Source organism: Streptomyces sp. NPDC002698, assembly GCF_042888945.1.
GTDB lineage: Bacteria > Actinomycetota > Actinomycetes > Streptomycetales > Streptomycetaceae > Streptomyces.
In genome coordinates, this window is the sequence record NZ_JBIAQM010000042.1 from 1 (window position 1) to 48,807 (window position 48,807).

Below are 48,807 nucleotides of genomic sequence, written 5' to 3' on the forward strand. Positions count from 1 at the left end.
GGGGGCGTTGGGTTGCTTGGGGGGGCCGACGGGGGTTGGGCCGTTAAATCAACTTTAGGCGCGGGGGGGGGGGGCGGCGCCCCCCCCCCCGCCCCGGGGGGGGGGGGGCCGCCACGGGTCGGTCCTCGGGGCGGGGGCTCTGTGATCCCGGACCCATCCGTCGACGTTCCCGGACCCGTCCGCCGACGCGGTCCGCCGGCGAAGGACGTACCCGGGTCGGGCTCACCCGCTGACGCGCTAGCGGGCTGGGTCGGTGTCGTAGTCGTTCCGGGCCTGTTCGACCTTGTCCAGGTTGGCGGCGGCCCAACCGGCGAGGTGGGCGAAGAGCGGGGCCAGGCTGCGGCCCAGCTCGGTGATGTCGTACTCGACCCGGGGAGGCACTTCCGGGTGGTACGTGCGGACGACCATGCCGTCGCGTTCCAGTTGCCGCAGCCGCTGGGTCAGCACCTTCGGCGTGATCGTGCCGATCCGTCGTTCCAGCTCCACGAAACGCAGTCGGCCGTGCGAGTTGAGCGTCCACAGGATCGGTGTGGTCCACCGGCTGAACACGATGTCCACGACCGCACTGGTCGGACAGGCGAGTCGAGGGTCGGCCGTATCGGCTGCCACCCAGTCCGTGTTGCCGGCCATCAGCACCTCTGGGGATAGTCGCTTTCCTCTAGGTACCTACTATATCCACGGTGTTAGCGTCCCCGTGTCGCCAGGAGAGCAGCTCTCCGCGACGGTCCCGCCCACTCGGGCGCGACAACCCTGCTGAATCGACACGGGAGTTGTTCATGTTCGTAGTGACGGGGGCAACAGGCAACGTCGGCCGATCGCTCGTCCGGACCCTCGCGGCAACCGGTGTGCGGGTGACCGCGACATCCCGGGGGATCTCGGACGCGGATGTTCCGGAGGGCGTCGGGTACGCGCAAGCCGACCTGGCCGATCCGGAGAGCCTGCGGTCCGTGTTCGACGGAGCCGACGCGCTGTTCCTGCAGAACGGGGGACCCGGCGCGCACCTGCTGAGCCCACGGGACATCCTCGACGTCGCCAAGGCCGGCGGGGTCGGGCGAGTCGTCCTGCTGTCCTCCCAGGGAGTCGCGACCCGACCCGGGTCGGCCTCGCACGGGGAGACGGGGCGCTCCATCGAGGACGCCGTCAGGGAATCAGGGTTGCCCTGGACGATCCTGCGGCCCGGAGGCTTCGACTCCAACGCGTACGCGTGGGCCGAGTCGGTCCGCGCCCGGAGGACCGTCGCGGCTCCGTTCGCCGACGTCGGCCTGCCGACCGTCGACCCGGACGACATCGCCGAGGTCGCCGCCGTCACCCTGCGTGAGGACGGCCACGCCGGACGGATCTACGAGCTCACCGGGCCCGCTCTCAACACCCCCCGCCGGCAGGCCGAGGCGATCGCCGACGCGCTCGGCGAATCCGTCCGGTTCGTCGAGTTGTCCCGCGACGAGGCCCGCGCGCAGATGCTCCGATTCATGCCCGAGCCCGTGGTCGAGACCACGCTGGCCATCCTCGGTGAGCCCACCCCGGCCGAACTGCGCATCGGCCCCGACGTCGAGCGGATCCTCGGCCGCGCACCGGGTGCCTTCGCCGACTGGGCCCGCCGCCACGTCGCCGCCTTCCGGTGAGAGCGCCGGGGCCGGCTGCGCTTCGGGCATGACCGAGGGCTTCGGGGCAGCCCCGGCCCTCGCTGACGGCGACCGCGGCTCTGCCCCGTCGGTCGGTCCGCGCTTCAGAGGCCGCGCGCGTCGGCCAGGACCGCGGCCTGCTCCAGCATGCGGGTCGGTTCGCGGCCGTTGCCCCAGGCGTCGTTGAAGGACGGTACGGACTCCACGTGCGGGCCGAACTCTCTGCGGATCGCCTCCAGCAGCACGGCCATGGCCTGTGCCTCGACATGGCGGTCACCGCCCGACTCCCTGAGGATCGCGCCCAGCGAACACAGGCGGCCGTCGTCGTCGGTCAGGGCTCCCGCGCACCAGCCGTCCGTCCGCAGGCGCAGTGAAGCGCGGTGCAAGAGGCCCGCGACGGGGGTGGCGTGCGGGGCGGGGCCCGGGGGAGCGCTGGGGACGGGAGGGGCCGGGAGGGGTGAGACGGGAGCCGATGGGGCTCCGATCCGGGACCAGTCGACCGGGGTCGTCTCGATGTGCGCGGTGTTGACCTCGTAGGCGACGGCCGCCTGTGCGAGACGGGCGTCCATCTCCGTTTTGACCGCGGCCAGGCGGGCCTCCAGGCCGTCGCCGGGCCGCCGCTCGGGCACGGGCCGCGCGGCGACGGGCGGGGCGGTGCCGGCGGGTCCGGATGCGGGGGCGTGTTCGGCGGCGACGGTGCGCGTGGGGGACTGCATGAAGGATGGATTCCTGGCGCGCCCCGAGTTCAGCGCCGCCGAACGGGCGGTACCGGGCGCGGGGCGCGCCAGGACGGTGGAGCTGGTGGCCAGGTGGCCGGATGGCCGGGTGGCCCCTGGCTCGGTCAGGTCGCGGTCGGCCGGCCGCGCGGACAGCGGACCCGGTTGCCGTACCTCCCGTACCTGCCGTACCTGCCGTACCTGCCGTACCCGCTGTGCCTGTCGTACCCGCTGTGCCTGGTCACGCGTGTGTGCTCAGCTCGCCCGCCAGTAGCCGAGCGCGCTGACCCGCTGCTTGGGCACCGACAACTCCTTGCGGACATGCGCCGACAGCGCGCGCGTGGTCGCCGTGTCGCACGCGATCCACACATACGGCCGAGGGCTGTCCTTCAGCAGCTCGGGAAGGGCCGCCTTCACCTCGTCGACCAGCCCGCGCCCGGCGTCCCGGCGCGCCACCTGCCGTACGTCGTGATGCGTGGCGGCCCGGTACGGCAGGCCCTCCAGGCTGCCCTCGAACCAGATCGTCGCGGGGACCGGGCCCAGCGCTGTGAGCAGGGAGTTGAGGGCGGGCAGGGAAGCGGGGTCGGCCACGGCGATGACGTGTGAGGGCGCGGGTTCGGGGTGCTCGAAGCCGGTGCCCTGGACCGTCGCCTCGATGGTGTCCCCGGGCTTCGCCGCCCTGGCCCAGTCGCTCGCGCATCCCTCGTGCAGGGCGAACTCCAGACTGAAGGTGCCGGCCGCCGGATCCGGGTCGACCAGGGTGTACGCCCGCTGGTGGGGCCGGCCCGCGTTGTCGAACCACAGCCGTACCCACATCGTCGGGTGGACGCCGGTCACCGCGAGCATGCCTCCGTCGGTGAAGTGCAGCCGGCGGTACTCCGCGGTGACGTCCTCCGAGCCCGTCACGGTGAACGCGTAGTCCTTCGCACGCAGCAGTTTGAGAACCGCGCCTTCCCAACCCCGCCCCTGCGCCTGCCCCATTGCTTCCTCACCCTTCGGTACGACTTCACCCTGGCATTTAATTAGGTGAGCCTAACCTAATATGACCGAGTGGCGCACAGGAGGGTCACAGGAAACCGCCGGGTCACGACTGTCGCCGGCTGAACGAGGGAGACCGATGTCCGACACATACGCCACGCGCGCGGCCCTGCACGAGCAGTTCGTCGACGGCTACGGCGCCGTCCGTGTCCTGCCCCTGGACGCGCGGCTCGACGGCCCGGTGATCCATGGCTGGGTGAACGCGGACAGGGCGGCCTTCTGGGGCATGAGAGACCTGGCCGAGGATCAGGTCATCGCGATATACGCCCACATGGAAACGCTCGACACCCACCACGCCCACCTGCTCGTGAAGGACGGCGAGCCGGTCGCGCTGCTGCAGACGTACGAGCCGGCCGCCGATCGGGTCGGCGCGTGCTACCCGGTCGAACCCGGTGACATCGGCGTCCACCTGCTGATGGCACCGGCCGGACCCGGCGGCGGGCGGTCCGGCTGGACCACGGCACTGCTGAGCGCGGCGGCGTCGTACGTCCTGCTGGGACTGGACCGCGACCGTGTCGTGGTCGACCCCGACGTACGCAACGAGAGGGCCGTCGCCCGCTTCCGCCGCCAGGGCTTCACCCCGGGCCCGGTGGTCGTTCTGCCGGAGGTCGACCTTCCCGACGTCCACCTGCCCGAGAAGCGTGCCCAACTCGCCTTCCTCGCCCGGGAGACGGTGTTCCCGGACCGGGTGCTGGAACAGGCAGGTTCGGCGGACGCCATGGCGAGTGTCTCCCCGTCGGGACCGCGCCCGGCGGTGGCTCCGGCCGGCTCCACCTGGTGACGGACCGCTGACGACGGGTTCGGGCCTCCGGCGGCTGTCCCCCGCCCGGCGGGGCGGGGGACAGCCATGGCGTGTGGCGCGTGTGTGGCGGAGTGCGTCCGCGGGCCACTTCCGTCAGGTGAGCGTGACCTCGACCGGCAGCTTCTTGATGCCGTTGACGAAGTTGGACAGGACGCGGGGCGCGTCGCCGGCCAGCTTGATGTCGGCGATCCTCGGGATCAGCTCCTCGAACATGATGCGGATCTCGGTACGGGCGAGCAGGTTGCCCAGGCACAGGTGCGGGCTGCCCTTGCCGAAGGTGATGTGGTCGTTGTTCGTGCGCGTGACGTCGAAGTCGTACGGGTTGCCGAAGACCTCCTCGTCACGGTTGCCCGAGGCGAACCACATGACCACCTTGTCGCCCTCCTTGACCCGCTTGCCGCCGAGTTCGACGTCGCGGGTGGCGGTGCGGCGGAAGTGGTAGACGGGGGAGGCCCAGCGCAGGAACTCCTCGACCGCGCCCGGGATCAGGGACGGGTCGTCCTTGAGGCGGGCGAGCTGCTCGGGGTGCTGCAGGAGCGCCAGCATCGAGTGCGAGATGGTGTGGCGGGTGGTCTCGTTGCCGGCGACGACCAGCAGCAGGAAGTAGTTGTCGAAGTCCTGCTCGGACAGCGGGACCCCGTCGCGCGGAACGGTGTTGACCAGCTTGGAGACCAGGTCCGTGCCGTTGCCGCCGCGGCGCTGGCGGGCCAGTTCCCGTCCGTACTCGAAGACTTCGAGGGATGCGGGCGAACGGAAGGGCAGGTCGCGGTACTTGTCGCTCTCCGCGCTGTGCAGCAGCACGTCCGCGTAGTCGGGGTCGGTGTTGCCGATGATGCGGTTGCCCCAGTCGATGAGCTGCTGGTTGTCCTCCGGCGGCACGTCGAGGAGGCGGGCGAGGACGTTGATGGGGAAGTCGGCGGAGACGTCGGCGACGAAGTCGAAGGTGCCCTTGGCCAGGGCGGCGTCCAGGGTCTGAGCCGTCAGGCCGCGCAGGAAGTCGCCGTAGCTGTTGATGACGCTCGCGCCGAACTGGCGCTGGATGACGCTGCGCATCGCGCGGTGGCGGACACCGTCCAGCTCCAGGATGGACGCCCGCTTCTTGATCTGGTCGTCGTCGAGCTCTTCGAGGTTGACGAACTTCGAGGACGTGAAGGTCTCCGCGTCGCGGTCCACGGTGGCGATGTCCGCGTGCCGGGTGACCGCCCAGAAGCCGGAGTTGGGTGCCTCCTCGGGCTGCCAGTGCACCGGGTCCTCGTGGCGCAGGGTGTGGAACATGCGCCACGGCTTGATGCCGTCGGCGAAGTTGTCGAGGTTCGCGAGGTCGACCTCTTCGAGCGGCAGGGGCTCGGCGAGGGCGGCGCGCAGTTCGGCCTGGGTGGTGGGCGTGGCGGGAACGGTGGGGCTGGTCATGGTGGTTCTCCTGGGCCGGGCTTCGAAGGGTCAGAGGTGGTAGGCGTACTCGGTGAACTCCCAGTCGGTGACGTGCCGCCCGAAGCGCTCGACCTCGTCCCGCTTGTAGGTGAGGAAGGACGAGGTGAAGTCCTTGCCGAGGATGTCGGTCAGGGCGGTGTCCGCCTCCAGCGCGTCCAGCGCGGCGGCCAGGCTCGTGGGCAGCAGGGCGGAGCGCGCGGTGTCGTAGCCGTAGCCCTCCAGGGGCGCCTCCGGCTCCTCGCCGGCCCGGACACCGAGGAGCGCGGCGGCGATGGTCCCGGCGATCAGCAGGTAGGGGTTGGCGCTGGCGTCGCCGAGCCGCAGCTCCAGACGGGCGCCCGAGCCGCGCTCGGGCGGGATGCGCACCATGGCGCTGCGGTTGTCGAGCCCCCAGTCGATCAGCCAGGGCGCGAGGGTGTCGGGTCCGAAGCGCTTGTACGAGTTCACGGTCGGGTTGGCGAGCGCGGCGAGCGCGGGGGCGTGGGCGAGGATGCCCGCGATGGCGTGGCGGGCCGTGGCCGAGAGGCCGTACGCGCCCGACGGGTCGTCGAAGGCGTTGCGGCCCTCGGCGTCGTCGCAGGACAGGTGGAGGTGGAAGCCGGAGCCGCCGGCGTCGCCGAAGGGCTTGGCCATGAAGGTGGCGAGGTTGCCCTCCTGGCGGGCGAGCTCCTTGACGGCGGCCTTGAAGCGGAAGGCGCGGTCGGCCGCGTCCAGGGCCGCCGAGTGGGTCAGGTTGATCTCGTACTGGCCGCCGTCGAACTCGTGGTTGCCGGTGACGACGCCGAGGCCCAGGTCGCGCAGCATGCGCAGGGTGCGCAGCAGGTGGTTGCCCGGATCGGCGCGCAGCCCGGCGGTGTAGACGGCTCCGGTGGCCTCGGGGGAGCGGCGCCAGCCGGTGGGGGTGCCGGGGGCGGGTTCCAGCAGGAAGTACTCCAGCTCGGGGCCGACGACAGGGCGCAGACCCTGCTCGGCGCACCGGGCCAGGACGGTCCGCAGCAGGTCGCGCGGTGATTCCGGGGCGGGGGCCCTGGTCGCCGGGTCGGTGACCTCGCCGAGGCAGGTCGCGACCCCGGGCTCCCACGGCAGTACGGCCGCCGTGGACAGGTCGGGGCGTACGGACACGTCGGGCAGGCCGGCGTCCAGGCCGCCCGCGACGGGGACGACGTCGCCCTGGGGCGTGGTGTGGTAGACGGCGCGGCAGAAGGCCAGTCCGTGCTCGCAGGCCGAGGGCAGGTGGTCGAGCAGGACGTCACGGGCGCGGTCGGTGCCGATCAGGTCGGGATAGACGACCCTGACCACGTCGACGCCCTCGGCGGCGAGCCGCTCCATGTGCCGGCGGATGTCTGGGGTGTCGGATGCGCTCACCGTTGTCTCCTTGGCGGAAGGGTGGGGTGTCCCGGTGGCCTGAGGCCGGGGACGCGTGGTGTGCAGAGAACGGGAGCCGGGGTGCGGGGGAGGGGGTGCCGCTCGGAACAGTCCGGCGCCGGGGCGGCGGCACCTCGCGGCGTCGCGGCCTCGTCCGAGTGCGTTCCGCGGGCGGACGAGGATGCGCCTTGGAGACGCGCTCCCACAGGCCGAAAGGCGTGGGAGGCATCCCGGGGTACCAGACCCCGCGGCCTGGTCCGAACTGCTCCGAACGACACCCTCGGGTCGAACCCCGAGTCGGTCGTTTGAGTCCGAACGGTATGAGGCGGGTTGCGGTCCCGCAAGGGGGCGGCGGTAAGAATTTATCCACCTGGACAGGTATTGACCAGGGCCGAACGGCTTCCTATGTTGTTTGAAGCCAAACGAGTCAGGGACACGGCTTCGTGTCCCTTTGGCCGAGGGGCCCGGTCCGGCATCGGTCGGGCCCCTCACTTCCCCTTCCCTCCCTGCTCCGACGCCCGTATCCACAGGAGGACCGGCCATGAAGGTCGTCGTCGACATGATCAAGTGCCAGGACCACGGCCAGTGCGTCTTCGCCGCCCCCGACGTCTTCTCGATGGACGACGACGGCCACCTCGCCTACGTCTCCGACGTGGACGAGGCGCTGCGCGACGAGGTCGAGGAAGCCGCCGACGTGTGCCCGCTCCAGGCCATCCGGATCGAGGGCTGATCCCGATGACCGCACGCGTAGTCGTCGCGGGCGCCTCCATGGGCGGCCTGCGCGCCGCCGAACAACTGCGCGCGGCGGGCTGGGCCGGCGAGGTCACCGTCGTCGGCGACGAGCCGCACATGCCCTACAACCGGCCTCCGCTGTCCAAGGAAGTCCTCGCGGGCAAGGCCTCGTTCGAGTCCCTCGCCTTCACCCCGAAGGCGGCCGCCGCCGATGTCGAATGGCGGCTCGGAACGCGGATCACGACGGCCCGCCTCGACGAGCGCGTGGTCGAACTCGCCGACGGCGAAAGGCTCTCGTACGACGGACTGGTCGTCGCCACCGGAATGCGCCCCCGCCGGCTGCGCTGCCCCGGCCCGCTCGTGGGGCGCCACACGGTCCGCACCCTCGCCGACGCCCAGATCCTGCGCGACGCGCTGATCCGGCCCGGAGCGCGGGTGGTGGTCGTCGGCGCCGGATTCATCGGCTGCGAGGTCGCCGCCACCGCCGTAGGACTCGGCGCGGCGGAGGTCACGGTCGTCGACCCCCTGCCGCTGCCCATGGCCGGTCCGCTCGGCGGCCTGCTGGGCGGTGCGCTGCTCAAGCGGCACGAGGAGCGCGGAGTGCGCTTCGCGCTCGGCACCGGAGTCGCCGGGTTCCAGGGCGACCAGCGGGTCACCGGTGTCGTCCTCGGCGACCGAACGGTCCTCGCGGCCGACGTGGTCGTGGAGTCGGTCGGCTCGGTCGCCAACACCGAGTGGCTGGACGGCAACGGACTCGACCTGTCCGACGGAGTCCTCACGGACGAGCACCTGCGGGTCGGCGGACGCCCCGAGGTCGTCGCGGTCGGCGACGTCGCCCGCTTCCCCAACGCCCGCTACGACGGCGTACCCCGCCGTGTCGAGCACTGGTCCATCCCGACGGACACCGCCAAGCACGCCGCGAAGGTCCTCGCCGCCCATCTCGACGGCGAGGAGAGCGAGTCGGCTCCCTTCGCGCCGCTGCCCACCTTCTGGAGCGACCAGCACGAGTTCCGGCTCCAGTCCTTCGGCTCGCCCCTGCTCGGCAAGGACGACGTGCGGATCCTCGAAGGCGACCCGGACGGCGACGTCGTGGTCGGCTACCACACCGGCGACCTGCTGGTCGGCGTCGTGGCGCTCGGCGGCCAGTCCGCCGCGATGCGCGCGGCCCGCTACCGCGCCCAGCTGCTGAAGCAGCCCGCCCTCACCGCGTAACGAAGCGTTAGGAATCCCCGCTATGTCCCCAGTCCGTGGCTACTTCCACCCCAAGACGGCCGGTGGCACCTCGTCGCTCGTCCCGTCGCCGCCGTGGCGCTACTCCGGCGACCTGCTCACCGTCGAGTACCGCACGGACCCCGCGCGGGTCCGTGAACTCCTCCCCGAACCGCTGGAACTGGCCGACGAGGACCCGGGCGCGGTCGCGCTGATCTGGGCCGACTGGCAGTCCTGCTCCTCCTCCGCCGAGGAACTCCTCGACCCGGTGCGCGCCCAGTACAAGGAGGCCTTCGCGGTCGTCCGCTGCCAGTACCGGGGGCAGACCTACAGCCGCTGCGTCTACATCTGGGTCGACAAGGACTTCGCCATTGCCCGCGGACTGCACCAGGGCTACCCGAAGAAGCTCGGCTCGATCCACCAGACCCGCCCGCACCCCTACGGCCCGGCCCCGCGCATCGAGGCCGGCGCCCGCTTCGGCGCCACCCTCGCCGCCGCCGACCGGCGCCTCGCCGAGGCCGTGGTCACCCTGCGTGAGCCGTCCGAGACCAACGGCTTCGTCAACGGCCACCCCATGGCCCACCACCGCTGGCTGCCCTCCGTCGAGAAGGGCAAGGGCCTCGCGCTCGACGAACTCATCGAGACCGGCGCGGCCTCCTTCGAGGCCGGACAGGCCTGGGTCGGCGACGCGGACCTGACGCTGTTCGAGGCACCCACCGAGGAACTGGCCCGCCTGGAGATCCGCGAGCCGATCGCCGCCTACTACCGGCAGGTCGGCGTCGTCTGGGACGGCGGACGCCTTCTGGAGTCCGGCACCTCCGGCGCCGAGTGACCCCGACCACCGTACCCACCACAGGACTTGGAGTCCGGACATGACCGAGCACACCCTCACGGTGGCCGGGGTCGCCGTCGACACCCGGCACTGGATCGGCGGCGAACGCGTCGCCTCCGCCGAGACGTTCACCGACGTCTCGCCGATCGACGGAAGCGTCATCGGCGAGATCTCCCGGGGCACCGCGGCGGAGGCCGATCTGGCCGTGGCCGCCGCGAAGGCCGCCTTCCCGGCCTGGGCCGCCACCTCCCGCGCCGAACGGGCCCGCATCCTGCACGCCGTCGCCGACGGCGTGGAGAAGCGGATCGAGGACCTGGCGATCGTCGAGACCACCGACAACGGCGCCCTGCTGCGCTCGCACCGCCGGGGCGTGATGCCGCGCGTCGCCCACAACTTCCGCTTCTTCGCCGACTGGCTCCTGAAGCTGGACCACGAGGACTTCGAGACCCGCGGCCACACCAACCACGTCAGCTGGGACCCGGCCGGCCCCTCGGTGCTGATCACCCCCTGGAACGCCCCGCTGATGCTGTCGACCTGGAAGGTCGCCCCGGCCCTCGCGGCCGGCAACACGGTCGTCCTCAAGCCCGCTGAATGGACCCCGCTGACCGCGTCCCTGCTCGCGGACATCGCCGCCGAGGCCGGACTGCCCGCCGGCGTCCTCAACATCGTCCAGGGCTACGGCTCCGAGATCGGCGACGCCCTCACCTCGCACCCCGACGTGCGCCGCATCAGCTTCACCGGTTCCGTGCCGACGGCTCGGCGGATCTCGGCGTCGGCCGCCCCGAACCTCACCCCGCTCAGCCTCGAACTCGGCGGCAAGTCACCGCTGTTGGTCTTCGCGGACGCCGACCTGGACCTCGCCGTCGACCTCGCCGTCGAGCAGTACGACAACGCGGGCCAGGTCTGCCTCGCCGCCACCCGCATCCTGGTCGAGGAGAGTGTCGCCGAGGAGTTCACCCGCCGGTTCGTGGAGAAGGCCGCGACGATCGTGCAGGGCGACCCGCGCGACGAGGCCACCGACATCGGCCCGAACATCCACGAGCGCCAACTGGAGAAGATCGACGGCTTCGTGCGGCGCGCGCTCGAAGCGGGCGCCCGCGCGGTCATCGGCGGCCACCGCGGAGAAGGCCGGTACTACGCGCCGACCCTCCTCACCGACGTCGCCCAGGACTCCGAGATCGTCCAGGAGGAGGTCTTCGGACCCGTCCTGACCCTCCAGACCTTCACCACCGAGGACGAGGCCGTCCAACTCGCCGACGACACCCGCTTCGGGCTCGCCGCCACCCTCGCCACCGGCGACCGGGACCGCGCCGCCCGCGTCACACAGCGGCTCGTCGCCGGGACGGTCTGGGTCAACTGCTTCTTCGTACGCGACCTCCAGGCACCCTTCGGCGGCTCCCGGCACTCCGGCGTCGGCCGCGAGGGCGGCACCTGGAGCTTCGACTTCTACTGCGACCTGAAGAACACCGTGACCGCGCCGAAGGGATGGAAGGACCATGGGTGAGATCGTCGGGGCGGGGCTGCTCGCCCACGTCCCCACCATCGTGCTCCCCGAGGAGATCCGGCTGGAGCTGAACGAGGGCAAGGAGATCACCCTCGTCACCGGCCTGGAACAGCTCCGCAAGGAGGTCTTCGAACGCGACGACTACGACACCGTCGTGGTCCTCGACTCGCACTGGGCGACCACCGTCGAGTTCGTCGCCACCGCCCAGCCGCGCCGGGCCGGCCTGTTCACCTCCGAGGAACTGCCGCGCGGCATGTGCAGGATGCCGTACGACTACCCCGGAGACCCCGAACTCGCCCACAACATCGCGAAGTTCGCGGACAAGCACGGCACCTGGATCACCGCGATCGACGACGAGTACCTGCCGGTCTACTACGCCACCATCAACCTCTGGAAGTTCCTGGGCCAGGGGCTGCCCGACAAGCGGTGGGTGACCATCGGGGTGTGCCAGACCGGTGACATGGAGGACCACCTGCGCCTCGGCCGGGCCCTCGCCGACGGCATCGCCGCCACCCCCGGCCGCCGGGTGCTGCTCATCGCCTCGGGCGCCCTCTCGCACACCTTCTGGCCGCTGCGCGAACTGCGCGACCACGAGTCCAGCGACCCGGCGCACATCTTCACCCCCGAGGCGCGCGAGGCCGATCAGGAGCGCATCGCCTGGTTCAAGGAGGGCCGTCACGACAAGGTCCTCGACACCATGGACGAGTTCTGGAAGTACAGGCCCGAGGCCAAGTTCTTCCACTACCTGATGATGGCCGGCGCCCTCGGCGAAGGAGCCTGTGTCGCCAGGGCCCGCCAGTACGGCGAGTACGAGAACTCGATCGGCACCGGCCAGGTCCACCTCTGGTTCGACCGTCCGGCCGACGGCTGGACCGGCGCGGGAACACCCGCGCCCGTCGCACCCCACAACCCGCACCGACGTTCCTAGGAAGCCGCCATGCCCGAATACCGCCGCATCCTCCTCGACGGCGCCGCCGTCCAGGTCACCGTCGACGGGGACGAACTCGTCGCCGGAGACGGCCGCCGGGTCAAGACCGAGGAGGCGCAGCACCTGCCCCCGGTCGTGCCCTCCAAGGTGATCGCCGTCCACCTCAACCACCAGAGCCGCGTCGACGAGTTCGGGATCGAACTCCCGCCCACCCCGACGTACTTCCACAAGCCCACCTCGGCCCTCAACTCCCACAAGGGCGCCATCGTCCGCCCCGAGGGCTGCAAGTGGCTCAACTACGAGGGCGAGGTGGCCATCGTCATCGGGAAGACGGCACGCAACATCTCCCCGGCCGAGGCGGGGGAGTACATCGCCGGCTACACCGTCGCCAACGACTACGGCCTGCACGACTTCCGGGACACCGACGCCGGCTCCATGCTCCGCGTCAAGGGCTCCGACACCCTGTGCCCGCTCGGCCCCGGCCTGGTCACCGACTGGGACTTCCGCGGCAAGAGCCTGCGCACGTACGTCAACGGCGAGGTGGTGCAGGACGGTTCGACCGACGAGATGCAGTGGGACATGCACTACCTCGTCGCCGACATCGCCCGCACCATCACCCTGTACCCCGGCGACGTCCTGCTGTCCGGCACCCCGGCCAACTCCCGCCCCGTACAGCCCGGTGACGTCGTCGAGGTCGAGGTCGAGGGCCTGGGACGGCTCACCAACCACATCGTGACCGGCCCGACCCCGATCCGCGCCGACGTGGGTGCCCAGCCCACCGAGTCCGAAGAGGTCCTGTCCACCGCGCTCGGCGGGGACTGGGAGTTCCGCGGCATCCGTCCGCCCCGGCGCTGATGCCCTCCGCACGAGGGCGCGGCGCCGGCCAGGACGGCGTGAGCCGCCCGGCGGGCCGCTCCGGCGCGCGGCGCGCGGAGCCCGGCACGGGCACCACCAAGGGGCCCGCGCCGGTCCGCCCCGGGCCCCTTGAGCAGGCGGGTAGGGTCGGGACCATGACCGAAACCGCCGAGACGCCTGAGGGCCGCAAGCCGCGTCGGCGCATGAACTACGGGGAGGGCCGCGAAGCCCTGCTCAACGCCGCCGTGCGCGTCGTGGCCAGGGGCGGGCTGCGCCGGCTCACCTACCGGGCCGTGGCGGAGGAGGCGGGCACCACGCACGGTCTTGTCGTGCACCACTTCGGTTCGCGCGACGCGCTGATCGAGGAGGCGGTCGCGCACGCGATCCGCACCTCCCTGAACACCAGCGCGCTGGAGCCCGGGACCGGCAAGGTGGAGGACTTCTCGTTGGGGGTGTCCGAGATGGTCACGGCCGATCCGGACATCCAGTCGTTCCAGTACGAGCTGCTCCTGGAAGCCAGGCGCCGCCCCGAACTGCTCCCGCATCTGCGCGCGTTGTACGACGAGTACTTCGACGCCACCGGACGCGAGCTGTCCCGCATGCTGCCCGACGGTGCCGGGCAGCCGCTCACCCGGCTCGTTTTCGCCGCCCTCGACGGCCTGGTCCTGCACCAGCTCGTCTTCGGCGGCCCCGAGGTCACCGACGCCGCCATCGAGGAACTGCGCTCGCTGCTCCGGCTGCTGGAGGCCCAGCGGCACACCGACGCCGAGGGCCGCGACTGACGTTCCGACCCGCGTGTCTCAAGGCCCCGGACGCCTGCCGTCCGGGGCCTGTCGCGTTCTGCGCGGGGAAACCGGCCGCAGCCCCTTGTCAAACGGATAGTTCCAGCTCAGTATGAGGCAACTCGTTTGGCCTGAAACGAATCCCTCTTTCCTCACTGGCAGGTGATCCGAGTGGACAGTCAGACAGCGGTCGTGAACCAGACCGCGCCCGACGCCCCCACAGCAGGCAAGCTCAAGCCCAACTCGCTCGGCGTTCTGGGCATCCTCTTCTTCGTCCTCTCCGCCCAGGCGCCGCTGACCGGTGTCGCGGGCGCCGTTCCCATCGCCGTCGGCATCGGAAACGGTGCGGGGGCACCTGCCGCCTATGTGGTGGCGGGTCTGATCACCCTGCTCTTCTCCGTCGGCTTCGTGGCGATGGGCCGGCACGTCGTGGACGCCGGCGCCTTCTACACGTACATCGGCAAGGGGCTCGGCCGGACCGTCGGGACCGGCAGCGCGGGGATCGCGCTGTTCGCCTACTGCGCGATCCAGGCCGCCATGTACGGCCTGTACGGGGCGACCGTCAACGGCCTGCTCGCCCACTACACCGGGGTGGACGTGCCCTGGTGGGCGTGCGCGCTGGTCACGATGGTGATCGTCCAGGTGCTCGGCAGTGCGGGCATCGAGATGGGCGCGAAGGTGCTGGCGGTCTTCGTCCTGGCCGAGTTCAGCATCCTCAGCGTCTTCGCGCTGGTCACCTTCTTCAAGGGCGGCGGGCCCGAGGGCCTGGCCTTCACGCAGTCCTTCTCGCCGAGCGCGGCGTTCGACGGCGCCCCGGGCGTGGCCCTGATGTTCGCCGTGGCGTCGATGATCGGCTTCGAGGCCACCGCGATCTACGGCGAGGAGGCGCGCGAACCCCGCAAGACCGTCCCGCGGGCCACCTACGCGGCCGTCGCCTTCGTCACCGGCTTCTTCGGGTTCGCCTCCTGGATGCTGGTCTCCTCCTACGGACCCTCGAAGGTGTCCGGGGCGGCCGGCAAGGCCCTGGAGAGCGGCGACTCGACGAGCTTCGTCTTCGCGCCCATCGCCGACCTGCTCGGCACCTGGGTCAACGACGTCCTGCCCGTCCTGCTGGCGACCTCCCTCTTCGCCGGCATCCTCGCCTTCCACAACTCCGCCAACCGCTACCTGTTCTCGCTCAGCCGCGACGGACTGCTGCCGCGCAAGCTGTCGTCGATCAACCACCGGCACTCGCCCAGCGTGGCCGGCTGGGTCCAGACGGCCGTCGCGGTCCTGCTGGTGGTCCCGTTCGCGCTGGCCGGCAAGGACCCCGTGGTGACCCTGTTCTCCTGGGGCAGCGGCGTGGCCGTCCTCGGCATCATGGCGCTGTACCTGCTGACGTCGGTCTCCGTGGTGACCTTCTTCCGCCGCGAACGCCTGGACACCCGGCCGTGGAACACCCTGATCGCTCCCTCCCTGGGGGCCCTCGGCGTGGCCGGGGCGATCTGGCTGATCGTCCAGAACTTCACCACGCTCATCGGGGGCGAGGGCGGCACCGCCCTCGTGCTCGAGCTGACCGTCCCGGCCGTCCTCGTCCTGGGCCTCGTGGCGGCACGGCTCACCCGTGACAAGGCAGGTGCCGCCGGCGGCTGACGCACACCGGGCCGGTCGGCCGGCCCGGTCAGCCGGTCCGACCGGCCCGGTTCACCGCCCGGCCGGTCCGGTCCGCCGTCCGGCCGAGGAAGCCGTCGACCAGCCGGCGGGCGTTCGTCCGGGCCATGGGTTCCATGGCCCGGCTCCGCGCCAGCAGTTCGCCGGGGTCCACACCATGACGTACGCACTGCTCCGCTCCGCCGGCCTCGATCCAGCCGCGCACCATCGCCGTGGTGATCTCCGGATGGAACTGCACACCCAGGCCGGTCTCCGTTTCGAAAGCCTGGACGCACACCTCGTTGCGGGCCACCTCCTCGGCTCCCGGCGGCAGGACGCAGCGGTCGAAGTGCCACTGGAACCAGGGGCCCGGCCCCACCAGGGACGGATCGTCCGTGGCGACCTCGACCCAGCCGATCTCCGGGCGCGGCGACGCCTCCACGCGACCGCCGAGCGCGGTGGTCAGCGCCTGGGCGCCGAAACAGACCCCGAGCACCGGGACGCCGAGGCGGTCGGCCTCGCGCAGAAGGGCCAGTTCGCCGTCGATCCAGGAACCGACGGCCGTCCGGTCGTACACCGACCACGGGGCGCCCAGCGAGACGATCAGGTCCCAGCCGCCGGCCTCGGGGAAGGTGAACTCGACGTCCGGCGCGTGATGGCGGTGCTCGGGCACGACCGTCACGACGGTGAGGTCGTACCCGCGCTCCTCCAGCCGGGCGCCGACCAGCCCCGGCTCCGTCACGTGGTCGTGCTGGACGACGAGTGCGCGCACCGTGGCACTCCCTTCCCCGCGATGCCCGCGGACCTGCCGGATCAATGGCCGGATCAATGGAAGGAGCCCTTGCCCGGGCTCCGCGCTCATCTTATCGTTTGGGTTCAAATAACTTTCTGGAGGTCCCGCATGACGGACGTCACCTACGAGGAGTGGCTGCTCCGAGCCAAGTCCCTGGACCTTTCCGGCGCCCATCACATCGACGGCGCCGACGAGGACGGCGGAGGAGCCGCCTTCGACGCCGTCTCGCCCCGTGACGGCCAGGTGCTCACCCGCGTCGCCGACGCGGGCACCGCCGAGGTCGACGCCGCCGTCGCCGCCGCCCGCCGCGCCTTCGACACCGGCCCCTGGCCGCGCCTCGCCCCCGCCGAACGCGGCGCCGCGCTGCTGCGCATCGCCGACCTCCTCCAGGAGCGCCGCGCCGACCTCGCGCTCACCGTCAGCCTGGAGATGGGCAAGCCCGTCACCGACGCGTACGACATCGAACTGCGCGCCCTGATCAACACCTTCCGCTGGTACGGGCAACTGGCCGACAAGCTCACCGACGAGTCACCGCACACCGGCGCGGACGCACTCGCCCTGGTCACCCGGGAACCCGCCGGAGTCGTCGGCGCCGTCGTGCCGTGGAACTTCCCCCTGACCCTCGCCGGCTGGAAGGTCGCCCCCGCGCTCGCCGCCGGCTGCACGGTCGTCCTCAAGCCCTCGGAGAACTCGCCCCTGTCCGCGCTCCTCCTGGGCCGCATCGCCACCGAGGCCGGACTGCCGCCGGGCGTCCTCAACGTCGTGGGCGGCACCGGCCCGGTGGCCGGCCGGGCGATCGGCCTCCACCCGGACGTCGACGTCCTCGCCTTCACCGGCTCCACCGCCGTCGGCCGCCACTTCCTGCACTACGCCGCCGACTCCAACCTCAAGCGCGTATGGCTCGAACTGGGCGGCAAGTCGCCGAACATCATCCTTCCCGACGCCCCCGACCTGGAGAAGGCCGCCGCCACCGCGGCCTGGGGCATCTTCTTCAACCAGGGCGAGATGTGCACGGCCCCCTCCCGGCTGCTCGTACACGCCTCGATCGCGGAACAGGTCACCGAGTCCGTCGTACGACGCGCACGTGAACTGCGGATCGGCGACCCCCTCGACCCGTCCACCGAGATGGGCGCCCTGGTCGGCGAGGCGCACCTGGGCCGCGTACAGGACCACATCTCCACCGGCCTGGCCGAGGGCGCCCGGCTGCGCACCGGCGGCTCCCGCACCCTCACCGACACCGGCGGCAGCTTCCTGGAACCGACGGTCTTCGACCGGGTGGACCCCGGCATGAGGCTCTCCCGGGAGGAGATCTTCGGCCCGGTCCTGTCGGTCCTCGCGTTCGACGACCTGGACGAGGCCGTACGGCTGGCCAACGACACCGAGTACGGCCTCGCCGCGGGCCTGTGGACCTCCGACCTGTCGACCGCGCACCGGGTCTCCCGCGCCCTGAAGGCCGGCACGGTCTGGGTCAACTGCTACGAGGAGGGCGACCTGACCGTCCCCTTCGGAGGCATGAAGCAGTCGGGCAACGGCCGCGACAAGTCGGCCCACGCCCTGGAGAAGTACACCGAACTCAAGACCACCTGGATCCAGCTGTGACACGCCCCCTGATCGCCGTTCCGGCACGCTTCTCCGCGACGACCTCCGCCCTGCGGTACGCCGCCGAGGTCAACGCCCGCGCCCTGATCGAGGCGGTGTGGCGGGCCGGCGGCGAACCGGTGACCATCCATCCGGCCGATCCCGCCGTCACGGACGTGACCGCACGCCTCGCCCGCTTCGACGGGGTCCTGCTCCCCGGCGGCGGCGACCTCGCTCCGCACCGCTACGGAGCCGCCGACACCCACGACAGCGTCTACGACGTCGACGACCTCCAGGACGCCTTCGACCTCGAAGTCGCCCGCCGGACCCTGGACTTGGGCCTTCCGCTGCTGGCTGTCTGCCGCGGCCTCCAGGTCGTCAACGTGGCCCTCGGCGGCACCCTGGAACAGGACATGGGCGGCCCCGAGCGCGAACACCGGCACATCGTGCACCCGGTGGCCATCGAGCGCGGAACCCTGCTGGAGCGGGCCACCGGCGCACAGAAGGCGGAGGCGTCCTGCTATCACCACCAGCGGGTCGAGCGCCTCGGCTCAGGTCTGAGGGTCACCGCACGCGCCGCGGACGGGACGGTGGAGGGCCTTGAACTCCCGGACGTCGAAGGGTGGTTCACGGCCGTGCAGTGGCACCCGGAGGACACGGCCCATGAGGACGCCGTCCAGCAGGCGCTGTTCGACGCGCTGGTTCGGGCGGCCGGCGAGGGACGCTGATCCGGCGAGGGACGCCGATCCGGCTGTGGGGTTACGGGGCCGTGGGGCTTCGGGGGTGACCCTCAGCCCTTCGCCCGGCGGCCGCTGCGGCGGCGGGCCGGTTCGGCGCCGTCGAGGAGGGTGAGGCGGCGTTCCTCGCCCTCCTCCTCGACCTGGCGCACGACCTGCCGCAGTCCTTCGGCGACGGTGTGGCAGTCCTCGTCACTGAGCCGTGAGGCGACGAACGCCTCCTCCTCGTTGAACCGCGGGAACAGGTGCTGCATCAGCGCCTCGCCCTCGTCGGTGAGACTGAGCAGCTTCAGCCGGCCGTCGGAGGGATGACCGGCCCGTGTCATCAGCCCCCGTCCCTCCAGGGTCCGTGAGACACCGGTGAGCGTGCCCTTGGAGATCCCGGCTTCCTCGGCGACGTGCCGGGTCTCCGACTCGCCCCAGACCCAGACCACCCAGAGCACGACGAAGGACGTCCAGGTCAGATCCGCGTCGCGCAGCACCGAGTTCTCCAGGTGCTGCCGGACCGCCGAGGCGGCACGGTAGATGTTGGCGACCACCGCCATCTGCTCGCGGTGTATCGGGATACCGCCCAGCTTCGCGGCTGCCAGCTTCTCCGCTTCGGTGATGGACCGGTGGCCGGGCACAGGCACGCTCCGTTGATCGTTCGGACCCAAATTGTACGGGACGACGCGCGGTCCCCCTGGTCCCCACCGGATTCGGGGAGACGGAAAACCCGTGGAGACGAACCGGGCGGGTCGTGCAGGCTTGCACGTGTCGAAGGGGTGTAGCTCAGAGGCCAGAGCGCCGGCTTCCAAATCCGGACGTCGCAGGTTCGACTCCTGCCTCCCCTGCTGTGGATTCCCGGGAATTTCTTCGCCGGCGATGTAGAGAACCCGTGGGCGGCTCCGTTCATGGGGGAGTGCGCCAGACTGGGCGGGCCGAAGATCGAGGAGTTCACGTGCCGAGGTTCCTGTTGATGGTCGACCACGACGGTGGGGAGTTCGAGCAGCCCATGGACGAGTGGGCCCCGGACGATGTCACGGCGCACTTCGACTACTACGAGGCGTTGACCAAGGAACTGGTCGCGAGCGGTGAGATGGTGCAGTTCACCGGGCTCGCCGACCCGCGTCTCGCCAGGATCGTGCGCTCTGACGGAGCTTCGGCGCCGGTGGTGACCGACGGGCCGTTCCCGGAGTCCAAGGAGGTTCTGGCCGGGTTCAACGTCGTCGACGTGGAGTCCGAGGCTCGGGCGCTGGAGATAGCCGCCAGGATTTCGGCGGTGCCCGGACCCGGCGGGGTTCCGACGCGGCAGCCGGTCGAGGTGCGCCAGGTCATGAACGACATCGCGTTCGACCTGTGACGGACGGCCCGATCGCCGAGGACCTGCTGCGCGAGCTGGTGCCGCAGGTCCTCGGCACGCTCGCGCAACGCCTGGGGGACTTCGACGCGTGCGAGGACGCCGTCCAGGAGGCCCTGATCGCCGCGGCGCGGCACTGGCCCGCCCACGGGGTGCCGGAGAACCCGCGCGGCTGGCTGCTGCGGACCGCCACGCGCCGCTACACCGACCGGATGCGCGGCGAGACGGCACGACGGCGGCGCGAGGAACGTGTCGCGAGGGAGCCGGCCCCCGCCGCGGGCCCGGCCGACGACGACACTCTCGCGGTGCTGTTCATGAGCTGTCATCCCGCGCTCACGCCCGCCTCGGCGATCGCCCTGACCCTGCGGGCCGTCGGCGGACTGACGACCTCCCAGATCGCGGCCGCCTACCTGGTCCCCGAGGCGACGATGGCGCAGCGCATCAGCCGGGCCAAGCAGCGCCTGAAGGCGTCCTCGGTGCCGTTCGGGGTGCCCGTCCCGGGTGCGCCGGACTGGCCCGCGCGGCTCGACTCCGTACTGCACGTGTTGTACCTGCTGTTCAACGAGGGTTACACCGCCTCGGGCGGCTCGGTCCTGCACCGTGCCGACCTGTCCGGTGAGGCCGTCCGGCTGGCCCGGCAGGTGCACCGGATCCTGCCGGACGAGGGGGAAGTGGCCGGGCTGCTGGCCCTGATGCTGCTGACCGACGCCCGCCGCCCGGCGCGCACCGGCTCGCACGGCGAGCTGGTCCCCTTGGCCGAGCAGGACCGCACGCTCTGGAACCGCCGTCTGATCCAGGAGGGTTCCGCGCTGGTCATCGGCACGTTCGCGAAGGGCGGGCGGCCCGGCGCGTACCGGTTGCAGGCCGCCGTCGCGGCCGTGCACGGCGCCGCCGTTCGCGCCGAGGACACCGACTGGCCGCAGATCCACGGCCTGTACGAGCTGCTCGAACACGTGACGGGCAGCCCGTTGGTCACCCTCAACCGCGCGGTCGCCCTCGCGATGGTCGACGGTCCGGCCGCCGCCCTGGCGCTGCTCGACCGCCTCGACGCCGACGACCGGGGCCCCCTCGCCGGCCATCACCGGACGCACGCGGTGCGGGCCCACCTGCTGGAGATGGCGGGAGAACCGAAACCGGCCCTGCGCCACTACCGCCTGGCCGCCGCCCTCACCACCAGCATCCCCGAGCAGCGCTACCTCACCACCAAGGCAGCCCGACTGCAACGGAGTTCGCCCCCGTCGACCGACTGACGAACGGTCGTCCACGTCCTCCGCGGGCGAACTCGTCATCTTCATCAAGACACTTCCGGCCCGGAAGTCAGAGACCGAGTAGGGAATACGACATGCCCACGTGGGCCCGAACACTGCGCGAGACCGGCATCACCGAGCCGGACCTACGGATCGCGTACGGTCGACAGCGTACGTTCGTCAGGCGATTCAGAGCCGCGGAGTACCTGACCGTCCGCCTCCTGCTTCCGGCACGCCTGCACCCACCGGTCATCGCCGCGGTCGCCTTCATGCACGAGACGGACGAGCGCATCGATACGGGCACACGCGAAGCGCGCGGTACGGCGCTGGAGTCGTGGGCGTCCGCCACACGTGCGGTACTCGACGGCGCGACCACCACCGATGCGACGCTCAGGGCACTCGGGGACGCGGCCACGCGACACCCTGAGCTGCGGCAGCCCGTCGAAGCCTTCCTGCGCGGGGCACGGCACGAGGTCGAGTACACGGGCTTCGGCACCGAGGACGAACTGCAGTCCTACGTCGACGGATACGCGCTGCCCGCCTTCATGCTCCTGGTCTGTCTTCTGGAGCGTGGGGACGCCACGGACGACGAGGTGTTCGTGCGGCGCTGCCGTGACCTCATCGAGGCGATGCAGCGCATCGACTTCCTCGAGGACCTCGCCGAGGACGCGGCAGAGGGGCAGGTCGGCATCCCGGGCGAGGACCTGGAACGGCACGGTCTGTCCGTCGCGGCCCTGCGGAGCCCCACGGACGCCGTCCGCGCGCGACTGGGCCGACTGGTCCAAGAACAGATCGAATTGGCTCGCCCACGTCTGTCCGCAAGCGGACAACTGGTGAGCCTGGTGCCACCGGGGACGCGCCCCTTCGTCACCGCCCTGCTGCGGGTGCAGGAACTCCGGTTGGCCGCGGTCGGCCGGAAGGCCGGCGAACTCGCCGACGGCGGCGCGCGCCCTTCCGTACCGGCGCTGCTGGGCGTGCTGGCACGTCAGTACCGGGCCGTTCGGCGAACGCGGTGGACATCGCTCCGTCCCGGCCCTGTCCCCCGACGATCACGAGCGTGATCGCACGCGACAAACCCGGTGACGTCGGCGATCAGCCCCGGGATACTGGTCGCCCATGGATGAGGTCGAAGTCGTCGTCGCCCATTCCGAGCGCGCGACCCTGCGCGTCGGCGACGTGTTCCTGAAGGTGGACGCCGATCAGGCGCGCGTCGACGCCGAGGTCGAGGCGATGGCCCTCGCGCCGGTCCCGACCCCGGAGGTCCTGTGGCGCAAGCCGCCCGTGCTCGCGATCGCCGCGCTCCCGGGGGCGACGCTCGGGCGCCTCGGCGGGCCGTCGACCGGGTCGCCGGCGGCGTGGGCCGCGGCGGGCGCCGCCTTCCGGAAGCTGCACGACGCGCCGCTGCCGCCCCTGCCGGGCCGGGCCGGCCGGAGCGTCGTCGCGCTGGCGGCGGAACTCGACGACGAGTGCGAGTCGCTCGTGACGAACGGTGTCCTGCCGGCCGACCTGGTCACCCGCAACCGCCAGGTCGCCGAGGCCGCGCTCCGGCCGTGGACTCCGGCGTTCACGCACGGCGACCTGCAGATCGCGCACGTCTTCGTCGACGGCGACGAGGTCACCGGCATCATCGACTGGTCCGAGGCGGGCCAGGGTGACGCCCTGTACGACCTCGCGACCTTCACGCTCGGACACGAGGAGCGCCTCGACGACGTCGTCGCCGGCTATGGCACCGACGTCGACCTCGACGTGATCCACGCGTGGTGGTCGTTGCGCAGCCTGCTGGTGGTCCGCTGGTTGACCGAGCACGGCTTCGACCCGTTCGCGCCGGGCTGTGAGGTCGACGTGCTGAGATCCCGGATGTGAGGCCGCGCGGGATCTACCGATCCGCGGTTGGCTATCTGGTGATGTGACCGGGTGAGTGAACGCAAGCCGTATCCGAGTGACTTGTCGGACGAGCAGTGGTCGTTGGTCGAGCCGGTGATCGCCGCGTGGAAGGACCGGCACCGCTCGGTCAGCGGCCACCAGGGCGCCTACGGCATGCGGGAGATCGTGAACGCGATCCTCTACCAGGGGCGGACCGGCTGCCAGCGGGCTCACCTCCCGCACGACCTGCCGCAGAAGAGCGCGACCTACTACTGCTTCGCCGCCTGGCGCGACGACGAACCGACCAGGTCATCCATGAACTCCTGCGCTGCCAGGTCCGCGAACGCGCCCGGCGTTTAGAGGACCCGACCCTGGTGGTCCTGGACACCCGGAGTGTCCAGGTGGCCGCCGGGGTCCCCGCCGCCACGAGCGGACACGATCCCGCCAAACGGGTGCCCGGTCGCCATCGCGGCCGGCAGCGCCAGGGTGATCACAAGGGAGGTGGTGAGAAGGACGAGGGTGACGGTCATGGCGGGCTCCCATGGGCGAGCGGGGTGTTGACACGACCGTTGTGCCGGTTGTGGAGTACGTCGGGGTTCGGATCGGACGATGATGAACGATTGCGGACACTGAGGTGTTGGGGGACTGCGGGGTGCACGGACACATGGGCCCGGATGAGGTGTTGGCGGAATTGAGGCGCCGCTTGCAGGATGGTCTGGCCGAAGCGCGTCTGGACAAGGCGCAGTTGGTCGCACGGGTCGACATCGCCCGTACCACGGTGTTTGCGGCGTTGGAGGACGGTGCTCCTGTTCCGTCGGCCAGGACGGTGGCCGGGCTGGGTGCGGCCCTGAAACTGCCCGTCCAGGAACTGCTGGATCTTCAGCGGCAGGCCGGCCGGCGCGCAGAGGCGGCAGCGGAGGATGCCTGTGGGCCCGGACAGCCGTTGACCGAGTGGGATCCACATGAGCTGGAGGTCCATCCTGCCGGCGTCCAGCCGGCATTGGGCGCGGATGGTGTGCGGGGCAGGAGACTGCTGCCTGGTTATGTGCGTCGCCCGCACGACGGACTGCTCGCTGCTGCGGTGCATGATGCGGTGGAGGGCCGCAGCCGGATGGTCGTGCTGGTCGGGTCTTCTTCGACGGGCAAGACCAGGGCGTGCTGGGAGGCGGTGCAGCCGTTGGCCGGGGAGGGCTGGCGGCTTTGGCACCCCTATGATCCGAGCCGTGCCGACGCGGCTCTGGAAGAGCTGCACACGGTGGGTCCGCGGACGGTGGTGTGGCTGAACGAAGCTCAGCACTACCTGGGCGACCCGCGGTTGGGGGAGCAGGTCGCGTCTGCCGTCCGTACCCTCCTCAACGATCAGGAACGGGGACCGGTCCTGATCCTGGGGACGCTGTGGCCGGAGTACGCAGACCTCTACACAGCCCTGCCCACACCTGGTAGCCCCGACCGGCACAGCGGGACACGCGAGCTGCTGGCGGTGCGCACGGTTCTGGTTCCGGACACCTTCGACGCCGAAGCTCTGCAGGCGGCACGCGGCCTGGCCGAGCAGGGAGACCGGCTGCTGGCCGACACGCTCACCCGCACCACGGCGGAGGGACGGGTCGCCCAGGACCTGGCCGGAGCCCCGGAGCTGCTGCGCCGCTACGAGCACGCCACTCCAGCGGCACGGGCGCTGCTGGAGGCGGCCATGGACGCCCGCCGTCTGGGTGTCCGCCTGCACCTGCCGCAGGCGTTCTTGATCGACGCGGTCGATGACTACGTGACGGAGACCGACTACGACGCTCTGGACGAGAACTGGGTCGAGGAGTCGTTCGCCAACCTGGCCCGCCCCGTCCACGGCAAGCAGACCCCCCTACGGCGTGTGCGGCACCGTCCGGCCCGCCGCCTGGCGGCCCAGCCCCCCGCGGGCGGTGGTTCCGGTACGACCGCGGGGGCCGGCCCCGTGTACCGCTTGGCGGACTTCCTCGAGGAGCACGGCCGGACCGTGCGCCACGCGTCATGTCCACCCGCCTCCTTCTGGTTCGCCGCTTACACCCACCTGACCGATCCGGGTGACCTTCACTTTCTCGGCCTTGCGGCGGAACGCCGGCAGCGCCTTCAGTGGGCGCACCGTCTCTATCGTCAGGCCGTGTGTCGAGGCAGCGTCGAGGCGCTGCAGGATCTGGCAGAGATGCGCTGGAAAGCGGGCGACGTCCAGGGCGCGGGAGACCTCGCTCAGCGAGCGGCCGAAGCCGGTGACACCGGCGTTCTGCGCTGGTTCGCCGAAGGACTGGAAGAGCTCGGGGACCTGAAGGGGGCGGAGCTTCAGTGGCAGAAACTGGCGGACGCCGACCAGAGCGGGGCGTTGTTCCGGCTGGCTGATCTGCGGGAGCGGACAGGCGATCGTGAGGGCGCCGAGGCTGTCGCTCAGAGCGCGGCAGACAACGGCGACAGCAGTGTGCTGAGGGAGCTGGCGCTGCGACGGGACACAGCGGGGGACCGTACGGGAGCCGAGGCACTGGCCCAGCGGGCATATGAGGCCGGTGACGCCAAGGCGATGGGCCACCTCGCCGTACTGCGCCATCAGGGCGGAGACCCGGAGGGGGCCATGTCCCTGGCCCACAGGGCCGCGGACGCCGGTGATACGAGTGTTCTGATCCGACTCGCAGACCTGCGGATGGACACGGGCGATCGTGAGGACGCCCAAGCGATGTGCCGGCGCGCGGCCGACCGGGGAGACACCGGCGCGCTCATCCGGCTTGCCGGACTGCGAGCAGCGGAGGGTGACCATGAGGAGGCCGAGGCGCTGATGCAACGGGCGGCCGACGCGGACAACACGTGGGCGTTGGGCCGGCTTGCCGGCCTGCGCGAAGCGGCCGGTGACTTCGAGGAGGCCGAGGACCTGGCCCAGCGTGCAGCCGACGCCAAGGACACCAGGGGGCTCTTTCGTCTCGCCGTCCTGCGATGGGAGGCAGGCGATCGACAGGGGACGGAGACCTTGGCCCGGAGAGCAGCCGACGCGGGGGACCACGGGGTGCTGTTCCGGCTGGCCCGCCTGCGGGAGCGTGCCGGTGATCAGCCTGCTGCGGATCTCCTTGCTCAGCGAGCTGTCGATATCGGCGATCCGGGCGCACTGTTGCGACTGGCCAGCCTGCGGGAAGAAGCAGGCGATCGCACAGGAGCCGGGACTCTGATGCAGCGAGCAGCCGACAGGGGCGACCCGGAGGCGCTGCTGCGACTGGCGGACTGGCGGGAAGACGAAGGTGACCGTGAGGCGGCGCAGACACTGGTCCAGCAGGCGGCGGACACCGGCCATCCCGCAGCGCTCATCCGTCTGGCCGTCCTGCTGGAACGGGCCGGCGACCGCGAAGAGGCCGAGATCCTGGCTCAGAGGGCGACAGACAAAGGCCAGTACACGGCCATGATTTCGCTGGCGGTGGCGCGGGAGGAGACGGGGGACCGAACGGGCGCCGAAGCCTTGGCACGACGGGCCGCAGACACCGGTCGCCTGAGTCCCCTCACACTGGAGCTCGACGGACAGACACACACGGCGCTTTTGCGGTACTTCCCGCATGGACTGGACCCGGACGGACTGCCGTCCCTGCCTTGGACAGAAGCGGTGCCCGGCATGGACTCCCGCTTCGGTGAGTGAAGGACCGTCGTCAGGGGTGCGGTGCCGGCAGTCACCGGGACGATACTGCCCCGCTGCTCCCCGCACGCGCAGGGGTGTCCCGGCGAGGACGATCGAGGGCCCAGTGCCCTGACGTCTTCCCCGCCACCACTGCGCTTTCCGTCGGCTCAGCACTGGAAGTCGAGCAGAAAGAGGCCTGAATCCCCGCCCACTGCGAGTCTGCCTCCAGTGTCCTGCGCCTAGTGTCCTGCGCCGGAGATCCGTCGACAGCTTGAAGGTGTCCGTCAGATGCGGCTTGAGCCGGAACTGCCGCCAGATCCGGCCCACGGTCGACTTCGACAGACCACTGTGCTCGGCCATCGATGTTCACGACCAGTGCGTGGCACTCTTCGGCACCTGTTCCAACGTGGTGACCACCACCGCCCGCTCATCAGCAGACAGCAGGTGGTGATGAGGTTTCTGTCCGCGTGGCGGGAACTTCCAACCCTGAGCTGCTGCTGAGGGTGGACACCCCGATAGCGGCCTTTGCCGCCAGGCTCGTCGCATGAGGCGAGCGTGAGTCGCAGCACTCATTGCTGGGTGAGAATCCGGGTCCGGATGTCCCGTCTCACTCAACCGAGTCGTTTTCTCGACGAATCGAGCCGTTCGGGCTTCTGTCTCAGCGAACCTGATCGCGCGACTGAGGGCGCTGGTGGTGCTGGATGGCTGTGCCGGCTGGGGTGGATCAAGCAGGGCCGTGCAAGCCCCTACCGGGCCTACACCCAGTTCGCCCAACCAAAGGCGAAGAGATAGGCCCGTCGCCTCGCGTCCAGACCTCGAATGCCGCGCAGAAACATGACCACCAGAGCAACGAGGAACAGAGCAGTGAAGGCGCCGGCTACAAGAGCCCCAGCGACGGGGTCCACGAGCAAGCCCACGATCACGCTCGCAACGATGACGATCCCCAGACCGAAGTGCGCGGCAGGCAGATCTGCCCTGATCACCTCTCGCAGTGCCTTGCGCACCGACCGCATGTCGGAGTCGTACCGCTCCCGCGCCGTTTCCGGATCAGCGCCGGGACCCTCAGGCCACCGTTCCATCATCGCCCCCGCTCGGTCTGAACGGAGCCTAGCGCGGAAGGGGTACCCCCTGATGACCAGCCATGAGCAAGCGGCTGCTCGCTCGAACTCCATCCGTGGGACAGCACTCGGGCTCGTTTCGTCTCATCGAACCGAGTCCACGTGTCTCACCCAATCCAGTCCACACAGATCAGGCGCACCCGAACGACTAACTTCACTGAGACAGGACAGCCGCCTGGGCGAGCCGGTCAAGGGTCAGTGTCCCGTCTCGCGCTGTCCGGCCCCGGTCTCCAATGATCTGGATCGAGTCGCTCTTCGGCTCGGACGATGTAGTCCGTCGGGGCCGCTCCTGCCTGTCCTAGCAGAATGGAATGACGGGTTCCGTATCTTCCGGCCGGTCCTGGTCGTTGGTGCGATGTCCGTGCCGGTTTTCGATCCCGGAGCTCCCGTGTGCGCTCCCGTAGTACCGTCCCCGCCCCCTGACCTGCTGGCCGTTCGGGTACAGGACCCGTATCCCTGCTTCGCGTGGCTGCGCCGGCATGCGCCCGCCCACCCGGACCGCAGGGACGGACGGCCCACCGTGTGGCAGATCTCCCGTTACGCCGATGTCCGCGCACTGCTGGCCGACGGGCGCCTGAGCAAGGATCCGAGCCGGGTGCCCGGCTACGTTCCGGGGCCGGCCGGGCTGAACCGGCACCTGGTCCACGCCGATCCCCCGGACCACACCCGGCTGCGGACCCTGGTCAACGCGGCGTTCGTACCCCGCCGCATCGCGAGCCTGGAACCCTTCATCGCGGACACCGCGAACCGACTGCTGGACCGGATCGAGCAGCACACCCATGTGGATGTCATCGCGGCCTTCGCGGCACCGCTGACCTTCCGGATGATCTGCGCGATCCTCGGCGTCCCGGAAGAACTGGACAACGCCGCGACCCGAGACACCCTGATGGCCACCATCGACCCCGCTCCGGGCCGGGGTCCGGCCCGGGTGGAACGCGATCTGCACGCCCTGCTGGACAGCCTGATCGCCGACAAACGCGCGGGCGGCGAGCGCAGCGGAGTGGATCTGCTGGGCGCTCTCGTGCAGGCCAGTGACGACAGCGGGGCGATGAGCGAGGAGGAACTGCGCTCCACCGCCTACCTCCTGCTGCTGGTGGGCCACGACACCACCATGAACCTCATCGGCAACGGCATGCTCGCCCTGCTCCGCAACCCCGGCCAGGCCGCCCGGCTCACCGGACCGGGAGCCGGCCCCGGCCTGGTCACCACCGCCGTCGAAGAACTGCTGCGCTACGACTCCCCGGTGCGCGACGCGACGTTCCGGTGCGCGGCAGAACCCATCAATCTCCACGGGCAGTTGATCGGCGAGGGGGACATCGTCAGCCTCCTGATCGGTTCCGCCAACCGGGACGAGGCCCGCTTCCCGGACGCGGACCGGCTCGATGTGGGCCGAACTCCCAATGACCATCTCGCCTTCGGCTACGGCCCCCACTTCTGTATCGGCGCCGCTCTGGCCCGCCTCGAAGGCGCCGTCGCCTTCCCGCTGCTGCTCGAACGCCTGGGCCCCGTAGGTCTGGCCAAGCCGGCCGACGAGCTCCCCTGGCGGCCGGCCCGGGTGATGCGCGGACTGGCCGCACTGCCCGTCGTACGCAACTGACCGCTCCCGCCCGTCCCGCCAAACCGTCCCCCGACCAGGAGCACACCAGATGGACAGCCAAGACCCCGTGACGGTGACCGAGCCACGCCCCGGCGTCCTGCTCATCACCCTCAACAGGCCCCACGTCCGCAACGCCATCGACCAGTCCCTGGCCGACGCCATGGACACGGCCCTGACCCGACTGGAGACCGACTCGTCCCTGGCCGTCGGCATCCTCACCGGTGCGGGCGGTCACTTCTGCTCGGGCATGGATCTCAAGGCCTTCCCCACCGACGGCGTCCCGGTCGTCGCCGACCGTGGGCTCGCCGGCGTTACCCGTGCTCGGCTCCGCAAGCCGCTCATCGCGGCCGTCGAGGGCGCGGCCGTGGCCGGCGGCTTCGAACTCGCCCTCGCCTGTGACCTCATCACCGCCGCCGACACCGCGTTCTTCGCCCTGCCCGAAGTCACCCGCGGACTCGTCGCCGCCGAAGGCGGAGCCATCCGTCTCCCCGGCCGACTCCCCTACCACGTGGCCATGGAGATGCTCCTGACCGCGGCTCCGCTGCCCGCCCCTGACGCGGCCCGGTACGGACTCGTCAACCAGCTCACCGGCGAAGGCGAAGCCGTTCACGCGGCCCTCGCCCTGGCCGACCGTGTCCAGGCCCACTCCCGCGACGCCGTCCTCGTCACGAAGCGGATCGTCCAGGACACCCGCGGCCTCGACGACCACACCGCCTACACCGTCCAGGACCCCCTCAGCACCCCCGTCTTCACCACCCCCGCCGCCACCGAAGGCGTCCACGCATTCGCCGAGAAACGCCCACCGGCCTGGCACCGGTAGGACTTCCGGGCACCACCAGCCCTGGCCGCATACCCAGAACCGCTCCCCCTTCGCATCAGCGGAATCGGACCAGAACGGCCGAGACACCGACTGTCCTCCGTCGTCCGGCGACCAGATCGACTGAGACTCGCGTCAACCAGACGTCTCGAACGACCTGGTCGCCGCGGGCCGCAGGTCCATGCAAAGACCCGATGTCCTGTCTCGACGAAGTTAGTCGTCTCCGCATCGCTGACCTGCGTGGACTGGGTCGGGTGAGACACAACGACTTGGTTCGTTGAGACAGACGGCAGGTTTCTGGGCCGACGCAGGCTCAGTCTCCTGGTGTCCCGTCTCAGGCGATCCGGTCCCTGCCTCAAATGATCTGGTCCGATTCGCTCGCCGTCCCGGATGATCTGGTCCCGCGGGTCTGCTTCTTCGGTCTCGCCGGCCCTGGTGGCATCTGAGCTGTCCCGGGTGCTGACCGATGGGGGCAGGAGCTGGTCATAGCCGTGCGGCCGTGCGGACCAGGCCGGCCAGGGCGAGGGAGCGGCTGTGGGCGGGCCAGACGATGTGGGTCACGACGGGAGGCGCGTCGGTCAGGGGGACGGCCGTGTGCTCGGCCCACAGCCAGGAGCGGGCGGAGTCGGGGACGACCGCCACGGTGCGTCCGAGGGCGATCAACTGGGCCAGTTGCGTCTGGTTGTGGATCTCGGGGCCCGGGCCGGGTGCGTAGGTGCCGTGGGTGGGCCAGCGGGCGAGCGGCAGATCGGGGACGTCCCTGACATCGGCCAGGGACAAGGTCTCGCGGGCGGCGAGGGGGTGCCCGGCAGGCAGGACGGCAACCTGCCCCTCGGTCGTCAGTGCCTCGCTGTCGAACCCGGCGAGGGAGTTCCACGGCGTGTGCATGAGCGCGGCATCGGCGCGTCCGTCGCGCAGCAGCTCTTCCTGCTCGCAGATGCCGCACGGCAGCACCTCGATCTCGGCGCTGTCGGGCTCGGCCGCGTAGGCGTCGAGAAGTTTCCGCAGCAGTTCGTGGGACGCGGCGGCCTTCACCGCGAGGACCAGCCGACCGCGGGGGCCGCCAGGGCTGTCGGCACCGCCGGCGCGCCGGGTGCGGCGAGCGGCGGCAGCGGTCGCGTCGAGGGCCGCCCGGCCCTCGTGCAACAGCACCTCTCCGGCACCGGTCAGACGGACGCCACGGCGGTTGCGCTGCAGCAGGCAGACCCCGAGGCGCCGTTCGAGCTGCTGGATCGCCCGCGACAGTGGCGGCTGGGCCATGCCGAGGCGCTCGGCGGCGCGCCCGAAGTGCAGTTCCTCGGCGACCGCCACGAAGTACCTCAGCTCGCGGGTCTCCAGGGTGTCCACGGCCGCAGCATACGCGGTGATACCTGGCAGGTATGACAGGACACCGTATCGGTGTTGGCCGCGCCACTCGTCCGCGAGTCAACATCGTCAGCATGAGCGAAACGATGATCGCGCTGGTGACCGGCGCGAACAAGGGCATCGGGTACGAGATCGCGGCCGGGCTGGGCAGCCTCGGGTACCGCGTGGGCGTGGGAGCCCGCGACGCCACCCGACGCGAAACCGCCGTCGGGAAACTGAGCGCCGTCGGCGTGGACGCGTTCGGGGTACCGCTGGACGTGACCGACGACCAGAGCGTCACCGATGCCGCGGAACTGATCGAACGGCTGGCCGGGCGCCTGGACGCCCTGGTCAACAATGCCGGCATCTCGGGCGAGATGGACCCGGGGTGGGTGCAGGACCCGACCGCGCTCGACCTGGAGGTGCTCCGCGCGGTCGTGGACACCAACGTCATGGGTGTCGTCCGGGTGACCAACGCGATGCTGCCACTGCTGCGGCGCTCGGCCTCGCCACGCATCGTCAACGTCTCCAGCAGCGTCGGCTCCCTGGCCCGGCAGGCGGACCCCGACACCGAGATCGGCCCGATCATGGCGGCCTACGCACCGTCGAAGTCGTTCCTCAACGCCCTCACCGTGCAATACGCCCGGCAGTTCGCCGGTACGAACATCCTGATCAACGCCGCCTGCCCGGGCCTGGTCGCGACCGACTTCACAGGTTTCCACGGCCCCCGCACCCCTGAACAGGGCGCGGCCACAGCGATCCGGCTCGCCACCCTGCCCGACGGCGGCCCGACCGGTTCGTTCTTCGAGGACGACGGCGTCGTCCCCTGGTGATCACGAACCCGCCGTGAATCGACGAGGCTCCGCCAGGTCCACGAAACGGCGGAGAAGGACCGGATCGACCTAGACAGCGTCAGGCATCTGCCCGACAGGGACCAGACCGACCGGGGTCTCCGGCGACGCGGCGTCTCAACCGATCTGGTCGCCGCAGGCAACGGCAGCCGGCACGGGGGTACGCCCTACCAGTCGGTCAGATCGACGAGGAGATCGCAGTGCGGGTCGTCCGGCGCCGGCTGCCGGTACTGCTCTTCCTCGACGAGGGAGGGCAGGGACGCGATGAGCGCGGTGGCGGGCGTCTCGGTGAGGCGGATGTCGGCGCCGATGATGCCGGGCCGGTCGGTGCGCTGTACGTACAGGCGAAGCAGCCCGTCGCCGTGCATCAGGAAGCCGATGAGGAAGGGGTCTTCGTCGTCGCCGGGGCCTGACAGCGCCTGCACGGCGGTGAGCGCCCGGCCCTGTTCGGGCTCTGGGTCCGGCGTGATGTCCTCCGGGTGGAGGCGAATGAGTGTCATCCCCATGACCTCGTCCACATCGCTGCTGCTGTAGAGCTGAGGTCCGGTCAGGACCGTACGCAGCAGGCCGGGAACGTAGTAGGGGGTCACCGTGTCGTTGGGAATCTCGTAGAGGAAGTCCCGGGCGTTCTCGTCGTCCCCGGCACGGATGGCGATGCGTACGGCGCCGGGTATGGGCAGGACGCCGCGCAGGCGGCAGTAGTCGGCCACCGGAGCGTTCAGGAAGTACAGCAGGCGGCGGGTGACGTCCGCCTGCTGCTCGCGGTCTTCAGGGTCGATCACGGATGCATCCATGCGGGGCACTTGTTGTTTCGTTGGTTGTGGCAGAAAGCGTTGATGACGCCGATCTTCTGTCCCCTGCCGGCGTCGTACAGCCCGTCTTTTGTCTTTCGGGTGTACTGGACGATGACGGTGAACTTGACCTGCCGTGGCCGTGGGACGCCGGTTTCAAAGGCGACACCGTCATACTCCAGGCGGCCGTGGTGGTCGTTGCGGTCGACGTTGCCGTGGATGGCTGCGGCCAGCGTAGAGCACTTGTGGATGTTGTGGCGGTTGGTGAAGTGGTTCCAGCCGAAGCCGGACGTGCCGAATCGGGTGACGATGTGACGGCCGTCGGGGTCGGTCGCGTTGCAGTGCACCCGCTTGTCCCAGGGGTGCGGTACGACGGGGCCGGGCCGAGCCTGCGCGGAGGGGGTGGGGCCGGACAGCAGAGTCGCGGTGGTCAGGGCAGTGGCCGCTAACGCCGTGATCTTCTTCATGTGCCGATCACATCATGGTGCGAGAGGTGCCAAAAGGGATCATTAAGTCGAACTGGAATTCCATATCGGCCAGTTGGTGGGAGCTACGGCAAGGCCCCCTTCGGCGCCCGGGGCGAACTGGTCGCCTACCCCGAAGTCGTTGTTCTCGCCGGCCTGTTGTTCTCGCCGGCCTGTTGGTCTCGCCGTACTGGCGAGACCATCCCCAACTGCCGGCCGAAGCGGCACAGCAACCCAACATCGCACCTCATCAGCTTCCGCTGCATGAGATGGTCATCGCCACGATCGAGAAGGGGCGGTGATCTCATTTCCTGCCTGTCAGTGCCGATCGTCATCATGGGAGACATGACCAACCCGAACCTGACCATCGGCAGTATCTGGCGGCTCCACCACGGCGACCAGGAGATTGCCCGGCTGACCGTGGCCGGAGCCGATATGCCCTGGACGCACGCAAAAGTCGAGACACTTCCTGGTTTTGAAGAGTTCCGTCCCCTCTTCAGTGAGCAAGAGCGAGTTGTCGACGAGGAGGACTGGGAGCGGGCCGATGCCTGTTACACCCAGATCCGCAGTGCGCTCACCCTGACGTTTCCCGACGGCGGCCCGGTCGCCGAGTTCATGCTGCACATCCACGACGACGGCACCGCCGGCTGGCGCTGGCACGACGAGCCCTTCGACACGGTGAACCCGTGACGGCCTGGGTTCGCTGCTTCTGGGACGAGGAGGACGTCTGGTTCTACTTCGAGCTGGACGCCGACGGCTGTGTGATCCGGCAAGTCGAGTTGCAGGAGCCCGGAAGCAAGGCTCTGACCGCTGCCTCGCCGGCCGAGTGGCAAGAAGCCCAAAGAGACGGTCGGCCGGCTGAATACGAGAGCGTCTACGGTCTGACCGCGGAACCACCCGTCTCCGAGTGGGAAGGGCACGACCCGCAGTCGTTGTCGGCCGATGAGTTCGAGATCGTTTGGTCGACCGCCCGCGGTGAGCTTCAGGATCGTCAGCGGCGCCCTCTTCCTGAGCACGTCCATTACTGCGGCTTCCGACCAAGAAACTGCCATCTTCAATGCGAAACCGACCGTCAAGCGTCTCTCCAACCTGACAAGGTCCTGCTCAGGCGGCATCACTCCACCGACTCCAGAATGCGGTCGAGTGTCCGGCGCCCCATTCCGCTCATCGTCGGATTACTCTCGGCGTAATACCAGACAACACCCATCGCCTGTTCAAACGCCCATGCCTTGCCGCGCTCCCACTCCAGATCGTCACAGGCCAGTGTCCGCCGCAGCACCTTCCGCGGGCCTGACTCCAACAGGTGCCAGGCACCGACCAGATCCAGCGCGGGGTCGGCCGGGCCGAAGCCGCCGGTGTCGAGTACGCCGCTGAGCCGGTCTCCCGCGACCAGCACATTGCCGGGAATCAAGTCACCATGGCTCATCACGTCGGCACCCGTGCGCGGCAACTTCCGAAAGTGGCTCCACACCTGGCGCAGCCGGGGCACGTCGAGCAGCCCCTTGCTCTCCTCGAAGCACTTCGCCATCCAGTCGTCGTGGTGAGCGAGAACGCCGCCACGATTTTCGCCGCTGAAAAGCCGCCCCCGCGTCTCGGCGTCCCGCAGGGATGCGATGAAGGCCGCAAGGTCCTCGGCAAAGGCGTCCGACCCACTCGGGTCGGCATCAAAGGCGACCGTTCCCGGCAGCCATGTCTGGACCGACCACGGCATGGGGTAACCCGCTCCAGGCTTTCCCAAGGCGACGGGTTCCGGGGCGGGGAACCGAGACACCTGTGCCAGCTCCGCGCTCGCCTGGGCCTCCTGTTCCAGAACCGCCAGCGCCTCGGCAGCATCGGCCAGACGCAGTGGGAAACGCGCTGAGAGGTCGTTCCCGATGCGGAAGATGGCGTGGACCGTCCCGGTCGACGACAGGAGTCGGATCGCCTTGCCGCTCCACTGGGAGAACTGTTCTTGGATCAAGGTCGCAACGATGTCGGTGGTCACGCCCACTTGGTCATCGTGCATGGTCATTCACGCAGGCCCTTCCACTGGACGAATCCGAAACGCCGGGAGCGGACCAGATCAACTGAGACGACAGCCAGTATTCATGCGCCAGGGTTCAGATCAACTGAGATTTCCATCCACCCAGGTGTCTCAACCGTTCTGGTCGCCCCAGGTCACAGCTGCGGCTTCAGGTCAGCGCGTCGTGCGTAGCGGATGCGGAGCCGCTTGGACTGGTGCAGCCAGGCGAAGGCGCGCTCGACGACCCGGCGCACCTTGCCCGGCCCGGAGCCGTGGGCGACCCCGCGTCGGGCGATCATCGGCTTGATGCCGCGCTTCCACAGCAGACGGCGGTACTTGCCGAAGTCGTAGCCCCGGTCGGCATACAGACGCCGGGGCTTGCGGCGGGGGCGTCCTCGCAGGCCCCGAATCGCTGGGACGGCGTCCAGCAGCGGCAGCAACTGGGTGGCGTCATGCCGGTTCCCACCGGTGAGCGTGACAGCAAGCGGTGTGCCGTGGCGGTCGACGATCAGGTGGTGTTTGGAGCCGGGCCTGCACCACCGCAAGGGTGATGTGTCGGCTCGCGCGTATGAATGCCGGTCGGCGCTGTCCTGCGTGCGACGCTTCGGGCCGACGGCGCAGTTCGGGCCGCCCGGCGTACATGATCCAACGCCGCGCGCTCCGGGGCCGGACACGCCTGAGGGGCCGGCACATTGTGCCGGCCCCTCAGGTTTCAGTAGCGGGGACAGGATTTGAACCTGCGACCTCTGGGTTATGAGCCCAGCGAGCTACCGAGCTGCTCCACCCCGCGTCGGATTCCTCTACCTTACGCCAACTGTCCCAACACCAAGACCACGGTCGACAGCCTGCTTGCGAGGCCGGCGGTCGCGGCTGCCGTTTCCGCATTGGCGCCCCGCCGTGATAGCGCGGCGCGAGCCCGGTTCAGGAGCTGGCCCGGCGCACGCCGCGGACGGCGACTCGGATATCGAGGACGTCACCCCGCTGGTGAGCCCGGCAGGCGGTTGAGTCCACCGACACGGTCCAGCCGATGTCGTCGTCATCGTCGGCCGCTGCCAGGACTGCGGCAAGGATCCGTTCCCGGGTTCCGTTCCAAGGTTCCGTCCACGGCCCACCTGATCAGTCGTTTGTGAGCTGTTTGGAACGGTCCGAGCCGGCCCGGCAGGTCTCGCCAGGGCGAACAGGTGCGGTACTTCCACGCGATGACCTCAAGGGTTCGGCGCTGGTCGGCCCACCGCCGGCCGCGGACCGGATCGGCTGACATCAGGGGAGAGCATGTCAGGCGGATTCGGAGGGCGAGGCCAGTGACCTGAGGTGATCGCGCCAGGCCGCGGTCACGCTCGGAGGGATCTTCGTGGTCAGCCCGCCTTCCTTGGTGAAGGCGAGGCCCTCGCTGTAGGCGCCGCCACCGCAGCCGTCGGACTGGTGGGTGAGCTTTACCTCGGAGGAAGCGTCGATCTCGGGACGACCGCCTCCCTTCGGAGTCACTCGAAAGCGGACCGTGCCGAGGTCGGGGCCGACGTCGTCGGGAAGACGCAAGCTCACCTGGGTGATGTCCTCCTGTTCGAGCTTGTCCTTGACGCATTTACCCCCCGCGCACAACTCGTAGGAGGCGCCGGCGAGATCGGTGTAGCCCTGCTGGAGGAACATCACGCCGACCTGTGAGGTGACGCCGACCCCGGCGCACGGCCTGGGACTGCTGCACGCTGACGCGGTCACCGCCACGGCGGATATGACCGCGAGGACCCCCAGTCCGACCGTTCGTTTCACTACTTCTTGCCCCCTTCCGGGAGTGCCTTTTCTGCAAGAGAGATGTCCGTGAAGAACACGGTGCATTTGCTGCAGTTCTCGCTGGATGCCGCTCAGTTCGTGAAGGTGAAGTACTTCCACGCGCCGTGCGTCGTCGAGTTCACGGTGTCGCCCGACGAGGAGTTGACGTACGAGGAGCGGACGCGCGTGCGCCAGCCCGTCTCGTGCTCGCCGGTCAGCTCCACCTTGGACACACCCGCGGAGCTCAGAGTGAAGTACTTCGAACCGTTGCCGTACCAGGTGCCGTTGTAGTAGATCTCGAACTGGAGGCGCTGCTTGCGGCCCGGGTAGGCCGTCATCGTGTTGGTGAACAGCGGGTTCTTGGTCTTCTTGACGTAGTAGTAGGTGTGGCCCCACGTGTATGACGTCTTGTAGTGCCCGCTCACCGACGTCGACACCTTGACCTGGGCGCCGACCGTGCTGGTCACCGTCTTCGGCGCGTAGCGGGCGTCGCCCGCGAACTTCGCCGTGACCTTGGTGTCCCGCTTCAGGTCCAGCACGACGGACAGGTTCCCGCTGGAGTTGACCGTGCCGGACTTCACCAGCGTGTTCGGCTTGTCCGAGCCGAACGGGTCGGCCCAGATCTCCACCTTGCGGTTCTTGTACGTCGTGCCGAGGTGCGCGGTGAACGTCGCGTCGGCGCCGTACGAGTAGACCTTGCCGTTGTTGTTCAGGCTCAGGGTCGTCGTGGCGCGCGATACCTCGACGGTGTCGGAGCCGGTGCCGGCGGTGTGGCCGGTGTCGCCGGCGTACTTCAGCGTGTACGTGACCTTTCCACCCGCGGGCGGGGTGTCTGTGAAGGAGTAGGTGCCGTCCGCCTTGACGGTCACCGGGGTCAGCGTCTTGCCGCTCGGCGACTCCAGGTCGGTGCGGGTCGCCGTCAGCTTGATGCCGGCGGGCAGCGCGACCCTGGAAGAGACCTTGCCCTTGACGGTGAGCTGCTTGGCGCGGGTCGCTGTGGCCGGGGCGTCCACGGTGATCGAGGTGGTCGGCGTGGTGGGCGCCTCCAGGACCCGCAGGGAGTACACGCCCAAGGAGTTGTACGTCACTGCGAACATCCGGGAGCCGTCCGGTGCCCAGGCCAGGCCCGAGGCGGCCAGTTCGTCGCCGCCGGTGTCGCCGGTGTCGCTGGAGTCGGTGTCCGGGAAGTCGTACTCGCGGACGGATTTGGTGCTGCCCGGCTTGTAGATGTAGATGTCGGGCCGGTACGACGCGTGGACGCCTGCCGCGACCGTGCCGTTCGGGGTGATGGCGACCGCGTTCGGGCCGGCGTCGCCGCTGGCGTAGGAGCCGTCCTCGGTGAGGTCGGACGTCCTGAGCACCTGGTGGTAGTAGGGCGCACCGCTGGCCACGATGACGTGCCGGCCGTCCGGGGTGACCTGGAAGTCTCCGAGGTTGCCGCCGCTCCCGCTGTCGTAGACGGTGCGGGTGAGCGTGCCCGAGGAGACGTCGTAGGAGGCCATGGACACCGGGCTCCCACCGATCGCGGCCGCGATCAGGGTGCTGGAGCCGGGTGCGGCATCCAGCATCGGGGGGTTGTACCAGACGGAGCCCTCCTGCTCGAGGGTGACCACGGGCTGCTCGACGGAGATGTCGACCGAGCCGATGTTGCCGTCAGGGGCCTCGCCATAGCTGAACCACAGCTTGCCGCCCGCCAGGGCGACGCTCACCGGGCTGTCGCCCACCGTGTAGCGGGCGGTCTCGATGCCGGTCGCGGTGTCGAACGCGACGATCGCGTCGGCGTCCCGCACGGCCGCGTAGAGCGTGCCGGAGTCGGCGGACAGTTCCAGGCCCACGACGGCCGGCAGGTTCGTCAGCTGACGGACCACCTTCCCGGCGTAGTCGGTGACGACGATCTTGCTGTTGCTCGGGTCGCTGACGAAGACCCGCTGGTGGACGCCGTCCACCACGATGTCGACGGGCTGCTTCACCGGCAGGCTCGCGGTGGTGTCCGCGGTCGCGGGCGTGGCGGTGAGGACCGCAGAGCTGAAGAGGACCGCCAGTGTGGTGGCGGCCGTGAGGGTGCGCATACGCACGGCTGGTTCGAACCCCCGGAACGAATGATGGTGCCGACACGCCCGGACATGTGTGGGAACTGTGGGGTGCGTGTGGCCAGTGAGCGAAGAGTAGGCCATGGCATCGGCGAAGTCGGCACAGGGCTCCTTCGTCCGGTCGGTGCTTCCCTGGTACCGGCCCCCTGCCCCGCGCGCAGGTCGTGGAGCGACAAACCTGCGCGGCCAAAGACCACCAGATTATGTTCGATCACATCGATCACATCGATCACATCGAGCACTACGGCAGGGTCGGCACAGAGCTCTTTCACCAGGGCGTTTTGTCCGGCAGGTACCCGCCTGTTCCGCCGCAGGCACCTCGCCCTCGGCCACACCCCGTGGATGCAAGCGTGAACAGCGAGTTCGCGCTCGTCATCTGCAGGCCGGCGGGCACCACGTCACAGGCCACGAACGTTTTTCGGCCCGCCCAAAGTACATACCGCCGCTTTCGCCCGGCGTTCGGTCGGGATCCCCCTGGAGCAGAACACTGCTCTCTCCACGCAGCGGACAGCCGACTATGTGGGCATCCCATACCGACTCATTGACAACCCGCACTGGCAGCCCTTCGTCGTCGGAACTGCCGCAAGACGGAGTCACTCCGTCCAGTCGGCGTCCCTGATGCGAACTACGGACGGGACGGCCACTGGGGTCCGCTCGGAGGTCCAGACGGTCATGCGGGGCTGCTCGCTGGTTGGATTCGGTCGCGATGGTTGCTGTACCTCGCTGCGGTACGGCGGGAAGGCATGAGGTACAACTACGCCGTGACGACTCGACCGACGCAGGCGATGTGGTGGGCTGAAATGGCGATCTTCCTTGCCGTGGCCGCCGTGACTTTCACTGGGATCAGCGCTCTTCTGGTGGCATCGGCGCCCCAGGGCCGCCACGTCACCGTGGAGGGCGGGGTCTCCATCGTGCTGATTGCGCTGTCCGCCGGCGTCGGCATCTTCGTGAGTGGCCGGTTCAGGGCATGGGGGCTGCGTCGGCAAGCCGTGTCCTGACTGTGGTCTTGAAAACCGTTGTGGCAGCGATGCCACAGTGGGTTCAAATCCCACCCTTGCCGCAGGTTGACGGTCCCTGACCAGGTAAATCGGTCAGGGCGCCGACTTTTCACTCCCGCGCAACTGCTGCCCACGCTCGTCCATGAGCGCCAGGTACTCCGCATGCCACGGCTTGCCTGCTGCCTCACGGCACAGCTCACGCCACCGCCGCAGACGCCCCTGCTGCCGGAACGCCTCGCACAGCGCCCAGACTGCCAGCGCGGACAGGACCCAGGGGATCCATGTCTCCGGAAGCAGAGCGAACACCCCTGCCCCGACGGCTCCGATCACGACGAAAGTGAAACGCATGCCCCAGATGAGAGCCGTCGGCCCCGGTGTGAACTCCGGCTCGTCGTCTTCGCGGTCGCCATCGGTACCCGCGAGTTCCGGAAGGTCATGGAGCCAGACGCTGCGCCCGAACCGCGCGGAGACCGCCACCCCCCAGAGGGGCAGACACAGTGTCGCGGCATAGGCCACCGGCCGGACCGCCTCAGCGGGTACGACCCATGACAGGACGGCGCAGGTCACAGCCACGGCCACATGAACCCACGGGAGAATGAGCCGGCGGATCGCAAGCTCACCCTCGGCGCGGGCCAGCTCTTTCATTTCCTGCACTATTTTTTCCTCCATCAGATCTGAGCATTGGGGAACCCATCCGGAGGAATCAATGATTCGCTGGGTAGATCACGGGAGTCGCTGACCAGCGCAATCCTCAAATGCTTCTGGCCGGGGATCGTATACGCCCCGGTGAGGCCACTCGTCACCGGTGCCCGTCGGCCTGCGGTTGTCGACGACGACGAAAGCGAGCGCTGGTCGGTGCCGCCGTCGCGAGCTGACGCGCCTTGGTGCCGCAATCGGTAACGGTGCGCATGTGAAGGCAGCCCGTCCTCGCGGCCGGAGTCAGCTCAGAGATGAGAGCGTGAAGTGCCGCACCTGAAGTGGTGCAACGAGGTACTCGTCCTCGCCCGGCAGAACCACAGGCTGGTCACGCCAGTGCTCGCCGGCGTAGCCGACCAAGTCCTGCTCGCTGCGCCAGCGACTGACATACAGCAGTGAGTCAGGCGGCGCGAGCAGCACCTCGTGGTCCACCAGCCCTGGGTAGCGGCCGGGAAACTCGCGCACCGCGGAGACGATCATGTCGTGGAACGCTTGGAAGCGTTCAGGACGCACGTGTGCCTCACTCACCCTGATGATCACAGCCATCAGAGTGGCACACAAGCAGACGCGGCGTCACCTTCATGCCTCGTGCTCTCACAGCCTTCCCCTGGTCTGCCCGCTGATCCAAACGGGACTGTCTCCATGCCGCTTGACACCAAACGGCATGAGGTGTCTGACGAGCAAGATCACGATCTACAGCTGGAGTACTGATGCCGCTCGGTGGTCTTCGTCTGCCGGCTCTGTGCGGCCTGGCGCGGGGCAATCGGCAGGCCGGTGCGGGGGTACCGGCCTGCCGTGACGGCGGTGCGGGCGGTATGGCCGGTGGCTGTTCGCGGTGAGTGGTCGGTCCGGTGTACCTGCGCCAGCACATCATGGTCGCGCAACTTGCGGTCGGCTTCGGTATCTCGATCGGCGCCGCCCACGCCTACACGGCCGCAGTGATCGGCCTGCTCGCCGATCGCGCGTCCGGCCTGCTGCGCGCGGTGCGCGAAGCCGACCCCGACTACGTCCTGGTGGACGGCACCCTTGCCGAGTGCGACCGGGTCGGCGACAGCCGCGCCGACTACTCCCACAAGCACCGCCGACACGGAGTGAACGTGCAGGTGGTGACCGATCCGGCGGGGCGGTTGCCGTGGATCTCGCCTGCACTACCCGGCCGCGCTCACGACCTGACGGCAACCCGCACCCACCGGATCATCCGGATCTGTGAGCACCAAGGCGTCCCGATCCTCGCCGACAGGGCCTACACGGGCGCCGGCCCGTGTGTGACGACATCTCTCAGACGTCCGCCAGACGGAGGAGAGCTCACACCGACCCAGCAAACCGTCAACCGTGCGCTGTCCGCGGCGCGGGCACCGGTCGAGGCGGCGTGGCACGACTGAAGTCCTGGCGCATCTTCCGCAGATCGAGGTGCAGCCCGAACCGAATGACGTCAATCGCCGCGGCCGTCCCCACCCTGGAGCGGCAACGCTGAAAGAGCGTCAGAGAGCCCCGGTCTTCCTTGGGTGGCCGAGGAGTGCAAGGGGGCGTCGGCCACGGACGCTCGGAGATCCGCCGGATCAAGGTGGCAACGGTGAGGAACCTGCTGTTCCCCGGCATGCCAGGCCGTGCAGATCAAACGCCGGTGCACGGACCTCAAAACCGGCAAGACCACGGTCAAGGGCAGGGGAGATCAGAGATGATGTGCCGGCGGGCGCGGGCAGTCCAAGGCCACAGGGTGTAGAGAACTCCATGATCGCGGACGTCCGTGCCTGCTGTGTACCGAACCCCGCCCAACGTGACGAGACGTCAGTAACCTGGCGTCAGCCGACTACGCCGAAGTCCTGACCGAAGAGGGCGCGGCAGTACGCGACTTCCGGTTCGCGCTCCATCTAGATGTTGCCGGTGGGGTCTCTGTTGTTGCGTTGTCGGACCATCCGGTTGGTTTCCGCTGCGCTCTTCGAGATGCGCGACGAATGGATCGCCTTACCTCGCCGCCGCCTCCCCGAAGGCGGTATGGGTGATATCTACCGCAAACTCTCTTTTAGTTCCTCTGCGCTACCCAACGCACCGAAATGCAACCGCCAGTTGATCCCCGACGTCATGACGAGGGACACTATCCGGCGGATGCGTGTTCCCGGCCGAGTGGCACTCGCTTCGGCACCCTCCCGTGTAGGTCGTCGGAGGCCATTTGCCCAAAGATTACTGGGCAGTTGACCTCGGGGTTTCGTGGTAACGTCCTTGTTCGGAGGGACAGTGCAACCTGAAAGGGAAATCGTGAACACGGAGAAGATCGCCGCTCGCCGCCTCTCGCTGGAAGAGGTGACGAAGCTCGGCGTAAAGGACAGGCTCTTCATTTCCGCCGATACGGCAGAACTCAAGCTTCCCGGCTGCTATGTCCCTGCTTTTCTGACCAAGTCCGGTGAGCATTTCGAGGGCGGCTCGATCACGGCGAGAACCGTATTCCAGGAAGAGGTCTCCTGCCTTCCCGACGACGAGAATGAAGCCGGAATCTACTTGGCCGACGAGAACGGCTCGGTGACCATCGAGGTCCTCCAGTCCGCCGGTGTCGTGCTGGACCTGGCACTTTTCGTCCCTGGTGGGGACAAGGGAGCCCTCACGGCCCTTTACGCCGCGGCCCGGCAGGCGTTCGGCGCCGACATCGTGCAGATCTGGCGCCAGGGCCTCAAGGAGGTTCCCGACGTGAAGGTCGACATCTTCGAGGAGCAGATTCCCCGGGGGCGCAAGGGAAGCGACAGCCCCAAGCGTGACCGTCGCGCGATCGACACCTACCCCACCCGTGCGGACTTCATCGAGTTCTCCGAGGGGTGGAAGCCGGTCGTTGAGATTCACCGGCCGGTTGTTGACGACACCCCGACCATCTGAGGCGGCGTCACCTCTCGTTCTCGGCCTGAGAGAACGCCGAGAACGCATGCGCCGGACCCGCAGGGCTTCGGCGTAGTCGGCGGCAACGCGCAGGTGGCCGTGTTCGGCGTGGTAGCGCAGGACGGTGCCGCTTGGCAGGCATCACCCGGGTCACCTTGCGCACGATCAACCAGCTCAAGCACTCCAGGGTCGTAGCCGCCTTCGCTTGTCGTCATCAGGCGTTCGCCAAGTGGTGCTCATGGCCGTGCGCCGCGTGTGATTAGCCAACAGGCAACGAATGCCGGCCATTTGTCATCAAGGCTCCGCCGTGGCGGGCAGTAGCGGTGCCCCGGCAGATCCTGCGCTTTCGTAGATGTCCGCCATAGGCCTCTGTCACGTGGTTGCCGGGCGCGAGCGTCCGGCAACCACGACCGTGGCCCTCGTGAACAAGGGGCGGTTCAAGACACCACGGGAGCGGCGTCCGTGACCTCGCTCAGCCGGACCGTGCACAGCCCGCGGGATTCGCTCCTTACCTCCGTCACCTTGAGCTGGGTACCTGGCGTAAGGATGTATTCCTCCTCGCCGGTGAAGGCGGAGAAGCGCTTGATCCCGACCGCCCGGGCCGGCGTCACCTCGAAGAGGGTCCGCTTGCCGCGACTGCCCAAGAACGCCCTGGCCACCTTCAGCTCGGAGGTGCACGAGGAGACTCCCCACCAGGTCACTGTCCGGCCCACCGGGTATTGCGCCCGAAGGTCCAGCGACACTCCGCGCCACAACGGTTGCGTGTAGGCCGGCAGCTTTGAGACCGCCGAGAACAGCAGCCGCAGGTACGGCAGGTAGGGCATGACCCTGGTGCGGTCGGGGGAGCGCAGAACGCTGTTGATCTCGCGGTAGAAGGCCGACTCACACGTGTAGAGGTGGAGCGCGGCGATCGCGTCGGCGGCCGGGCCGTCGTCGGCCACCTGGTCTGCACGCTGCTTGCCGAAGTCGTGGGAGCGCTGGATGTGTCCGGCGAGCCCGGACATCGCTGCGGAGACCGGGGCGACGGCGTCCTGGAAGTCCATCAGTGGGGTGTCGAAGACACCGGTGATCGCGGGCAGGACCAGGCCCTCGTCCTTGACGCTGGTGAGGCGTTCCAGGTACAGCTGGTGCAGGTTCATGGTCGACTCGATGAAAGCGCCCATGCGCGCCGCGACACCCCCGTCCGCATCGCCCGCGCCGGCCACCGTCCCGTTCCACCCCTTGCTCGGCAGCCAGTCGATGCCGTCGGCGCCCAACGAGGCCAGAGCGTCGTTGACCTGGGTGAAATGGTCGCCCTCGCAGAAGATGTCGCCCTGTGCCGCCGGGTTGGCGTGGTCCAGGTGCCGCACCTCGACGTCCGGGTACTTCTGCTGGATCCGCAGGACAACCCGCTTCAGGCTGCGGGCGTGCGCCCCCCACCACGCGAACACGACCCCGCGGTCCTCCTCGGCCGCGTCCTGCTTGGCCTTGAGGATCTCCTCGACGATCCGCTCGGCGACCGGCCGCCAGAACGCCGTGTGCTGGTCGGCCCCCATCGCCCCGTCACCGCTCGCGGTCAGTGACGCGTTCAGCAGGAGCACGCCCTGTGTCAGCATCGCCTGGAACCACTCCGGCGGCTGGACCGTGTCCCGCTCCTTCAGCAGCGCCCGCACGTCGGCGATCGGCGTCTTCTTGGCGATGCCGTACTTCCACATCGCCGCCGCCTTGATGAGGCACCGGATGCTGACGACCCGGCCGAACTGACTGTCCTTCCAGTCGCTGAAGGTGTTGTCGAACATGGCTATGCCGGTGGCGCTCTCCGGCCGCGGATACGGGTTCTGACCGAAGACCACGACCTTCCACTTGTGCGGCGGATTCGGCTTGAGCGCCTGGAAGGTCAGCTCGCGGACCGGGACCACCTCAGGGCTGCGTCCCTTCCCGATGAACCGCGCGGCGTCCGGCTGCGCCTCGATGACCGGCTTCAGCAACGGGAGCCAGGACTCCCCGCCGCCGTCGAAGAGCTCGGTCAGGGCGAGGGGGTCGTTCGCACCGGGCTGGGGCTGCGGCGGCTGTCCCGGAGCCGGGACGCCGGTCGTCGATCCGGTCATGGCGGAGGCGCTTTCACTCGTCGTGGCAGAAGGAGAGGAGGGACTGGGAGTTCCGGGCGCCGGCATGGCGGACGCCGGCGGCACGATGCGTACCCGCTGGTCGACGGGCGCGTTCTCGATTCCGTGCAACTGGGAGACGATCGTGGAGCGCAGCTCGTCGTCGTCCTCGAACCAGTGGTCGTGGAAGAGCGTGTAGCCGGTCCACATCAGATTGGCGCACACCCGCGCCGGTACCTGGCCGGTCTGCGCCCCCAACCCGACCAGCGCTACGGACCGGATGCTGCCCGGCTTCTTCCGGTTCTGCCGGTGAACGGCCTGGAAAGCGGCAGCGCACGCCAGTGCCACGTTCAGCGTGGCACTCACGTTCTGCGAGGACCGCACCATCGTCGGCGTCGATATCAGGTACCGGGGAACGGTCGCGCCGGACGGGACGCAGACCGCGCTGCCCACCGGCATGGGTCCGGCGAACCGGTCACGGATCGCCCGCTGGACGCGCACCTGGATGCCGGACCCCAGGTACCGCTTGATGACGGCGTCGACCCCGCCGTCCATTCGGCCCCGGGAGTTGGTGGGGGTGACCCAGGCGTCGACGTCCTCGTCGAGGATCGAGCCCTTGCGGATCTCGATGCCGGGGGTGTCGGCGAACGCGGCGCGCCACGCCTCCACCACACGCTCGTTGACGTCCGTCAGCACCACCCTGAGCGCGGGCAGCACACTGCTCTCGGTCATCGTCCACTCCTGTCGTGCAACAGCGGTTCCAAGACACCGAACGTATCGCCCACCACTGACAACGCAGCCCCGACAAGGGGTCTATGACCTGCCGTCATGCCCTGGTGAACCCGCACCGACCGGTGGCCGCGCATGCTCACGCCTCACCGCTTCGACGCCGAGGCGTACAAGCAGCGCAACGCGGTCGAGCGATGCACCAGCCGACTCGAGCAGCGGCGAGGGCCGGCCATGCGAACGGACAAACCCGCCATCGCCTGCCAGGCGGCGCTCTACGCCGCTGCCCTCCTCATCTGGGCCCGGGCACAGGGGCGTCGGGCCGCATAATTTGGAGACGCCCTTCTCGGGCCGGCGTGGCAGCATGCGGCAATGGTCTTTCGACACCCCGACGGCGACTACGCGATCACCGCGATGTACTCCGTGCCCGATGACGCCTGGTACCTGGAACTGGATCTCGCGGCCGGGCGACGGACGCTCGTGACCGCAATCGTCCCCGACGAGGATCCGGCACGGGAACCCACGGTGTGCTTCAACCCGCACGCAGGGCACGCTGACGTCCCGTACGAGGTCATGCGCTGGTTCATGCACCAGGTCGATAAAGAGATCCGTACCTCCCGTGCCTGGATGCGACTGAGACCGGAGCTCGTCGAGATCATCCACCAGCTCCGTCAGGAGCACATGGGCGTCATCGGCGATGACGACTTTCCCCAGGTTCTGGCGGACGTGCGCACCACGGTCTCCGAGGAAGACCTCCCCGACGTTCTAGAGGCCGCCTTTGGGCGGAATCCTGACGGCACCACCATGGACCACCCGCAAACGCCCCAGCCTGTAGACGGTCAAGGAGACAGGCCCTAGTTCCCTCGGAAACCGCGTGTGCCGGTGTGCCTGCTGCCCGCGACTCCCGCGGGGCGGTGCTCTCCCTCCGCCCGGTTCGGCGGTCGTGGTGCTCCAGGCCGGCTTCGGGGTCCCGGGAAATCTCCCAAATATCGTCAACTTGACGATATGGTGGTGGTGTTGCCGGACGGGCCCGTACGTACGTCCCGTCCGCACGTGCCTGAGACCGGCTGACTTCGGAGGATCCTGTGACATTCGGCGAAGACACCCCCGGCACGGTGGCCGTCCGCTGCGAACGGCTCGTACCGGGCGATCCCGAGTGGCTCCAGGATTTCCACCGGGCGCACTCCATGCTCCTCGCCCCCCTCGCCGCCGCGGCCGAGCGGAAGCCCGCGCGGCTGCCGGACGGCATCGACCCGGCGGCGGCCCTGGCGGCGTGGGAGGCCCTGTGCGCCGCCCTCCCCGAAGCGCCGCGCACCCACCTCCCCGAGCCCGCCGACGGCTTCACCGAACCCGTGCGACGCGCGGACCCCGAGGAACCGGTGAGCGGGGGCGTGTACCGGCAGGCCGTGGAGGAACGCGACAGGGCCGCCCGGGGCGGCGGCCTGCGGGGACCCGACGGACGCGAACACATACCGGTGTACCTGGTCGAGTTCGCGGTGCGCGACCTCGGCACGCTCGCGGCCCTGCTGGACCGCCTGACTCAGGTCCTGGCCGGGCGGCTGCACGGCACCGCGCTGCTGGAGGAGATCGCCGAACACCACCCCTACCCGCTCGGTCCGTCCACCGCCTCGAGCCTGTGCGGCCACCTGCGGATCCTGCTGGACACGCTCCGTCCCGAGCCGGCGCCGCAGGACCTGGCGCTGCTGCGGCCACTGCTCGTACCGACCGCGCGGACGGACGCCGGTGAACCGGCCTCGCGGGTGCTGACCGCCGGACAGGAGGCCGCCTACCGGCGCTTCGCGCACCGGGTCGCCGACGCCGTCTTCCCGGGCGACCCCAGAGAGAGCGCCGCCTTCGCCTGGCGGTACTGACACCGGCGCCCGCGGGTGCCGACGGGCGGCCTCGAGACGGGGGGGGGGGCCCCGCCCCCCCCCCGGGGGGGGGGGGGGGGGGCGGGGCGCCCCCCCCGGGGCGCCGGGGGC

Annotated in this window: 41 protein-coding genes, 3 tRNA genes and 6 pseudogenes; 30 read left to right on the top strand and 20 right to left on the bottom strand. The window is 69.6% G+C overall.

What is annotated here, in order from left to right:
* Positions 1-237 precede the first annotated feature (237 nt).
* The gene (locus ACFYW9_RS35600; protein WP_351874602.1) at positions 238-630 is read right to left on the bottom strand and encodes a helix-turn-helix domain-containing protein; all 393 of its coding nucleotides are present in this window, start codon (positions 628-630) and stop codon (positions 238-240) included.
* 146 nt (positions 631-776) lie between these two features.
* On the opposite strand from ACFYW9_RS35600, the gene ACFYW9_RS35605 reads away from it, so the two are divergent.
* On the top strand, positions 777-1,622 hold the full coding sequence (locus ACFYW9_RS35605) for an NAD(P)H-binding protein (protein WP_389159277.1): 846 nt from the start codon (positions 777-779) through the stop codon (positions 1,620-1,622).
* A 104-nt stretch (positions 1,623-1,726) separates the two neighbouring features.
* Here ACFYW9_RS35605 and ACFYW9_RS35610 read toward each other — a convergent pair whose 3' ends face one another.
* Both ACFYW9_RS35610 and ACFYW9_RS35615 read right to left on the bottom strand, forming a co-directional pair.
* Positions 1,727-2,338 carry a hypothetical protein gene (locus tag ACFYW9_RS35610; RefSeq protein ID WP_389159278.1) on the bottom strand — a complete coding sequence of 204 codons (612 nt, stop codon included), beginning with the start codon at positions 2,336-2,338 and terminating at the stop codon, positions 1,727-1,729.
* A gap of 255 nt (positions 2,339-2,593) precedes the next feature.
* Positions 2,594-3,319, bottom strand: a complete 726-nt coding sequence (locus ACFYW9_RS35615) for a siderophore-interacting protein (RefSeq protein WP_351874611.1) — start codon at positions 3,317-3,319, stop codon at positions 2,594-2,596.
* A 136-nt stretch (positions 3,320-3,455) separates the two neighbouring features.
* Here ACFYW9_RS35615 and ACFYW9_RS35620 point away from each other — a divergent pair.
* Positions 3,456-4,055, top strand: a pseudogene (locus tag ACFYW9_RS35620) (GNAT family N-acetyltransferase); the annotation flags it as partial.
* Between the two features lie 216 nt (positions 4,056-4,271).
* Here ACFYW9_RS35620 and ACFYW9_RS35625 read toward each other — a convergent pair.
* A complete protein-coding gene (locus ACFYW9_RS35625; protein WP_389159279.1) occupies positions 4,272-5,588 on the bottom strand; it encodes a cytochrome P450 in 1,317 nt (438 codons plus the stop codon).
* Positions 5,589-5,618: 30 nt separating this feature from the next.
* On the bottom strand, positions 5,619-6,974 hold the full coding sequence (locus tag ACFYW9_RS35630) for a glutamine synthetase family protein (protein ID WP_389159280.1): 1,356 nt from the start codon (positions 6,972-6,974) through the stop codon (positions 5,619-5,621).
* Between the two features lie 541 nt (positions 6,975-7,515).
* Between ACFYW9_RS35630 and ACFYW9_RS35635 the strand changes: the two genes are divergently transcribed.
* The 8 genes from ACFYW9_RS35635 to ACFYW9_RS35670 all read left to right on the top strand — a co-directional run bounded on the left by ACFYW9_RS35635 (position 7,516) and on the right by ACFYW9_RS35670 (position 15,448).
* Positions 7,516-7,704, top strand: a complete 189-nt coding sequence (locus ACFYW9_RS35635) for a ferredoxin (RefSeq protein ID WP_326783586.1) — start codon at positions 7,516-7,518, stop codon at positions 7,702-7,704.
* Between the two features lie 5 nt (positions 7,705-7,709).
* Positions 7,710-8,918: an NAD(P)/FAD-dependent oxidoreductase gene (locus ACFYW9_RS35640; RefSeq protein ID WP_389159281.1), complete on the top strand. Its 1,209-nt coding sequence runs from the start codon at positions 7,710-7,712 to the stop codon at positions 8,916-8,918.
* Between the two features lie 22 nt (positions 8,919-8,940).
* Complete coding sequence (locus ACFYW9_RS35645) at positions 8,941-9,747, top strand: acetoacetate decarboxylase family protein (protein ID WP_389159282.1); 807 nt, start codon at positions 8,941-8,943, stop codon at positions 9,745-9,747.
* A 40-nt stretch (positions 9,748-9,787) separates the two neighbouring features.
* On the top strand, positions 9,788-11,251 hold the full coding sequence (locus ACFYW9_RS35650) for an aldehyde dehydrogenase (RefSeq protein WP_389159283.1): 1,464 nt from the start codon (positions 9,788-9,790) through the stop codon (positions 11,249-11,251).
* A complete protein-coding gene (locus ACFYW9_RS35655; protein WP_389159284.1) occupies positions 11,244-12,179 on the top strand; it encodes a 3,4-dihydroxyphenylacetate 2,3-dioxygenase in 936 nt (311 codons plus the stop codon). Before ACFYW9_RS35650 ends, ACFYW9_RS35655 begins: the two co-directional genes overlap by 8 nt.
* Before the next feature lie 9 nt (positions 12,180-12,188).
* A complete protein-coding gene (locus tag ACFYW9_RS35660; protein WP_351874631.1) occupies positions 12,189-13,034 on the top strand; it encodes a fumarylacetoacetate hydrolase family protein in 846 nt (281 codons plus the stop codon).
* Between the two features lie 155 nt (positions 13,035-13,189).
* Entirely contained in the window at positions 13,190-13,816 is a 627-nt protein-coding gene (locus ACFYW9_RS35665) for a TetR family transcriptional regulator (RefSeq protein ID WP_351874633.1), read from the top strand.
* Between the two features lie 171 nt (positions 13,817-13,987).
* Positions 13,988-15,448, top strand: a complete 1,461-nt coding sequence (locus tag ACFYW9_RS35670) for an APC family permease (protein ID WP_389159285.1) — start codon at positions 13,988-13,990, stop codon at positions 15,446-15,448.
* A 28-nt stretch (positions 15,449-15,476) separates the two neighbouring features.
* On the opposite strand, the gene ACFYW9_RS35675 is transcribed toward ACFYW9_RS35670, so the two are convergent.
* Positions 15,477-16,217, bottom strand: coding sequence for a type 1 glutamine amidotransferase (locus tag ACFYW9_RS35675; protein ID WP_389159286.1), 741 nt, complete (start codon positions 16,215-16,217; stop codon positions 15,477-15,479).
* A gap of 129 nt (positions 16,218-16,346) precedes the next feature.
* Here ACFYW9_RS35675 and ACFYW9_RS35680 point away from each other — a divergent pair, with 129 nt between their 5' ends.
* Both ACFYW9_RS35680 and ACFYW9_RS35685 read left to right on the top strand, forming a co-directional pair.
* Complete coding sequence (locus tag ACFYW9_RS35680) at positions 16,347-17,837, top strand: aldehyde dehydrogenase (RefSeq protein ID WP_389159287.1); 1,491 nt, start codon at positions 16,347-16,349, stop codon at positions 17,835-17,837.
* The gene (locus tag ACFYW9_RS35685) at positions 17,834-18,544 is read left to right on the top strand and encodes a gamma-glutamyl-gamma-aminobutyrate hydrolase family protein (RefSeq protein ID WP_389159288.1); all 711 of its coding nucleotides are present in this window, start codon (positions 17,834-17,836) and stop codon (positions 18,542-18,544) included. Before ACFYW9_RS35680 ends, ACFYW9_RS35685 begins: the two co-directional genes overlap by 4 nt.
* Positions 18,545-18,606: 62 nt before the next feature.
* Here the strand turns inward: ACFYW9_RS35685 and ACFYW9_RS35690 are convergent, their stop codons facing one another.
* The gene (locus ACFYW9_RS35690; RefSeq protein ID WP_351874648.1) at positions 18,607-19,179 is read right to left on the bottom strand and encodes a MarR family transcriptional regulator; all 573 of its coding nucleotides are present in this window, start codon (positions 19,177-19,179) and stop codon (positions 18,607-18,609) included.
* 134 nt (positions 19,180-19,313) lie between these two features.
* Here ACFYW9_RS35690 and ACFYW9_RS35695 point away from each other — a divergent pair.
* The 7 genes and pseudogenes from ACFYW9_RS35695 to ACFYW9_RS35725 all read left to right on the top strand — a co-directional run bounded on the left by ACFYW9_RS35695 (position 19,314) and on the right by ACFYW9_RS35725 (position 26,636).
* Positions 19,314-19,386, top strand: a tRNA-Trp gene (locus tag ACFYW9_RS35695).
* A gap of 107 nt (positions 19,387-19,493) precedes the next feature.
* The gene (locus ACFYW9_RS35700; RefSeq protein ID WP_389159289.1) at positions 19,494-19,895 is read left to right on the top strand and encodes a YciI family protein; all 402 of its coding nucleotides are present in this window, start codon (positions 19,494-19,496) and stop codon (positions 19,893-19,895) included.
* Positions 19,892-21,142, top strand: a complete 1,251-nt coding sequence (locus tag ACFYW9_RS35705) for an RNA polymerase sigma factor (protein ID WP_389159290.1) — start codon at positions 19,892-19,894, stop codon at positions 21,140-21,142. The genes ACFYW9_RS35700 and ACFYW9_RS35705 overlap by 4 nt, the downstream gene beginning before the upstream one ends.
* 92 nt (positions 21,143-21,234) lie before the next feature.
* Positions 21,235-22,200, top strand: a complete 966-nt coding sequence (locus ACFYW9_RS35710; RefSeq protein ID WP_389159291.1) for a phytoene/squalene synthase family protein — start codon at positions 21,235-21,237, stop codon at positions 22,198-22,200.
* 55 nt (positions 22,201-22,255) lie between these two features.
* On the top strand, positions 22,256-23,002 hold the full coding sequence (locus ACFYW9_RS35715) for a phosphotransferase (protein WP_351874660.1): 747 nt from the start codon (positions 22,256-22,258) through the stop codon (positions 23,000-23,002).
* A 51-nt stretch (positions 23,003-23,053) separates the two neighbouring features.
* A pseudogene (locus ACFYW9_RS35720) lies at positions 23,054-23,475 on the top strand (transposase); the annotation flags it as partial.
* Between the two features lie 191 nt (positions 23,476-23,666).
* A complete protein-coding gene (locus tag ACFYW9_RS35725; protein WP_389159292.1) occupies positions 23,667-26,636 on the top strand; it encodes a hypothetical protein in 2,970 nt (989 codons plus the stop codon).
* Positions 26,637-27,370: 734 nt separating this feature from the next.
* Here the strand turns inward: ACFYW9_RS35725 and ACFYW9_RS35730 are convergent.
* Positions 27,371-27,619, bottom strand: coding sequence for a hypothetical protein (locus ACFYW9_RS35730; protein WP_389159293.1), 249 nt, complete (start codon positions 27,617-27,619; stop codon positions 27,371-27,373).
* A 634-nt stretch (positions 27,620-28,253) separates the two neighbouring features.
* On the opposite strand from ACFYW9_RS35730, the gene ACFYW9_RS35735 reads away from it, so the two are divergent.
* Positions 28,254-29,330: a cytochrome P450 gene (locus tag ACFYW9_RS35735; RefSeq protein WP_389159294.1), complete on the top strand. Its 1,077-nt coding sequence runs from the start codon at positions 28,254-28,256 to the stop codon at positions 29,328-29,330.
* Between the two features lie 49 nt (positions 29,331-29,379).
* The gene (locus ACFYW9_RS35740; RefSeq protein ID WP_389159295.1) at positions 29,380-30,150 is read left to right on the top strand and encodes a crotonase/enoyl-CoA hydratase family protein; all 771 of its coding nucleotides are present in this window, start codon (positions 29,380-29,382) and stop codon (positions 30,148-30,150) included.
* Between the two features lie 480 nt (positions 30,151-30,630).
* Here the strand turns inward: ACFYW9_RS35740 and ACFYW9_RS35745 are convergent, their stop codons facing one another.
* Positions 30,631-31,494, bottom strand: a complete 864-nt coding sequence (locus tag ACFYW9_RS35745) for a LysR family transcriptional regulator (protein ID WP_389159296.1) — start codon at positions 31,492-31,494, stop codon at positions 30,631-30,633.
* Positions 31,495-31,586: 92 nt separating this feature from the next.
* On the opposite strand from ACFYW9_RS35745, the gene ACFYW9_RS35750 reads away from it, so the two are divergent.
* Positions 31,587-32,324: an SDR family oxidoreductase gene (locus tag ACFYW9_RS35750; RefSeq protein WP_351874678.1), complete on the top strand. Its 738-nt coding sequence runs from the start codon at positions 31,587-31,589 to the stop codon at positions 32,322-32,324.
* A gap of 185 nt (positions 32,325-32,509) precedes the next feature.
* Here ACFYW9_RS35750 and ACFYW9_RS35755 read toward each other — a convergent pair whose 3' ends face one another.
* Both ACFYW9_RS35755 and ACFYW9_RS35760 read right to left on the bottom strand, forming a co-directional pair.
* A complete protein-coding gene (locus ACFYW9_RS35755; RefSeq protein ID WP_389159297.1) occupies positions 32,510-33,124 on the bottom strand; it encodes a hypothetical protein in 615 nt (204 codons plus the stop codon).
* Positions 33,121-33,600, bottom strand: a complete 480-nt coding sequence (locus ACFYW9_RS35760; protein ID WP_389159298.1) for a hypothetical protein — start codon at positions 33,598-33,600, stop codon at positions 33,121-33,123. The genes ACFYW9_RS35755 and ACFYW9_RS35760 overlap by 4 nt, the downstream gene beginning before the upstream one ends.
* A 342-nt stretch (positions 33,601-33,942) precedes the next feature.
* On the opposite strand from ACFYW9_RS35760, the gene ACFYW9_RS35765 reads away from it, so the two are divergent.
* Positions 33,943-34,287 carry a hypothetical protein gene (locus ACFYW9_RS35765; RefSeq protein ID WP_389159299.1) on the top strand — a complete coding sequence of 115 codons (345 nt, stop codon included), beginning with the start codon at positions 33,943-33,945 and terminating at the stop codon, positions 34,285-34,287.
* A 424-nt stretch (positions 34,288-34,711) separates the two neighbouring features.
* Here the strand turns inward: ACFYW9_RS35765 and ACFYW9_RS35770 are convergent, their stop codons facing one another.
* From ACFYW9_RS35770 to ACFYW9_RS35795, 6 genes and pseudogenes are all read right to left on the bottom strand, one after another.
* A complete protein-coding gene (locus ACFYW9_RS35770) occupies positions 34,712-35,608 on the bottom strand; it encodes an aminoglycoside phosphotransferase family protein (protein WP_389159300.1) in 897 nt (298 codons plus the stop codon).
* Positions 35,609-35,754: 146 nt separating this feature from the next.
* Positions 35,755-36,138, bottom strand: a pseudogene (locus ACFYW9_RS35775) (transposase); the annotation flags it as partial.
* 177 nt (positions 36,139-36,315) lie between these two features.
* A tRNA-Met gene (locus tag ACFYW9_RS35780) sits at positions 36,316-36,389 on the bottom strand.
* 191 nt (positions 36,390-36,580) lie between these two features.
* Positions 36,581-36,860, bottom strand: a pseudogene (locus ACFYW9_RS35785) (transposase); the annotation flags it as partial.
* A 14-nt stretch (positions 36,861-36,874) separates the two neighbouring features.
* Positions 36,875-37,366, bottom strand: coding sequence for a hypothetical protein (locus ACFYW9_RS35790; protein WP_389159301.1), 492 nt, complete (start codon positions 37,364-37,366; stop codon positions 36,875-36,877).
* A 92-nt stretch (positions 37,367-37,458) separates the two neighbouring features.
* Positions 37,459-39,435: an Ig-like domain repeat protein gene (locus ACFYW9_RS35795; protein ID WP_389159311.1), complete on the bottom strand. Its 1,977-nt coding sequence runs from the start codon at positions 39,433-39,435 to the stop codon at positions 37,459-37,461.
* A gap of 764 nt (positions 39,436-40,199) precedes the next feature.
* On the opposite strand from ACFYW9_RS35795, the gene ACFYW9_RS35800 reads away from it, so the two are divergent.
* On the top strand, positions 40,200-40,454 hold the full coding sequence (locus ACFYW9_RS35800; RefSeq protein WP_389159302.1) for a hypothetical protein: 255 nt from the start codon (positions 40,200-40,202) through the stop codon (positions 40,452-40,454).
* A tRNA-Ser gene (locus tag ACFYW9_RS35805) sits at positions 40,421-40,516 on the top strand. Before ACFYW9_RS35800 ends, ACFYW9_RS35805 begins: the two co-directional genes overlap by 34 nt.
* 31 nt (positions 40,517-40,547) lie before the next feature.
* Here ACFYW9_RS35805 and ACFYW9_RS35810 read toward each other — a convergent pair.
* Both ACFYW9_RS35810 and ACFYW9_RS35815 read right to left on the bottom strand, forming a co-directional pair.
* Complete coding sequence (locus ACFYW9_RS35810; protein WP_389159303.1) at positions 40,548-41,123, bottom strand: hypothetical protein; 576 nt, start codon at positions 41,121-41,123, stop codon at positions 40,548-40,550.
* 270 nt (positions 41,124-41,393) lie between these two features.
* Complete coding sequence (locus tag ACFYW9_RS35815; protein ID WP_389159304.1) at positions 41,394-41,696, bottom strand: antibiotic biosynthesis monooxygenase; 303 nt, start codon at positions 41,694-41,696, stop codon at positions 41,394-41,396.
* Between the two features lie 293 nt (positions 41,697-41,989).
* On the opposite strand from ACFYW9_RS35815, the pseudogene ACFYW9_RS35820 reads away from it, so the two are divergent.
* Together ACFYW9_RS35820 and ACFYW9_RS35825 are read left to right on the top strand one after the other, a co-directional pair.
* Positions 41,990-42,624 (top strand): annotated as a pseudogene (locus tag ACFYW9_RS35820) (transposase family protein); the annotation flags it as partial.
* A 782-nt stretch (positions 42,625-43,406) separates the two neighbouring features.
* Positions 43,407-44,015 carry a hypothetical protein gene (locus ACFYW9_RS35825; protein ID WP_351870408.1) on the top strand — a complete coding sequence of 203 codons (609 nt, stop codon included), beginning with the start codon at positions 43,407-43,409 and terminating at the stop codon, positions 44,013-44,015.
* Positions 44,016-44,452: 437 nt separating this feature from the next.
* Here ACFYW9_RS35825 and ACFYW9_RS35830 read toward each other — a convergent pair whose 3' ends face one another.
* On the bottom strand, positions 44,453-46,831 hold the full coding sequence (locus ACFYW9_RS35830) for a macro domain-containing protein (protein WP_389159305.1): 2,379 nt from the start codon (positions 46,829-46,831) through the stop codon (positions 44,453-44,455).
* Between the two features lie 141 nt (positions 46,832-46,972).
* On the opposite strand from ACFYW9_RS35830, the pseudogene ACFYW9_RS35835 reads away from it, so the two are divergent.
* The 3 genes and pseudogenes from ACFYW9_RS35835 to ACFYW9_RS35845 form a co-directional block, all read left to right on the top strand.
* Positions 46,973-47,155 (top strand): annotated as a pseudogene (locus ACFYW9_RS35835) (hypothetical protein); the annotation flags it as partial.
* A 42-nt stretch (positions 47,156-47,197) separates the two neighbouring features.
* Complete coding sequence (locus tag ACFYW9_RS35840) at positions 47,198-47,683, top strand: hypothetical protein (protein WP_389159306.1); 486 nt, start codon at positions 47,198-47,200, stop codon at positions 47,681-47,683.
* A 227-nt stretch (positions 47,684-47,910) separates the two neighbouring features.
* A complete protein-coding gene (locus ACFYW9_RS35845) occupies positions 47,911-48,696 on the top strand; it encodes a hypothetical protein (RefSeq protein ID WP_389159307.1) in 786 nt (261 codons plus the stop codon).
* Positions 48,697-48,807: the final 111 nt, after the last annotated feature.

Bases quoted from the DNA above. Each gene is read 5' to 3' on its own strand.
- ACFYW9_RS35715 (WP_351874660.1), top strand. From the start codon at position 22,256: ATGGATGAGGTCGAAGTCGTCGTCGCCCATTCCGAGCGCGCGACCCTG.
- ACFYW9_RS35750 (WP_351874678.1), top strand. From the start codon at position 31,587: ATGAGCGAAACGATGATCGCGCTGGTGACCGGCGCGAACAAGGGCATC.
- ACFYW9_RS35830 (WP_389159305.1), bottom strand. From the start codon at position 46,831: ATGACCGAGAGCAGTGTGCTGCCCGCGCTCAGGGTGGTGCTGACGGAC.
- ACFYW9_RS35605 (WP_389159277.1), top strand. From the start codon at position 777: ATGTTCGTAGTGACGGGGGCAACAGGCAACGTCGGCCGATCGCTCGTC.
- ACFYW9_RS35815 (WP_389159304.1), bottom strand. From the start codon at position 41,696: ATGGCTGTGATCATCAGGGTGAGTGAGGCACACGTGCGTCCTGAACGC.
- ACFYW9_RS35655 (WP_389159284.1), top strand. From the start codon at position 11,244: ATGGGTGAGATCGTCGGGGCGGGGCTGCTCGCCCACGTCCCCACCATC.
- ACFYW9_RS35765 (WP_389159299.1), top strand. From the start codon at position 33,943: ATGACCAACCCGAACCTGACCATCGGCAGTATCTGGCGGCTCCACCAC.
- ACFYW9_RS35740 (WP_389159295.1), top strand. From the start codon at position 29,380: ATGGACAGCCAAGACCCCGTGACGGTGACCGAGCCACGCCCCGGCGTC.
- ACFYW9_RS35645 (WP_389159282.1), top strand. From the start codon at position 8,941: ATGTCCCCAGTCCGTGGCTACTTCCACCCCAAGACGGCCGGTGGCACC.
- ACFYW9_RS35810 (WP_389159303.1), bottom strand. From the start codon at position 41,123: ATGGAGGAAAAAATAGTGCAGGAAATGAAAGAGCTGGCCCGCGCCGAG.
- ACFYW9_RS35710 (WP_389159291.1), top strand. From the start codon at position 21,235: ATGCCCACGTGGGCCCGAACACTGCGCGAGACCGGCATCACCGAGCCG.
- ACFYW9_RS35665 (WP_351874633.1), top strand. From the start codon at position 13,190: ATGACCGAAACCGCCGAGACGCCTGAGGGCCGCAAGCCGCGTCGGCGC.
- ACFYW9_RS35800 (WP_389159302.1), top strand. From the start codon at position 40,200: ATGAGGTACAACTACGCCGTGACGACTCGACCGACGCAGGCGATGTGG.
- ACFYW9_RS35680 (WP_389159287.1), top strand. From the start codon at position 16,347: ATGACGGACGTCACCTACGAGGAGTGGCTGCTCCGAGCCAAGTCCCTG.
- ACFYW9_RS35650 (WP_389159283.1), top strand. From the start codon at position 9,788: ATGACCGAGCACACCCTCACGGTGGCCGGGGTCGCCGTCGACACCCGG.
- ACFYW9_RS35795 (WP_389159311.1), bottom strand. From the start codon at position 39,435: ATGCGCACCCTCACGGCCGCCACCACACTGGCGGTCCTCTTCAGCTCT.
- ACFYW9_RS35840 (WP_389159306.1), top strand. From the start codon at position 47,198: ATGGTCTTTCGACACCCCGACGGCGACTACGCGATCACCGCGATGTAC.
- ACFYW9_RS35660 (WP_351874631.1), top strand. From the start codon at position 12,189: ATGCCCGAATACCGCCGCATCCTCCTCGACGGCGCCGCCGTCCAGGTC.
- ACFYW9_RS35640 (WP_389159281.1), top strand. From the start codon at position 7,710: ATGACCGCACGCGTAGTCGTCGCGGGCGCCTCCATGGGCGGCCTGCGC.
- ACFYW9_RS35760 (WP_389159298.1), bottom strand. From the start codon at position 33,600: ATGAAGAAGATCACGGCGTTAGCGGCCACTGCCCTGACCACCGCGACT.
- ACFYW9_RS35625 (WP_389159279.1), bottom strand. From the start codon at position 5,588: ATGACCAGCCCCACCGTTCCCGCCACGCCCACCACCCAGGCCGAACTG.
- ACFYW9_RS35725 (WP_389159292.1), top strand. From the start codon at position 23,667: ATGGGCCCGGATGAGGTGTTGGCGGAATTGAGGCGCCGCTTGCAGGAT.
- ACFYW9_RS35615 (WP_351874611.1), bottom strand. From the start codon at position 3,319: ATGGGGCAGGCGCAGGGGCGGGGTTGGGAAGGCGCGGTTCTCAAACTG.
- ACFYW9_RS35610 (WP_389159278.1), bottom strand. From the start codon at position 2,338: ATGCAGTCCCCCACGCGCACCGTCGCCGCCGAACACGCCCCCGCATCC.
- ACFYW9_RS35635 (WP_326783586.1), top strand. From the start codon at position 7,516: ATGAAGGTCGTCGTCGACATGATCAAGTGCCAGGACCACGGCCAGTGC.
- ACFYW9_RS35600 (WP_351874602.1), bottom strand. From the start codon at position 630: ATGGCCGGCAACACGGACTGGGTGGCAGCCGATACGGCCGACCCTCGA.
- ACFYW9_RS35770 (WP_389159300.1), bottom strand. From the start codon at position 35,608: ATGACCATGCACGATGACCAAGTGGGCGTGACCACCGACATCGTTGCG.